General features: G+C 72.1%; 48 protein-coding genes (1 of these 48 running past the window's edge). 34 read left to right on the forward strand and 14 right to left on the reverse strand.

Annotation, left to right across the window (positions count from 1 at the left end):
• Positions 1-308 precede the first annotated feature (308 nt).
• Positions 309-836, forward strand: coding sequence for a peptidylprolyl isomerase (locus EMA17_RS47810; RefSeq protein ID WP_126643514.1), 528 nt, complete (start codon positions 309-311; stop codon positions 834-836).
• Positions 837-1,067: 231 nt separating this feature from the next.
• Here the strand turns inward: EMA17_RS47810 and EMA17_RS52365 are convergent, their stop codons facing one another.
• Entirely contained in the window at positions 1,068-1,952 is an 885-nt protein-coding gene (locus EMA17_RS52365) for a peptidase associated/transthyretin-like domain-containing protein (RefSeq protein WP_160161834.1), read from the reverse strand.
• 206 nt (positions 1,953-2,158) lie between these two features.
• On the opposite strand from EMA17_RS52365, the gene EMA17_RS47825 reads away from it, so the two are divergent.
• From EMA17_RS47825 to EMA17_RS47840, 4 genes are all read left to right on the forward strand, one after another.
• Positions 2,159-2,488 carry a hypothetical protein gene (locus EMA17_RS47825; RefSeq protein ID WP_126643517.1) on the forward strand — a complete coding sequence of 110 codons (330 nt, stop codon included), beginning with the start codon at positions 2,159-2,161 and terminating at the stop codon, positions 2,486-2,488.
• Between the two features lie 272 nt (positions 2,489-2,760).
• Positions 2,761-3,405, forward strand: coding sequence for an ankyrin repeat domain-containing protein (locus EMA17_RS47830; protein WP_126643518.1), 645 nt, complete (start codon positions 2,761-2,763; stop codon positions 3,403-3,405).
• A complete protein-coding gene (locus tag EMA17_RS47835) occupies positions 3,402-4,547 on the forward strand; it encodes a YncE family protein (RefSeq protein WP_371863239.1) in 1,146 nt (381 codons plus the stop codon). The genes EMA17_RS47830 and EMA17_RS47835 overlap by 4 nt, the downstream gene beginning before the upstream one ends.
• Positions 4,548-4,740: 193 nt before the next feature.
• Positions 4,741-5,745: a DUF4082 domain-containing protein gene (locus EMA17_RS47840; protein ID WP_246127364.1), complete on the forward strand. Its 1,005-nt coding sequence runs from the start codon at positions 4,741-4,743 to the stop codon at positions 5,743-5,745.
• A gap of 166 nt (positions 5,746-5,911) precedes the next feature.
• On the opposite strand, the gene EMA17_RS47845 is transcribed toward EMA17_RS47840, so the two are convergent.
• Positions 5,912-6,367 carry a winged helix-turn-helix transcriptional regulator gene (locus tag EMA17_RS47845; protein ID WP_126643520.1) on the reverse strand — a complete coding sequence of 152 codons (456 nt, stop codon included), beginning with the start codon at positions 6,365-6,367 and terminating at the stop codon, positions 5,912-5,914.
• A gap of 120 nt (positions 6,368-6,487) precedes the next feature.
• Between EMA17_RS47845 and EMA17_RS47850 the strand changes: the two genes are divergently transcribed.
• From EMA17_RS47850 to EMA17_RS47880, 7 genes are all read left to right on the forward strand, one after another.
• Positions 6,488-7,405, forward strand: a complete 918-nt coding sequence (locus EMA17_RS47850) for an alcohol dehydrogenase catalytic domain-containing protein (protein ID WP_126643521.1) — start codon at positions 6,488-6,490, stop codon at positions 7,403-7,405.
• Positions 7,406-7,632: 227 nt separating this feature from the next.
• Complete coding sequence (locus EMA17_RS47855; protein WP_126643522.1) at positions 7,633-8,460, forward strand: SCO6745 family protein; 828 nt, start codon at positions 7,633-7,635, stop codon at positions 8,458-8,460.
• A 494-nt stretch (positions 8,461-8,954) separates the two neighbouring features.
• Entirely contained in the window at positions 8,955-9,980 is a 1,026-nt protein-coding gene (locus EMA17_RS47860) for an SGNH/GDSL hydrolase family protein (RefSeq protein WP_160161835.1), read from the forward strand.
• A gap of 93 nt (positions 9,981-10,073) precedes the next feature.
• Positions 10,074-11,447: an acyltransferase domain-containing protein gene (locus EMA17_RS47865; protein ID WP_126643524.1), complete on the forward strand. Its 1,374-nt coding sequence runs from the start codon at positions 10,074-10,076 to the stop codon at positions 11,445-11,447.
• Between the two features lie 53 nt (positions 11,448-11,500).
• Positions 11,501-17,386, forward strand: a complete 5,886-nt coding sequence (locus EMA17_RS55680) for an SDR family oxidoreductase (RefSeq protein ID WP_126643525.1) — start codon at positions 11,501-11,503, stop codon at positions 17,384-17,386.
• A 76-nt stretch (positions 17,387-17,462) separates the two neighbouring features.
• Positions 17,463-18,809 (forward strand): carotenoid oxygenase family protein, encoded by a 1,347-nt coding sequence (locus tag EMA17_RS47875; protein WP_126643526.1) that lies wholly within the window; start codon positions 17,463-17,465, stop codon positions 18,807-18,809.
• Positions 18,806-19,192 carry a nuclear transport factor 2 family protein gene (locus EMA17_RS47880; RefSeq protein WP_126643527.1) on the forward strand — a complete coding sequence of 129 codons (387 nt, stop codon included), beginning with the start codon at positions 18,806-18,808 and terminating at the stop codon, positions 19,190-19,192. Before EMA17_RS47875 ends, EMA17_RS47880 begins: the two co-directional genes overlap by 4 nt.
• A gap of 98 nt (positions 19,193-19,290) precedes the next feature.
• Here EMA17_RS47880 and EMA17_RS47885 read toward each other — a convergent pair whose 3' ends face one another.
• Complete coding sequence (locus EMA17_RS47885) at positions 19,291-20,229, reverse strand: NADP-dependent oxidoreductase (RefSeq protein WP_126643571.1); 939 nt, start codon at positions 20,227-20,229, stop codon at positions 19,291-19,293.
• A gap of 128 nt (positions 20,230-20,357) precedes the next feature.
• Between EMA17_RS47885 and EMA17_RS47890 the strand changes: the two genes are divergently transcribed.
• Positions 20,358-21,395, forward strand: coding sequence for a GlxA family transcriptional regulator (locus tag EMA17_RS47890; protein ID WP_246127366.1), 1,038 nt, complete (start codon positions 20,358-20,360; stop codon positions 21,393-21,395).
• A 32-nt stretch (positions 21,396-21,427) separates the two neighbouring features.
• Here EMA17_RS47890 and EMA17_RS52370 read toward each other — a convergent pair whose 3' ends face one another.
• Positions 21,428-22,024: a hypothetical protein gene (locus tag EMA17_RS52370; protein WP_160161836.1), complete on the reverse strand. Its 597-nt coding sequence runs from the start codon at positions 22,022-22,024 to the stop codon at positions 21,428-21,430.
• 301 nt (positions 22,025-22,325) lie between these two features.
• Here EMA17_RS52370 and EMA17_RS47900 point away from each other — a divergent pair, with 301 nt between their 5' ends.
• The 3 genes from EMA17_RS47900 to EMA17_RS47910 all read left to right on the forward strand — a co-directional run bounded on the left by EMA17_RS47900 (position 22,326) and on the right by EMA17_RS47910 (position 24,378).
• Positions 22,326-23,000, forward strand: a complete 675-nt coding sequence (locus tag EMA17_RS47900) for an NADPH-dependent F420 reductase (RefSeq protein WP_126643529.1) — start codon at positions 22,326-22,328, stop codon at positions 22,998-23,000.
• A 316-nt stretch (positions 23,001-23,316) separates the two neighbouring features.
• Positions 23,317-23,850, forward strand: a complete 534-nt coding sequence (locus tag EMA17_RS47905; RefSeq protein ID WP_246127368.1) for a helix-turn-helix domain-containing protein — start codon at positions 23,317-23,319, stop codon at positions 23,848-23,850.
• Between the two features lie 129 nt (positions 23,851-23,979).
• Entirely contained in the window at positions 23,980-24,378 is a 399-nt protein-coding gene (locus tag EMA17_RS47910; RefSeq protein ID WP_126643531.1) for a VOC family protein, read from the forward strand.
• Between the two features lie 7 nt (positions 24,379-24,385).
• On the opposite strand, the gene EMA17_RS47915 is transcribed toward EMA17_RS47910, so the two are convergent.
• On the reverse strand, positions 24,386-24,985 hold the full coding sequence (locus EMA17_RS47915; protein ID WP_126643532.1) for a helix-turn-helix domain-containing protein: 600 nt from the start codon (positions 24,983-24,985) through the stop codon (positions 24,386-24,388).
• Between the two features lie 90 nt (positions 24,986-25,075).
• Here EMA17_RS47915 and EMA17_RS47920 point away from each other — a divergent pair, with 90 nt between their 5' ends.
• The 4 genes from EMA17_RS47920 (at position 25,076) to secD (ending at position 30,737) form a co-directional block, all read left to right on the forward strand.
• A complete protein-coding gene (locus EMA17_RS47920) occupies positions 25,076-26,407 on the forward strand; it encodes an MFS transporter (RefSeq protein WP_246127370.1) in 1,332 nt (443 codons plus the stop codon).
• A 131-nt stretch (positions 26,408-26,538) separates the two neighbouring features.
• A complete protein-coding gene (locus EMA17_RS47925) occupies positions 26,539-27,744 on the forward strand; it encodes a low temperature requirement protein A (protein WP_218043268.1) in 1,206 nt (401 codons plus the stop codon).
• 99 nt (positions 27,745-27,843) lie between these two features.
• Positions 27,844-28,350: a hypothetical protein gene (locus tag EMA17_RS47930; RefSeq protein ID WP_126643533.1), complete on the forward strand. Its 507-nt coding sequence runs from the start codon at positions 27,844-27,846 to the stop codon at positions 28,348-28,350.
• 53 nt (positions 28,351-28,403) lie between these two features.
• Positions 28,404-30,737: a protein translocase subunit SecD gene (gene secD / locus EMA17_RS47935; RefSeq protein WP_246127371.1), complete on the forward strand. Its 2,334-nt coding sequence runs from the start codon at positions 28,404-28,406 to the stop codon at positions 30,735-30,737.
• A 93-nt stretch (positions 30,738-30,830) separates the two neighbouring features.
• Here the strand turns inward: secD and EMA17_RS47940 are convergent, their stop codons facing one another.
• Positions 30,831-31,511: a phosphotransferase gene (locus EMA17_RS47940; RefSeq protein ID WP_126643534.1), complete on the reverse strand. Its 681-nt coding sequence runs from the start codon at positions 31,509-31,511 to the stop codon at positions 30,831-30,833.
• 64 nt (positions 31,512-31,575) lie between these two features.
• Complete coding sequence (locus EMA17_RS47945; protein WP_126643535.1) at positions 31,576-32,499, reverse strand: alpha/beta fold hydrolase; 924 nt, start codon at positions 32,497-32,499, stop codon at positions 31,576-31,578.
• A gap of 90 nt (positions 32,500-32,589) precedes the next feature.
• Here EMA17_RS47945 and EMA17_RS47950 point away from each other — a divergent pair, with 90 nt between their 5' ends.
• Positions 32,590-33,318, forward strand: coding sequence for a TetR/AcrR family transcriptional regulator (locus EMA17_RS47950; RefSeq protein ID WP_126643536.1), 729 nt, complete (start codon positions 32,590-32,592; stop codon positions 33,316-33,318).
• A 63-nt stretch (positions 33,319-33,381) separates the two neighbouring features.
• Here EMA17_RS47950 and EMA17_RS47955 read toward each other — a convergent pair whose 3' ends face one another.
• The 3 genes from EMA17_RS47955 to EMA17_RS47965 all read right to left on the reverse strand — a co-directional run bounded on the left by EMA17_RS47955 (position 33,382) and on the right by EMA17_RS47965 (position 36,137).
• Positions 33,382-33,924, reverse strand: a complete 543-nt coding sequence (locus tag EMA17_RS47955) for a flavin reductase family protein (RefSeq protein ID WP_126643537.1) — start codon at positions 33,922-33,924, stop codon at positions 33,382-33,384.
• Positions 33,921-35,210 (reverse strand): styrene monooxygenase/indole monooxygenase family protein, encoded by a 1,290-nt coding sequence (locus tag EMA17_RS47960; protein WP_160161837.1) that lies wholly within the window; start codon positions 35,208-35,210, stop codon positions 33,921-33,923. The genes EMA17_RS47955 and EMA17_RS47960 overlap by 4 nt, the downstream gene beginning before the upstream one ends.
• A gap of 138 nt (positions 35,211-35,348) precedes the next feature.
• Entirely contained in the window at positions 35,349-36,137 is a 789-nt protein-coding gene (locus EMA17_RS47965; protein WP_126643538.1) for an SDR family oxidoreductase, read from the reverse strand.
• Positions 36,138-36,251: 114 nt separating this feature from the next.
• Here EMA17_RS47965 and EMA17_RS47970 point away from each other — a divergent pair, with 114 nt between their 5' ends.
• From EMA17_RS47970 to EMA17_RS47990, 5 genes are all read left to right on the forward strand, one after another.
• Positions 36,252-37,358 (forward strand): AraC family transcriptional regulator, encoded by a 1,107-nt coding sequence (locus tag EMA17_RS47970; protein ID WP_218043269.1) that lies wholly within the window; start codon positions 36,252-36,254, stop codon positions 37,356-37,358.
• A gap of 420 nt (positions 37,359-37,778) precedes the next feature.
• Entirely contained in the window at positions 37,779-39,380 is a 1,602-nt protein-coding gene (locus tag EMA17_RS47975) for a phytoene desaturase family protein (RefSeq protein WP_126643539.1), read from the forward strand.
• Positions 39,381-39,528: 148 nt separating this feature from the next.
• The gene (locus EMA17_RS47980) at positions 39,529-41,691 is read left to right on the forward strand and encodes a thiamine pyrophosphate-dependent enzyme (RefSeq protein ID WP_126643540.1); all 2,163 of its coding nucleotides are present in this window, start codon (positions 39,529-39,531) and stop codon (positions 41,689-41,691) included.
• Positions 41,691-43,334 carry an indolepyruvate oxidoreductase subunit beta family protein gene (locus EMA17_RS47985; protein ID WP_126643541.1) on the forward strand — a complete coding sequence of 548 codons (1,644 nt, stop codon included), beginning with the start codon at positions 41,691-41,693 and terminating at the stop codon, positions 43,332-43,334. The genes EMA17_RS47980 and EMA17_RS47985 overlap by 1 nt, the downstream gene beginning before the upstream one ends.
• Positions 43,335-43,428: 94 nt before the next feature.
• Complete coding sequence (locus tag EMA17_RS47990; RefSeq protein ID WP_126643542.1) at positions 43,429-44,199, forward strand: cyclase family protein; 771 nt, start codon at positions 43,429-43,431, stop codon at positions 44,197-44,199.
• A gap of 105 nt (positions 44,200-44,304) precedes the next feature.
• Here the strand turns inward: EMA17_RS47990 and EMA17_RS47995 are convergent, their stop codons facing one another.
• Both EMA17_RS47995 and EMA17_RS48000 read right to left on the reverse strand, forming a co-directional pair.
• The gene (locus EMA17_RS47995; protein WP_126643543.1) at positions 44,305-45,024 is read right to left on the reverse strand and encodes a DUF4097 family beta strand repeat-containing protein; all 720 of its coding nucleotides are present in this window, start codon (positions 45,022-45,024) and stop codon (positions 44,305-44,307) included.
• An 80-nt stretch (positions 45,025-45,104) separates the two neighbouring features.
• A complete protein-coding gene (locus tag EMA17_RS48000; protein ID WP_126643544.1) occupies positions 45,105-45,473 on the reverse strand; it encodes an ABC transporter permease in 369 nt (122 codons plus the stop codon).
• 342 nt (positions 45,474-45,815) lie between these two features.
• Here EMA17_RS48000 and EMA17_RS48005 point away from each other — a divergent pair, with 342 nt between their 5' ends.
• From EMA17_RS48005 to EMA17_RS48020, 5 genes are all read left to right on the forward strand, one after another.
• The gene (locus tag EMA17_RS48005) at positions 45,816-47,015 is read left to right on the forward strand and encodes a sensor histidine kinase (protein WP_126643545.1); all 1,200 of its coding nucleotides are present in this window, start codon (positions 45,816-45,818) and stop codon (positions 47,013-47,015) included.
• The gene (locus EMA17_RS48010) at positions 47,012-47,671 is read left to right on the forward strand and encodes a response regulator transcription factor (RefSeq protein WP_126643546.1); all 660 of its coding nucleotides are present in this window, start codon (positions 47,012-47,014) and stop codon (positions 47,669-47,671) included. The genes EMA17_RS48005 and EMA17_RS48010 overlap by 4 nt, the downstream gene beginning before the upstream one ends.
• 346 nt (positions 47,672-48,017) lie before the next feature.
• Positions 48,018-48,158, forward strand: a complete 141-nt coding sequence (locus EMA17_RS52375) for a hypothetical protein (RefSeq protein ID WP_160161838.1) — start codon at positions 48,018-48,020, stop codon at positions 48,156-48,158.
• A gap of 103 nt (positions 48,159-48,261) precedes the next feature.
• Positions 48,262-48,828 carry a CYTH domain-containing protein gene (locus tag EMA17_RS48015; protein ID WP_126643547.1) on the forward strand — a complete coding sequence of 189 codons (567 nt, stop codon included), beginning with the start codon at positions 48,262-48,264 and terminating at the stop codon, positions 48,826-48,828.
• A gap of 117 nt (positions 48,829-48,945) precedes the next feature.
• Positions 48,946-51,183, forward strand: coding sequence for a CRISPR-associated endonuclease Cas3'' (locus EMA17_RS48020; protein ID WP_126643548.1), 2,238 nt, complete (start codon positions 48,946-48,948; stop codon positions 51,181-51,183).
• Positions 51,184-51,208: 25 nt separating this feature from the next.
• Here the strand turns inward: EMA17_RS48020 and EMA17_RS48025 are convergent, their stop codons facing one another.
• The gene (locus EMA17_RS48025) at positions 51,209-52,069 is read right to left on the reverse strand and encodes a PDDEXK family nuclease (RefSeq protein ID WP_126643549.1); all 861 of its coding nucleotides are present in this window, start codon (positions 52,067-52,069) and stop codon (positions 51,209-51,211) included.
• Positions 52,070-52,321: 252 nt separating this feature from the next.
• Positions 52,322-53,665: an MFS transporter gene (locus EMA17_RS48030; protein WP_126643550.1), complete on the reverse strand. Its 1,344-nt coding sequence runs from the start codon at positions 53,663-53,665 to the stop codon at positions 52,322-52,324.
• Between the two features lie 215 nt (positions 53,666-53,880).
• Here EMA17_RS48030 and EMA17_RS48035 point away from each other — a divergent pair, with 215 nt between their 5' ends.
• The 3 genes from EMA17_RS48035 to rox form a co-directional block, all read left to right on the forward strand.
• On the forward strand, positions 53,881-54,624 hold the full coding sequence (locus EMA17_RS48035) for an AraC family transcriptional regulator (RefSeq protein ID WP_246127372.1): 744 nt from the start codon (positions 53,881-53,883) through the stop codon (positions 54,622-54,624).
• A 279-nt stretch (positions 54,625-54,903) separates the two neighbouring features.
• Positions 54,904-55,956, forward strand: coding sequence for a protein-glutamine glutaminase family protein (locus tag EMA17_RS48040; RefSeq protein WP_126643552.1), 1,053 nt, complete (start codon positions 54,904-54,906; stop codon positions 55,954-55,956).
• A 252-nt stretch (positions 55,957-56,208) separates the two neighbouring features.
• Positions 56,209-57,392, forward strand: the 5' portion of a protein-coding gene (rox, locus tag EMA17_RS48045) for a rifampin monooxygenase (protein ID WP_126643553.1). Its footprint extends 310 nt past the window's final position; the window shows 1,184 of its 1,494 coding nt (coding positions 1-1,184); it begins with the start codon at positions 56,209-56,211; its stop codon lies beyond the right edge, outside the window.

The following is a 57,392-nucleotide window of genomic DNA, read 5'->3' on the forward strand; positions in this document are numbered from 1 at the left end:
GCTCTTCTGGGACGCGACACGGAATCAAGTCTTCGCCGACGACTGGAAGTAGCGAGTGCCTGTCGCCACCTCGACAGGCGAGCGGTGGCACGTCATGGAAGAGGTTGGCGGACTCGGCCCCTGGCCCGCTTCGAGGAGGATGTCGTGGTCGTTGCGGCCGGTGCGGTGGCCGGACACGGCCACGTCGTCGGCTTCCGTCGGGTCGGCCGGGCCATCCGTGTGGGTGAAATCCCGTGTCGTCGGGCGTGGGTGGCGGGGGTGTCGGCGAGACTGGCCGTGCCCCCGAAGCGTCGAACCCGAGGATCGAGATGGCGGAAGAGCTGTACGCGACCCTGAAGACCAACAAGGGCGACATCGTGGTCCGGCTGTTGCCGAACCATGTGCCCAAGACCGTCAAGAACTTCGTGGAACTCGCGACGGGTGAACGGCAGTGGGTGGACCCGAACACCGGCCAACCCAGCACCGCCCCGTTGTACGACGGCACCGTCTTCCACCGCGTGATCGAGGGCTTCATGATCCAGGGCGGTGATCCTCTGGGCAACGGGACCGGCGGCCCCGGATACGAGTTCGCCGACGAGTTCCACCCGGACCTGGCGTTCACCAAGCCGTACCTGCTGGCCATGGCCAACAGCGGGCCGGGCACCAACGGTTCCCAGTTCTTCATCACCGTCGGCCCGACCACCTGGCTCACCGGGAAGCACACCATCTTCGGCGAAGTCACCGACGCCGCGAGCCAAAAAGTCGTCGACGCCATCGCCACCACGGACACCAACCCGCGCGACGACCGCCCCGTCCAGGACGTGGTCATCGAGAAGGTCGTCGTCGAATCCCGCTGAGTACCGAGGCGTTGAAGCGGCCGGACGGTCCCCCGGAACAGCCGCTCGTGCGCGGCCGAGGCAGGCCCCGACCATCCCGGTCGGGGCCTGCCCGGTGGTCCGCCACGCTCGCGCCCGCCACCGGGTCCGCGTTGCCGGCTACCGGCGGCGGAGGGTGCGGGCCGTTCGCCCGAGTCCGTGTCGTGGTACGTGAACTCGCGGATCGGGCGCCATGGATCCCGGATTTCGGGCTCACTTGCCGTTCTTGTCGGGATCCGCGGCGAGAGTGATCGCGCCCAGGTAGCCGTCGCCGTCCCGGGTGATGTCGAGGAGCATGGTGGGCTTGTAGATGTTGTCGCCGTCGTTGAACGTGTCGCGGCCGGTGTGCTCGGCATACGGCGGCTCGGCGAAGACGGTGCTGTTGAGCGACTCGTCCATCATCAGCTGGGTGGTGAGCGTGCGTTCGTTGTCGATGTGCACCATCGCGTGGACGTGCACGGTACGGCCCCTGTACCAGCCCGGCCAGATGGTGGTGAATTGCACGATGCCCTGGTTGTCGGTGACCTGGGCACCGCGCAGGTAACGCTTGTCGTCCTGTGGCGTGAGGTCGCCACCGCCGCCACCGCCACCACCCGGGGATCCCTGGGGCGGTGCGCCGGCTCCGGGCGGGGGCGTGCCACCACGCGGAGCGCCGCCCGCGCCGCCACCTCCGGAGAGGTTCTCGGCTCCGGAGTACAGGCCGGCGGCGTCGCAGTGCCAGATCTCCACCACCGCGTTCGGGATCGCCCGGCACGTCTCGCTGTCCTGGATCCGGACGGCCAGGCGCAGCCGCACACCGTCGCGGTCCTCGCGGATATCGCTGCGGATCTTGTCGGCGTCGAAGTAGTACGGGCCCTGGGTGGTCTGTTGGGTGAGGGTGCAGGTGCCGGCGCCCTCGAACAGGCTGCCGATGTCCGGGGTGGTGGTGGCCCGAGGCGAGACCGTGGCGGTCGCTCCCGTCGTCGTGGTGGCTCGGGCGCTGCCCCCGTTGTCCGCGTCCGAGCAGGCGCCGAGCAGCGCGCCCAGGCCGATGCTGCCGATACCCGCGAGCGCGGTGCGCCGGCTGACGCGGTGGCCTTCGTGGTGGTCGTGGCTCATGGTCCGTCGATTCCTTCCGGGTCCTTCGGGGCATCGACAGCCTGGCAAGGATGCATGAGAGCCGAATGTGAGCCGGATGAGAAACGGATCGTCGTGAAGGGCTCGCGAATCACGGCGGCGCCGGGTGTTCGAGTTAACCCTATTGGGTAGGTTATGAGCCCATTGTCGGCCGACTTTGGGTCCATTCGTACACCGGAGGTTCTGTCATGCGACTGCGTGCCATCACGTTTTACGCGCCCGCCGCTGCGGCTCTACTGGCCCTGGCCGTGCCGACGGGGACCGCTCACGCGGCCACCGGCAACTTCTTCTACCGCCAACAACCCGGGGACATCGAGCGCATCCTGACCAATCCGGCGGACAACACGTGCTTTTCCCTGGGAAACGGCGGAGGCCCGATCTCCAACCAAACCGACCGAGTAGCCAATGTGTACTTCTCGAACAACTGCAGTGGTGGGATCTTCGGATTCTTCAACCCCGGCACCAACGGCACACTGCCCGAGTATCACAGTGTGAGGTTCACCGAGTTTCCGCCGTGAGGGCCGCTTTCGGGACATCTTGATCGGCTTCGCCGGCGCATGCCGAACGGGGCTGCCTCCGGGGTGGTCCGGGGCGCCGATGACGCGACGGGTCCGCGCGTCATCGGACTCCGCCACCGCCTCGATCGGAGTGGGCGGGGGCGTGGGTCGTCCGATCGGATGACTTCCGTGTCGACCGGCCGTCGTCGTGGCATCGACCGAGGCGCCGACGGCGGGTCGGGGGTCACCGCGCAGGATGGTGGTTGCCGTGTTGCCCCGTGGAGGAGTCCGTCATGACCGAACGTCCCCTGTCCCCGGCCGACCGGGCCCTGGCGGATGCCGCCGGCCGCGGTGATCTCGACGGCGTGCGTGCCGCGCTCGCCGCGGGCGCCGATCCGGCGGCGCGGGACGACCTCGGCCGCACCGCGCTGTTGTGCGCCGCCCTCGCCGATCACGTCGCCGTCGCCGAGTCGTTGGTCGAGGCCGGGGCGGACGTCAACGCCCGGGACGACCGATCGGACAGCCCGTGGCTGGTCACCGGGGTCACCGGCAGCGTGGCGATGATGCGTGCGCTGCTGGTCGGCGGGCCGGACCTCACGCTTCGGAACCGGTTCGGCGGGGTGTCGGTGATTCCGGCCGCCGAGCGTGGGCACGTCGGGTACGTCCGCGCCGTGCTCGCCGAGACCGCCATCGATGTCGACCATGTCAACGACCTCGGCTGGACCGCCCTGCTCGAGGCCGTGATCCTCGGGGACGGCGGGCCGGCCCATCGCGAGGTGGTGGACGTCCTGCTCGCCCATGGCGCCGACCCGCTGCTGCCGGACGGCGATGGAGTCACCGCCCGCGCCCATGCCGAGCGTCGCGGCTTCCGGGAGATCGCCGCCGCCCTGCGGGCCGCGGAGCGACGCACCGACGACCCGCACCGGGATGGGGCGTGACCGCCCTGGACGGCGCCGCTCGGGCCGGCGTACTCGCCGTAGTGGCCGCCGCGCTGCTCGCCGGCTGCGGTGGGTCCACCCCCGCCCGGGCTCCGGCGCCCGCCCCGGCCGCGACCTCCGCCGTCTCGGTCCCGGCCGCGCCCGTGCCGGGTTCGCCCGCCACGACCCTGCTCGTCACCGACTTCGGCGCCGACACCGTCACCTTCGTCGACCCGTCCCGCGCCGGCCGCGCCGCCGACCTCGGCTCGGTCCGGGTCGGCACCGCGCCGTACGGGCTCGTGGTCGCCCCCGACGGCACCGCGTGGGTGGCCACCGCCGAGGGCGTCGCCGTCGTCGACACCCGCACCCGCGCACTCGTCGCGCGGATCCCGTACACGACCCGGACCGGCCGCGTCACCACCGGCGAGTACCGGGGCGGTGGCATGGGCATCGCCCTCTCCCCCGACGGCGCCCGGATCTACGTCGGCGTCAACGTGCCCGGCGGCGACGGCGCCCTGGAAGTCGTCGACACCGCCGCCCGCACCGTCACCCGGGTCGTTCCGGTCGGCCGCCGTCCCTTCGACGTGGACGTCTCCGCCGACGGTCGCCATGTCTACGTCACCGACCACGACTCCTTCGACGTGACCGCGGTCGACACCGACACCTGGGCCACGCGCCGGATCGAGGTGGCCCCGTACGGCACCCGGGGCGGCCTCGGCTCCTGGCTCAAGCCGCACTACACCGCCGTCCGCCCGTCCGACGGCGCCCTGTTGCTCCCCTTCGAGGGCGAACGGCTCGCCGTCGTCGACCCGGCGACCGGCCGGGTCACCGTCGAACCGATGACCGCCAACGCACACCAGCACGGCGTCACCGTCGCCCCCGACGGCACCCTGTACGTCGTCGCCACCGGCCCGATCGACTCCGACGTCGACGCCGGCCCGTCGCTCACCATCCGCGCCCCCGACGGAACCGAACGCGTCGTCCCGCTCGACGGGCCCCACGAGACCGTCACGCTCTCCCCCGACGGCCGCACCGCGTACGTCTCCGGCGGCTTCACCCGCGCCGGCGGCTGGAACGGCCTCACCCTGGTCGACACCGCAACCGGCGCCACCACGCGCCTGCCCGTGGGCCGACTCCCGCTCGCCGTCGCCGTGCTCCCGTGACGCCCGGACAGGCGTGACTTCGGCCGATCTCCCTTGCCGGGAAAGCGAGTTGCCGGAGAGCCCAAACCCATGACAGCGGGTCGGGAGATGCGCCAGACTTTCCCGTGGCTCGACCCCGGGACAACCGCCCCGGGAAGTGATGTTCGGGTGGGGGACACTTGTGAACATACCTTGGCCAAGGCTGCACGGAGCGATGATTCCGACCATCGTCGCGTTACTGCTCGCATCAACCGTCGCCGCACCGGGAACGCCCCGGGCGGCCGCGAGTTCCTGTGATACGCCCATCGCCGGCGCCGACACCTGCGCGAACGGCGAGACCGGCAACACGATTCGGGGCCGCGCCAAGGATATCGGCGTCGCCGTCGACCCGGCCCCGCCGGCCGTCTGCCCGTGCACCCTGTGGGCATCGGCCGAACAGCCCTCCTCCGGTCCCGATCCGGATGCCGTCGCCACCGAACTGGGCGTCAAGTTCCAAGCGGACCGGGCCGGTTACATCACCGGCGTACGTTTCTGGAAGGACGCCACCAACACCGGCACGCACACCGGCACCCTGTGGTCGGCATCGGGCGATCGACTGGCCACCGCCACCTTCACCGACGAGTCCGAATCGGGTTGGCAGCAGGTGAACTTCGCCCAGCCGGTCCCGGTCACCGCCGGCACCACCTACGTGGCCTCGTACCAGGCGCCCAACGGCAGGTACAACGCCGATCAGGGTGGCCTGACCACGGCACACGTACGCGGCCCGCTCACCGCGCCCGCGAGCGACGCCGTCGGCGGCAACGGGGTGTACCTGTACGGCAGCGGATTCCCGAACTCGACCTGGAACGACACCAATTACTGGGTCGACCCGGTGTTCGACACCTCCGACGCCCCCGGCCCGGCGCCGGTGGTCATCGACATCTCCCCGACGGACGGGGAGTCCTCCGTCCCGGTGGACACCAACTTCTCCGCCACCTTCGATCGAGAAGTGCGGCCCTCCACCATCCGGTGGGTGGTCTGGCAAGGCGAGAGCGGCGGCCGCCCCGGCACCACGACCTACAACGCCGCCACGCGCATCACCACCTTCGACCCCACCTCACATCTCGCTCCCGGCAGCGGCTACTTCGTCGACCTGACGGGCGTGATATCCGTCGACGGCACCCCGATGCCCACCAAGCGTTGGTACATCACCACGGTCGACGGCCCGCCGTCGCCCTGAACCTCGTCCCGCACCGTCCGGACGTGGCGGGTGCTCGCGGTTCGCGTGGGTGAACAGGGTCACCGGGACATCGTCCCGGTCGAACGCCGCCCCACCGTGACGCGTTCCGCGAGCACCCCCGCGCCGACCGGCGTCGACACGGTCGGCGAGACGGGTGGCGGCACGCTCAGTGTTCGGGTTCGGCTGCCGCGCGTCGGTGCTCCTCCCGGTGGGCCAGTACGTCGCCCATGTGCGCTTCGGCCCAATGCTTGAGGTCGGCCATGACGTGGTTCAGGGACAGGCCGAGCTCGGTCAGTTCGTAGGTGACGGTGACCGGAACCGTGGGTGTGACGGTGCGCGTGACCAACCCGTCGACTTCCAGGGAGCGCAGGGTCTGGGTGAGCATCTTCTGGCTGGCGCCCGCGAGCCGGCGGGACAGTTCGGAGAAGCGCATCGGCCGAGGACCGTCTCCGTGGTCGATCCCGGGACGGTGCGGGCCGTCGCTGCCGAGCGCCGCGAGGATCAACGCGACCCACTTGTCGGAGATCCGGTCGAGCAGCTGACGGCTGGGGCAGCCCGCCATGAACGCGTTGTAGCTCGTCTTCGCCTCGGCCCGTTGCTGGGCCGCCGTCCGCGTCGACATCGATCGCTCCTTCCCCACCCCGGAGGGGCATAGGCACTTTCGAGTGCCTGCTTCCACGAAGAGGTTAACGAAACCAGCATGGAGGTCGTAAACGATCACCGCACCGCAAGGAACACAGCCATGACTGCCGCCACCTTCCGCACCGCCGTCGTCCGTACACCGAACGGGCCCGACTCGATCGAGATCATCGACGTGCCCGTCACCGAGCCCGGTCCCGGCCACATCCGCGTCGCCATCGCCGCGGCGACGGTCAACCCCACCGACCTCGGCGTCGCAGCCGGCTTCTTCCACACGATCGGACTGGTCAACCAGCCCGAACACACGGGTCTGGGCTGGGAGTTCGCCGGCGTGGTGGACGCGGCCGGGCCGGGTGTCCACCTGGCCGTCGGCACCCGGGTGGCCGGCCTGGTGGTCGGCTTCGACCGCGACTTCGGCACCTACGCCGAGGAGATCGTGGTCGCGGCGGCCGACGTCGCCCGGGTCCCCGACGAGCTGGACCTGGTCGCCGCGGCCACGGTCCCCCTCAACGGGTCGGCCGCCGCCCATGCCGTCGACCTGCTCGGTGACGCGCCCGCCGACGCCGGCCGACTGCTGGTGACCGGCGCCGCGGGGGCGGTCGGGGCGAACGTCGCCGTCCTCGCCCGGGAACGCGGCTGGCAGGTGACCGGGCTCGCCCGCGCCGGCGACGAGGAGTTCGTCCGCGGCCTCGGCGCCGACTTCACCGCGCACGCCGAGCCGGCATGGGACGCGGTCGTCGACCCCGCGCAACTCGACGACCGGGCCCTCGCGCTGGTCCGCGACGGCGGCGCCTACGTCGGCCTGCGGCCCGGCCTCGCACCCCCCGCCGAGCGCGGAATCTCGGTCGCCTCCGTGATCACCGCCTCCGACCGCACCCGACTGGCCGACCTCCTCACCCGAGCCGCCGCCGGCGAACTCCCGACCCGCGTCCACGCCGTCGTCCCGCTGGACCGGGCCGCCGAGGCCCACCGGGCCACCGCCGAGGGCGGCCTCCGGGGCCGCTACGTGATCCGCCCCTGACGAACCCGACGCCGAGCGCGACGCCGCCCGCGGCGGACGGCGTCGTCGCAGGCGGTTCGTTCGGAGGTGAACCTCGGCTACGGGATCTCCCTCGCCGACGATCACCGGCGGTTCCCCGCAACCGGGGTGTCCGGCCGCTCTGTTGGGTCCGGAAGGGTCGCGGCGACGAGGCGCTTTCGGCGGCGCGTACCGCTCCATGCGGGAGGCTCGCGGGCATGATGTGGGCCATGACTCACATCGCCCGTCGCATGTTCGAGCTCCTGGAGCCGATCTGCCTGGTCACCTACTTCGCCGACGAGTGCAACGAGGAGTTGGCCGCGCTCGGCCACCGCACCTACTGGGACGGCTACTTCGCGAGCCGCGCCGCGCCGCTGGGGCGGGTGCCGGCGCAGGTCGTGCACGCGGCCTTCTACAGCTTCGCGGAGGGGGAGGCCGCGCGGCACATCCCGAGCGTGTGGGAGACGATCCCACCCGAGGCGTCCATCGCCGCCCGGGAGCGGGGCAGCGCGGCCTCCGTGCGGCGGATCCTCGGCGCCGAAACGGCCGACTCCCCGGGCCTGGTGCGCGCCGCCGACCTGACCACGAAGGCCGCGACGAGCGCGCCCGTGGGAGGTCGGGTGATGTACGCCGGGATGCGCGCCCTCGCGGTGCCGAACGACCCGGTCGCCCGCCTGTGGCATTCCGCGACCATGCTGCGCGAGCACCGCTGCGACGGGCACGTCGCCGCTCTCGTCGGCGCGCGCATCGGCGGTACGGAGGCCCACTTGCTGGACGCGGCGGCGCAGGGCATCCATCCGCCGGAGTCGTTCGGGCGCGTGCACCACCTGCCGAAGGAGCGACTGGCCACGGTCATGGACGGCTTGCGCGAGCGCGGACTCCTCGACACCGACGGGCGGTTCACCGACACCGGCCGCGAGACCAAGCAACGCGTCGAGGCCCTCACCGACGAACTCGCCGCTCCGCCGTACGACGCCCTGTCCCCCGCCGAACTCGACGAGTTGATCACCGCGTTGGAACCCATCACCGCGAAACTGGTGGCCGCGGGCTCGCGGTGACGAGCGGCAAGGGAGGGGACGAGGAGTCGGCCGACCCGTACGGCCGCTCCTCGGCCCGGTGTTCGCACCCGGAGCGCTCGACCCGGCCGTCGACATCCCGGCCCTCGACATCCCGGCCGCGGGGTTCGGTTCGGTACCGAGGTGCGGATCCGGTCGTCGGCGTGGTCCGGCCTCTCGGGCGGCGTATCGTGTCCTGTTCCCCGGTTCACGGATCGGAACCGGGATCGAATTCCGTGCCCTTATTCCTGGTGCGCCTCCCCGGATTTCGATACCCGTACTCACCCCCTAAGGCGACCCCTATCCAGAGATATCCGCGGCGAATCCATTGTTGTGATGCAGGTCACACGAAGTAATGGATTCATCGATCGGCAGGTCGGACCCTCGCCATAACCGACAGTAAGCATCCGAACACGTCAATGGACTTGTCCATTCGGAGCGTCACGTGGTGGCCTTATTTTTCCATACGGGGTACCCGCGGTGATTCTTGGGGTGACATGGATACGGGGATTTTCCTCTCCCTCGGCGACAGCGTCGCACAGGGAGAGGGGGACGAGTTGCCGGACGGTTCGCGCCGGGGGTGGGTGCGCCGACTGGCCCCGCTCCTCGGTGACGTATGCGGGCGTCTGGCGGTCGTCGATCTCGCCGAACGCAACGCCCGTGCCCCACAGGTACGGATCCGGCAACTCCCGGCGGCGGCCCGGACCCCGGCGCGGATCGCGTCGGTCGTCGTCGGCATGAACGACGCCCTGGGTTCCTTCTCGCCCGAGGGCTACCGGCGCAACTACGAGGCGATCGTCGGCGAGTTGTCCGCGATCGCGCCGATCGTGCTGACCGCGACCCTCGCCGACCTCTCGCCGCGCCTCGGCCTGGCTCCGCTCGACGCGGAGCGGGTGGGTCGGCAGATTCGCCAGGCGAACACCGTCGTTCGCGAGGTCTCCGCCAAATACCGGACCGTCTGTCTGGACGCCGACACGGTCGGCGGCTCGACCGAGGAACGGTTGTGGCTGCCCGACGGACTGCACCCGAGCCCGGCGGGCCATCGGCTCATCGCGACCGCGTTCGCGGAACTCATCCGTGAGCGCCTGGGCGGTGCCGGGGGTGCCGCCACGCCGGGTGCGCGCCTCGACGCGCGGCGCTTCACCCACCTGGCGCTGCACCCGCGGCGCGAGGCGATCGCGGCGACCCTGGCCGAGGACGTCGAATTGTGGACGCCGGCAACCCCGCACGCGTTCACGGGCCGGGAAGCCGTATCGACCGTCCTGGCGATCTTCCTCGGGGATGTGGTCGACGATCTTTCCTACGGGCGAGGATTCGAACAGGCCGACTCCCTCTGTATGACTTTCTCCGGAAGAATTTCGGGCCACCCCTGCGAAGGCGTCGATATCGTGGAACTCGACGCGGCCGGACTCGTCCGGCGCTGCACGGTTTTCATTCGCCCGCTCCCGGCCGTCCTCGCCATGTCGAGAAAACTTGCGGTATCCCTGGGGGAATCGGGTGTCCCCGTGGCGTCCGGTACCTGAGGCGGCAATGTGCGACAGGAACGACTCCTGTGGTGATTTTCGAACGATACGTACACGCCCGAAGGGGCAACACCCGTGAAAGGGGCAGGATCGATGGGTGACGGCACGGCTTTTCTGTTTCCGGGACAGGGCGCCTATCTGGAGTCCGTCTTCACCGAGTTGCGTCGACACCGCGTCGAGGTCGCCGAGGTCTTCGCCGAGATCGACGCGAGCGTGGCCGGATCGGACCACGTCGCCCCGATCTCGCCGATCCTGTTGCGTGATGCTCCGCCCACGTTGGACACCCTCCTCGACACCGACCCGGACACCCTGCAACTCGCCCTGTACGGGACGTCGTTGGCGATCCACCGGATTCTCACCGCCGAGGGGGTCAAGCCCGCGGTGCTCGTCGGACACAGCCTCGGTGAGATCGCCGCGCTCGTCGCCGCCGGCGCGTTCGGCGTGGGCGAGGGGGCGGTCGTCGTGGCCAGGCGCAGCGCCGCGTTGCGTTCGGCGGCCGGCCCGGGCACGGACACGGGCGCCGGCGGCATGCTGGCCCTCGGGGCCGGCGTCCGGCGCGTTCTGGGGCTCGTCGAGTTCGTCGGGGCGGCGGGCCTGGTGGTCGCCGTGGAGAACAGCCCTCGCCAGACGGTGGTCTCGGGGCCCGAAGCGGCGCTGGCCCCGGTCCACGACATCGCGCGTCGGGCCGGCATCGAGTCCGTCCGGGTCCGCTCTCCCTACCCGTTCCACGGCCCGCTGCTGGCCGCCGCGGCGGACGCGTTCCACCGCGACATCCGTGACCTGCGGCGGAGTTGGTTCCGGCTGCCGGTCTACTCGCCCATCCTGGGCCGCCATTACACCGACGAGGACGATCTCGGGTCGCTCCTGGCGAGCCACCTCACCCGCCGCGTGCACTTTCTCGGCGCGCTCCGCCACCTGCACGACACCGGGACGGACGTGTTCGTGGAATGCGGCGCCCGGAACACCCTCACGCGCCTCGTCCGCAAGAGCCTCCCCGAGGTGAACGCCATCGCGTGCACCGTCGCGGGACGGTCGCCGGTCGTGTCGTTGCGCGAGGCGGTCGACGAACTCCGCGGCGGCCCCGCGACGAGCCCGTCGCCCGTGGGCGAGCACGCGTCGACGGCGGATGTACCGGCGGCGCACGTCCCGATCCCGGATGTACCCGCTGTATCGGACACTTCCCGCGTCCCCGCGCCCCCGCTCGATCGGGCGGGCGTGATCGATGGCATCACGCGGATGTACGCGCGGGCGGTGGAGTATCCCGAAGAGGTGTTCACCGAGGACGTCGAACTCGAAGCAGACCTGGGCATCGACTCGGTGAAGCAGACCGAACTGCTCGCGCGGGTGGCCGAGCAGTACGGATTGCCGGAGCTGACGGCCGATTTCCGGATCGGTCGCTACGGAACGCTGGGGCGCATCGCGGATCTGGTGATCACGCACGGCTCCGGCGTGCCCGTCCCGGCGTAGGCCCCGCCCTCTCCCGTTTCCCGCGTACTCGCGTACTTCACGAAGGACCATCAATGTTCGATCTCCAGGGGAAGATCGCCCTCGTCACCGGTGGTGGCAAGGGCGTCGGACGGGTCATCGCGCGCAAGTTCGTCGAGCACGGGGCCACCGTCGTCATCAACTGTTTCCATTCACCGGACGCCGCCCGCGCCACGCAGGCCGAACTGCGGGCGGCGGGCGGCGAGGTCCACCTCGTCCGGGCCTCCGTGGCACGGCGCCCCCGGGTCGAGGAGATGTTCGAGCGGATCGGGGAACTGGTCGGCGGCATCGACATCCTGGTCAACAACGCCGCCTCGGGCGCGCTGCTCCCCCATGCCGACCTCGAGGAGCAGCATTGGCAACGGGCCTTCGACACCAACCTCAAGGGCAGCCTGTGGTGTTCGGAACTGGCCGCTCCCCTGATGGCCGCGCGGGGCGGCGGGTCGATCGTGAACCTCTCCTCGATCGGCGCGGGCCTGGTCATCGGCAACTACTTGTCGGTCGGCACGTCGAAGGCGGCGGTCGAGGCGCTGACCCGCTATCTCGCGGTCGAGCTCGCCCCGGACAACATCCGGGTCAACACGGCTTCGTGCAGCCTCATCGAGGGGGACGTCGCCCGGTTGTTCCCGCGCGCGGCGGAGATGCGGGACGTGACGGTCGCCGCGACCCCGCTCGGGAGGCTCGCGTCGGAGGCCGACCTCGCCAACGTCGTGCTGTTCCTGGCGTCGGAGGCGGCCGGGTGGGTGACCGGACAGGTCCTCCTCGCCGACGGCGGACTGTCCCTGGCCGGGTCGATCCTGTCTCCGCCGGGCGAGCCCGCCCGCAGGGTCGCGCCGGCGGCGGTCGCCGGCGGCGATGACGACGGCGGCGACCCTACGGACGACACCGACACCGTCGCAGCCGCCACCACCTACGACACCGCGGACGCCCCGGACGCCGCGAACACCCCGGACAGCGCGAACGCCCCGGGCACCCCGGACGGCACGAACACCACGGACCCCGACGCCCGAACCATCGCCATCGTGGGCATGGGCCTGGTGGTCCCCGGCGCCGACACCCCCGAGGAGTTCTGGCGGGTGCGCACCCGCGGGGACGTGGTGTTCTCCGAGCCGGGCGATCGATGGGACCTCACCTCCTTCCACTCCCCCGATCCCGACGCCGAGGACCGCACCTATTCGCGAGCCGGCGGCTACATCACGTCCGCCGCCCGACGACCGGACGACCCTGCGGAGGAGTTCACCGCGCACTGGTTGCGGCACGCGTTGCGTCAGGCCCTGGACGGCGTGGCGCGGCGCGAGGACGACCGCTGGTCGTTCGTGGTCGGCTACACGGCGGACGGCAGCCAGCACCTGGAGGAGGCGACGGTCGCGGCGGGGCTGCGCGGCCGGCTCCGCGACCTCCTCCCGGAGGACCGGCGCCGGGAATTGGGCGAACGACTCGACGACCTGATCCGGGAACGGCTCCCGCACGCGGGCCCATCGCCCGAGGAGTATCTGCCGCACCAGGTCGGCCATCGCGCGATGCGGGGACTGCTGCCCGCCGACACCGAGCCGCTGATGGTCGACACCGCGTGCTCGTCCTCGCTGTACGCGATCGACATCGGCGTCAAGAACCTGCTGTCCGGCACCAGCGACGTGGCCGCCTGCGGCGGGGCGTTCGGCCTGGGTCCGCGCGGCTCCACGCTGTTCGCCAAACTGCACGGCCTGTCCCGGAGCGGCCGGGTGCGGGCATTGGACAAGGACAGCGACGGCGTCCTGTTCTCGGACGGCGCCGGCGTGGTGATCCTCAAGACGCTGCGTCGGGCGCGGGCGGACGGGGATCGGATCCTGGGCGTGCTCGCCGGTATCGGGACGTCCTCCGACGGCAAGGGCAAGGCCGTGTACGCGCCCAGCGCCGACGGCCAGCGCCTGGCGGTGTCGCGGGCCCAGCGGGCCGCCGGGCTGACCGGGGCGGACATCGACTGGGTGGTCGCGCATGCCACCGGCACTCCCGCCGGTGATCTGGCGGAGTTCGACGCGCTGCGCGACACCATGGCCTCGAACCGCGATTGTCGGGTCACCTCGAACAAGTCGCTGATCGGCCATACCGGTTGGGCCGCCGGGGTGGTCTCGCTGATCGAGGTCCTGCTCGGCTTCGCGCACGAGCGCATCCCTGCGCAGTTCCGGTTCGACGAGCCGCCCGCGGAGTTCCGCATCGACTCCACCAACCTGGAGATCCCCACCTCCTCCCGTGCGTGGCCCGCCTCGGCGCACCGGCCCCGAACCGCGGCGGTCTCCGGGTTCGGATTCGGCGGCACCAACGCGCACCTGATCGTCCGCGACCGGCCGGCGACGACACCCGCCGGGCCCGCCCGTCGGGCCGAGGGGCGGCTCGCCGTCGTCGGCTGGAGCGCGGCCCTTCCCGGGGACCCGTCGCCGGCCGAGGTGCGGGCGTGGCTGCGCGGGGAGGGCCCGGAGCCCGCGGCCCGGTTCGGCGACAGCTTTCCGCTGCCGTCCGTCGCCGAGGTGCGCATCCCGCCGGCGACGCTGCGCACGATCGACCGCTGCCAGCTGATGATCCTGCGCTGTGTGGGTCGACTGCGGCCGGCGCTCGGTGACTTCTGGTCCTCGGTCCGCGACACCACCGGCGTGCTGGTGGGCCACCTGGGCCCCACGCGCAATGCCACGTCGTACGCGCTGCGGTGCTACCTCGACCATCTGGAACGCGTCGCGGCCGAGCATCCCGGGCTGGGCTCGGACCCGGATTTCAAGGCCGCGTTCGGGTCGTTCCGGGAGACGGTCCGGGCCCTGGTGCCGCCCGGGAACGAGAACTCGTTCCCGGGGATCATGCCCAACGTCATCGCGGCCAGGGTGGCCAACCACTTCGACTTCCACGGGCTCAATCTGACGGTCGACACCGGATTCTCGGGTGGCTTCGCGGCGGTGCGGCTGGCCGAGGAGTATCTGCGCTGGGGCGACCTCGATCTCGCCCTGGTGTGCGGGATCAACGGCAACAGCACGGCCGAGTTGCGGCACGTGCTGGGCGACGCCCTGGCCCGCTCGGGCGAGATCGGCGAGGGGGCCTTCATGCTCGCGCTCGCCCTCGAAACCAGGGCCCGGGCGGCGGGACTGCCGATCCTGGGCACCCTCGCCGCCGACGACGGCCGGGCCGGTCCCGACGAGGTGCCCGAGATCCGCTGCGATCCGACCCGCGCGCGGCGCAGCCACCTCGCGGGTGACGCGGCGCGGTCGTTGATCGAGGCGCTGGTCTCGCCGGCCCCGGTGACGGCGGTGTCCTGCGCGGATCCGCTGACCGGCCGGACCTCGCGCATGCTCGTCCGCGGCCCGGGCCGGCGGGAGCCGGCCGCTTCGCTGGTGCGGCGGCATGTGGTGCGTCTGGAGGCCGAGCCGTACGAGCGGGTGGGCGCGCCGATCCCGGCCCTGGGCGAGGAGACCCTGGTGCTGACCGACCGTGCCGACCTGGCGGCGGCCCTGGCGACGGCGGATCCGGGCGGCGCGATCGTGGTCTGCACGGATCCGTCGGCGCCGCGCGTCCCGGGGCGGCACGTCCTGGCCGAGGTCGACCCGGCGGCCCTGGACGCGCTGATCCGGCCGGTGCGCGACCGGATCCGGCACCTGCGGGTGGTGACCGATCTCGGCGACCCGGCCCGGGGCGTCACCGACGCGGCCCTGGGCCTGCACGACGCGCTGTTCCTGGCACTGCGCTCCCTGCACGGGCAACTGCGCGAGCGGCGCGGCACGTTCGCGACCCTGCTGCTCGGCGGCCTGCCCGAGGGCACCTTGCATCCGGTCTCGGGCCTGTTCACCGGCCTGGTCAAGAGCGCGGCGCTGGAGCTGGGCGGGGTGCGGTGCTGGGCGGTGGTGACCGGTTCATCGGCGCTCGACCCGGGCCTGGCCCGGCTGGCCGCCGAATCGTGCGCGCGCCACACACTGCCCGTGGTCGTCTACGACGGATCGCTGCGCAAGTGTTTCGTCCCCCGGCCCGCGCCGACCTCGCCGGCGGGCGCGCCGCTCCTGGACCGTTCCTCGGTCGTCGTCGGCGTCGGCGGCGCGCGCGGGATCACCGCCGAGACGCTGGTGGCGCTGGCCGAGTCGACGTCCGCCCGGATCTGGGTGCTCGGTTCCAATCCCCTGGACGCCCACCCTCCGGAGGTCTTCGCCGACGCCGGGGACGCCTTCGCCCGGCGCCGCCCGGAGTTCGTCCGGAGCGGGCTGCGCACCGACCCCGGTGTCTCGGTGGCCGAACTCGGCCGCCGCTTCGACCGACTGCTCCAGGCCCGGACGGCGCGCGCCAATCTGGACCGGATGGCCGCGCACAGCGGCGCGGACCGGGTCCGCTACCTCACCTGCGACGTGCGCGACCCGGCGGCGGTACGGCGGGCGTTCGCGACGATCCACGCGGCCGACGGCCGGATCGACCTGCTGGTCAACGGCGCCGGGCTCAATCGGGGTGCGTCGCTGGGCGACAAACGTTTCGAGGAGTTCCGGCGCATCCGCGACGTCAAGGTACGCGGCTACCGCAATCTCAAGCAGGCGCTCGCCGCGCACCCGCCGGCCGTGTGGTGCAACTTCGGCTCGCTGGTCGGTTTCACCGGTCAGGAGGGCGAGGCGGACTACGCCGCGGCGAACGATTTCCTGGCCTCGGCGGCGGGTTGGGCCAACCTCGCGGAGGGCGCGGACGAGTACACGATCGGCTGGACGTTGTGGCGCGACGTGGGCCTGGGGGCGGATCCGGTGACCGCCGCGTTCATGGCGCGCAGCGGCCAATTCAGCGGCATGGGCACGGGCGAGGGGGTCGGCCACTTCCTGGCCGAGCTGGGCCGGGCCCGGCACGAGCCGTCCGTGCTGCACATCGGCGACACCGAGCGGGCGGCGATCGAGGCCAGGATGCCGGGGTTGTTGCGCGCCGCCGAGGCCCTTCCCCCGGCGTTCGCGCCCGCCCCGGCCGCGGACTTCTACCTGGGACGCCGCGTGGTGGACGAACCCGACCGGCTGCTCGTCGAGCGCGAACTCGACCCGGAGACGGACGGATACCTGGCCGATCATCTCGTCGACGGCGTGCCGACCCTGCCCGGGACGCTGGTACCGGAGATCGCCGCGGAGGCCGCGCTGGCGCTGAGCCCCGGTTGGTGTGTGACGGCGCTGAGCGAACTGGGCTTCAGTACGTTCCTGCGGGTGTATCCGGGGCGCGCGAAGTCGCCCTTTCGGATCGACGCGCGCGTCCGGGCGCAGACCCCGGAGGAGCGTGTGGTCGCCGTCCGGGTGGTGTCGGACGTCCGCGCCCCGCAGGGCACGTTGCTCCGCGAGGACCGGTTGCACTTCGAGGCGACGGTGCACCTGCGGCGCGAGCCGATCGCCGCGCCGACGAGCGCGCGTTGGCCCGCGTCGGTCGGCGAGGTCGCGGTGCCGGACCCGTACCACGTACCGAACCCGGCGGTGCTGCTCACCGGCGCGTTCGTGTCCACGACGGACACGCGCGTGCACCCGTACGGGAATCGCGCGACGTTCGTGCTCCCGCCGGCGCGGCGCCATGCCGCGTTCGCGAGGTTCGTGCTGCCCGCGGTGCTGCTCGACGGGCTGGCCAGGGTGGCCGTGCTGACCCCGGGTCGGTTCGTTCCGCTGGCGGCGCCGGTCTCCGTACGGCGGATCGACGTCTTCGATCGCCGCAACGACGTCGAACTGGCGGACGCGTATCCGGAGGGCGTGGACCTGTACTGCACGCCCAAGGGCGTCGACCTGACCGATCCCGGGGTGGTCAACACGCTGAGCGCGGTCGCCCCGGACGGCCGGACGCTGCTGCGGATGACGGGGCTGCGCGGCGTCGTCCTGGGCTACCTGGACACCGTCGACGGCGGCTTTCGCAGCGTCGAACAGGTGCGGCGGGCGACGGCCGATCCGGGCGTGGCGGCGGCGCACGCGTGACACCCCGCCCGGCTCGCCCGATCCGCCCGGCGGCACTCCTCGACGCACGAGAAGACACGAGAAGAGAGGCAACTCCATGGCCAGTCGTTTCCTCGCGGGACTCTTCGCCCCGGTGACCGAAGAGGTGACCGCGTTCGACCTGCCGGTGACCGGGCGGATCCCGCCCGAGCTCAACGGCCGCTACCTGCGCAACGGCCCCAACGCGATGGGCCTGGAAGACCCCGACTCGTACCACTGGTTCCTCGGCAAGGGCATGGTGCACGGGATACGCCTGCGCGACGGCCGGGCCGAGTGGTACCGCAACCGCTGGATCAGGTCCGAGTCCGTCGCGAACACGCTGGGCGAGAAGTGGTCGGGCGGCCCGGTGTTCGCCGACATGGACTGGGCGCCCAACAACAACGTCATCGAGCACGCCGGCCGCACCATCACACTCGCGGAGGGCGGCGCGCGCCCCTACGAGATGTCCTACGACCTGGGGACGCTGGGGCCGTGCGACTTCGGCGGCCTGCCCGGCGGCTACACCGCGCACCCCAAGCGCGACCCGCGCACCGGCGAACTGCACGCCGTCTCCTACTTCCACGGTTGGAACCACGTGCAGCACATCGTGCTGGACCGGGGCGGACACATCGCGCGCACGGTGAACGTGCCGGTCTCGGACGGCCCGATGATGCACGACTTCGCGTTGACCGAGCGCTACGTGGTCATCTACGACCTGTCGATCACGTTCAGCGCGGACCTGGCCGTGAACGGCGCCCGCCTCCCGTACGCCTGGAACGACGCCCATCCCTCCAGGATCGGCCTGCTGCCGCGCGACGGCGGCGCGGACGAGGTGCGCTGGTTCGACGTCGAGCCGTGCTGGGTCTTCCACACGCTCAACGCGTACGACGACGCGGCCGGCCGGGTGGTGGTCGAGGTGGCGCGCTACCCGTGGATGCTGGACCAGGGTCGGCTCGACGAGATCCCGCCGACGGTTCTGGACCGGTGGACCATCGACCCGGCGGCCGGCACGCTGCGGCAGGACGTCATCGACGACCGCTCCCAGGAGTACCCCCGGGTGGACGAGCGGGTGGTCTCGCTGCCGCACCGGTACTCGTACACCGTGGTCGGCGAGGACATCTTCGGGGCCAAGGTCGGCGAGGTGATGCTCAAGCGCGACGCCCGCACGGAGACGACCGAAACGCGCTTGTTCCCCCGGGGCTCGGGGGTCGGCGAAGCGGTGTTCGTACCGACGCGCGCCGACTCCGCCGAGGACGACGGCTATCTGATGACCATCGTCTTCGACCCCGAACGCGGCGCCGCCGACCTGCTCCTGCTCTCCGCGCGGGACTTCACCGGACCCCCGGTCGCCGCCGTGCACCTTCCCGCGAAGGTCCCGCTGGGCTTCCACGGGAGCTGGATCCCGGACCCGGAGGACCACCGATGAACCCCGCTCCGCGGGCGGCCGAGACGGGTCTCGCCGCCCTGGTGGCCCGGTATCTCGCGGCCTGGAACGAACCCGATCCGCACACGCCTTCGCCGCCGGTCGAGGAGATCTGGACCGAGGACGGCAGCTACGACGACCCGGTGAGCGCCGCGGCCGGGTACCCGGCGATCCGCGCCCGGATCGCGGAGGTGCGCGAGCAGTTCCCCGGGATGGCGTTCACCGTCGTCGGGGAGATCGAGGCGCACCACGACGTCGCCCGCGTCTTCTGGGAGTTGGGCCTCCCCGGTGCGGCGCCCGTGCTGACCGGCATCGACGTCCTGGTGCTCGGCGGGGACGGGCGAATCCGCGCCGTCCACGGCTTCTTCGACCGGATGCCGAGCTGATCCGGTACCGCCCGGCGCGCCGCCGACGCACGACGCCTCGGCGGCGCGGGCCGGATCCCCCGCCGTGCGTCGGGGCGGGGGATCCGGCCTGATCGGCACTACGGCACCGTCAGGACGACCTTGCCGGTCACCCGCCCCGTGTCGCCCAGCATGTGGCCCTTGGCGGCGTCGGCGAGGGGGAACACGGCCTCCACGACCGGGCGCAGCGATCCGGCGTCGATCATGGCGGCGATCGCACGCATGCCTTCCCGGTCGGCTTCGACGAGGATCGGCCGCACCCGGACGCCCGCCGCGGCACGGGCCGCCCGGTCGGCCAGATCGTCGGGCAGTTGGGTCAGGGCGATCGTCACGAGTTGTCCGCCCGGTGCGAGCACGCCCAGCGACCGCGCGGCGGTGTCGCCGCCGATGGCGTCCAGCACGATGTCGACGGGTTCGATCGTGGTGAAGTCCCGCGTCCGGTAGTCGATCATCTCGTCGGCGCCGAGCGAGCGGACCACGTCGTGCTTGGCGGCGCTCGCCGTCCCGATGACGTGGGCGCCGCGCGCCTTGGCGATCTGGACCGCGAAATGGCCGACCCCGCCGGCGGCCGCGTGTACCAGCACCCGCTGACCGGGCCGCACGCCGGCGGTGTCGACGAGGGCCTGCCACGCGGTGAGCGCGGCCAGCGGCACGGCCGCGGCCCGGGTGTGGTCGAGGCTCTTCGGCTTGGCGGCCATCGCCCGCGCGGGGGCCACGACGTACTCGGCGAAGGCCCCGACCCCGGACGGGTACGGCAGCATGCCGAAGACCTCGTCGCCCGGCTCGTGCAGCGTCACCCCGATGCCGACCGCCTCGACCGTGCCCGAGACGTCCCAGCCCAGCACCAGCGGGAGCCGGTCCACGAAGCCGGCGAACCGGCGGTGCTTCCAGTCCGTCGGGTTCATGCCCGCCGCGTGTACCCGCACCAGGATCTCGGAGGGGCCCGGCGCCGGCCGGGGCAGTTCGATCTCGTGGACGACGTCGGGCCCGCCGTACACGTCCTGGCTCATCGCCTTCATGGTCGCCTTCATGGTGCTCTTCACATCCTGTGCGGTGGTGGCGTCCGTGCTTGTCATGCGCCCAGCATCTCCGGGATGCGACCAGGCAAAACAGTGGCCCGAAGGTCATCATGTGCAATGATCGGGCCATGACCATGGTCAGCGCATCACCCGCTTCCGCGCCGGTCTCGTGCATTCCCGAGCCGGTCTCGGACGAGCCCGCGCCGGTTCCGCACCGCGTCGTCGTCCTCGCCGTCGACGGCGTGATCCCGTTCGAGCTGAGTCTCGCCGCACGTCTGTTCGGGGCCGCCACGGACACCGCGAACCGGCCGCTGTACGACGTCGTGACCTGCTCGATCGACGGGCGCCCCGTGCGCACCGCGGCGGACTTCGCGATCACCGTCGAACACGACGCCGCGGTGCTCGCGAGTGCGGGTACGGTCGTCATCCCGGCGTCCGAACGATTCGCGGAGATCGTCGACGGCGCCGCGATGCCCGCACCGCTGGCCCGTGCGCTGCGGCTCATCCCGTCCGACGCCCGCATCGTCTCGATCTGCATCGCCACCTACGTACTGGCCGCCGCGGGCCTGCTCGACGGCCATCCGGCAACCACGCACTGGCTGCACGCGGAGCGCTTCGGCCACCTGTATCCGCAGGTCGGCGTGACCTCCGACGTGCTCTATGTGGACGCCGGCCGGGTCCTGACCTCGGCGGGCGCGGCCTCCGGGATCGACCTGCTCATGCATCTGATCCGGGTCGACCACGGCAGCGCGGTCGCCAACCTGGTGGCCCGCCGCTGCGTCGTGCCACCACAGCGCGAGGGCGGCCAGGCGCAATACGTCGAACGCCCCGTTCCCCCGACCGCCGACACCGGCACATCCGCCACCCGGGCATGGGCCCTGGAACGGCTGCACGAACCGCTGTCGCTGGAAGACCTCGCCCGGCACGCGGGCATGAGCCGCCGCACCTTCACCCGCCGCTTCCGAGCCGAGGTGGGGCAGAGCCCCGGCCAGTGGCTCACCCGGCAACGCGTCGACCTGGCACGGGAGTTGCTGGAAACCAGCGACCTGTCGGTGTCCCGGATCGCCGAACGCGCCGGCTTCGGCACCGACGTGTCCCTACGACAACACCTGTACACCGCGATCGGCGTCTCCCCGGGCACCTACCGACGAACATTCCGAGCCTGAGCCGACCGGCGCGTCCTCGGCACGCCGCCGCTTCACCGGGCGCGGGCCACCCGCAGCAGGATCACGTCGTAGTACGAGTAGGTGTTGAGGTCGTCCATGACGATGAGCTCCACGACGAAGTCCGGCCGCCGCCACAGGGCCGTGCGGTCGCTCTGCTCATCGGGCCCCTCCTCGTCCGGCTCGCCCAGTTCGGCGACCACCAGGGCACGGAGTCGGACGTACTCCGCTTCGAAGGCTTCGCGCCGGGCGTCGGGGAACCGGACCCATGCGGAGCCGTAGTCCCCGTCGAGCTCGTCCTCCTCGTCCTCCTCGTCGTCCTCGTCCTCTTCGTCCTCGTCCCGACCGGTCGGCGGCCAAAAAAGCGCACACGGAAGCCGCACCCCGACGATGTCCGGCCGCCCGGAGTCGTCCGCGGACTCCAACTCCAGCCGGTGGCCGATCCCGTCATCGGAACCGGTGACGACATGCGGGGCACAGGCCCCGCCGAACCAGTCCAGGACCTCGCCGGGCCGCATCCAGCCATGGTCGACGAAGCGCTGCTCCACGGCCGCCCGCTCCCACGGGGACTCGGCCAGGCGGAGCATACGTTCGACCCACGTTCGGTTGATCTCCAGACTCTTCAGCGCCATGCGCGGACGCTAGCGATCCGTTCCGACCGCCACAAGCCCGTATCACGGGCTCCCGTTCCGGCGGCACGGGGAACCCGGCCGCACCACAGGGTGGTTGCCTCGCCGACGGCGACGCCCCCGGGCCGTCCGGTCTGTCGGCGGTGCGAGGTTCGCCCGGTGGAGGTACCGAATAGTGCGTACTTCCGCGCGGGGCGGTCGCGATCTACGGTCGCAGGGATCAATCGGTCGAACGAAACCGGCCGACCACCGCGCCGTCTGCCGCCGTGGTCGCTCGGCGTTTTGGTACGAGAGGGAACAGCACATGAGGATCGGCGTACTGGGCACGGGCGAGGTCGGACGACGGCTCGCCGGCAAGCTCGCCTCACTGGGTCATGACGTCACGCTCGGCTCCAGGACCGCGGACAACGCCGAGGCCAAGCGGTGGGCGGCGGAGAACGGCGGCGCACACGGCACCTTCGCCGACGCGGCCCGCGCCGGCGAACTCGTGGTGAACGCGACCGGCGGCCTGGTCTCGGCGGCCGTGCTGGCGGCGGCGGGGGCCGACAATCTGCGCGGCAAGATCCTCGTCGACGTGTCCAACGCACTGGACTTCTCCGAGGGGTTCCCGCCCAAGGTCGTCACCCCGGACGGTGGCAGCCTCGCCGAGCACCTGCAGAAGGCGTTCCCCGACACCCGGATCGTCAAGACCCTCAACACGATGAACAACACGGTCATGGTCGAGCCCGGTCTCGTCCCCGGCCCGCACAACGTATTCCTCAGCGGCAACGACGAGGCCGCCAAGGCCGAAGTGGCGGCCCTGCTGGGCTCCTTCGGCTGGACCCCCGACCGGATCATCGACCTCGGCGACCTGTCCAGCGCCCGTGCGACGGAACTCCTGATGCCGCTGTGGCTGCGCCTGTACGGGGTCCTGGGCCCGGTCGACTTCAACTTCTCGATCGCCGTCGCCCCCGGTGGACCGGCGGGGGACGGGGGGTGACGTCGATGCTCATGTGGGAACGGGGGCCGGGTTTCGTGTCGGGTGGTGGTGGGAGACTGGCTCGATGATCAGGCAAGGATCCTCCCCGCGGCCGTTCATCGCGACGTTGGACGCGTACGATCTCGGGTCGGGCTCGGGGGGCGTTCATCGTGGGCTGCCCTCGTCCACCGTGTCGATCACCATTCCCGAGGCCGACTTTCTCGAGGTCGGGTGGGTCTCACGGGCGGACTCGCGCAGTCGCCACCGCGCCGTGGTGGCCGGCTTGCACTTGGACGCGGCCGAGCTGCGGCAGCGAGGATGCACACGTGGTGTGTACGTGACGCTCGACCCGCCGGCTGTCGGGGCGCTGCTGGGGCTGCCCGCGTCGGCTCTGGCCGGACACGTCGTCGATCTCGCCGACGTCGTGCCCGCGCTCGCGGATCTCCCGGAGCGGCTGGCGGGCTGCCGGACCTGGCCGCAGCGTCGCGCGCTGGTCGAACGGTCCCTGCTGGCCGGCCCGGCACGGCACGGTGAGCGCGACAACGCGTCCGAGCTGCGCGCGATGCTCGCCGCCCTGGCCCGCACCGCCCGGGTGGACGAGGCCGCCCGGCGGCTCGGATGTTCCAGGCGGCACCTGAGCAGCAGGGTTCGTGCGGAGTGCGGGGTGACGCCGAAGGAGTACCAGCGTCTGGTCCGCTTCGAGACCGCCCGACGCCGGCTCGCGGCCGTCGGCACCGCGGGGGCCGGTCTGGCGGACGTGGCCGCCGCGTCGGGGTTTGCCGATCAGGCGCACCTCTCCCGGGAGTGGCGGGCGATGTCCGGGTACACGCCCACCGAGTGGCTGCGTGCCGAGGGCCCGTCCGCCCGGTAGCCGTCGGCCCACGACCGGTCCTTCGGCGAGCCGACCGCGTCCGGTCGACCTTCGGTCGGTCCGATCCCGGGCCCGGGGCCGATCCCAAATGTTCAAGACCGGGCCGCCGCCCCGCCGCATGATCGGTACATGACAAAGACCCGGATCCTTCCTCGCCTGATCGTGTCCGACCCCGACCGCGCGTCGGCCTTCTATCGGGATGTCCTCGGCGCCGAGGAGGTGTTTCGTGCGCCGGGCGACGACGGCCGCCCCACCGTGGTGGAGCTCCGTCTCGGCGGGTCTTCGTTCCGGGTCTCCCCCGCCGTTTCGGCCTGGGGGTGGGCATCACCACGTGATCTGGGCGGCTCGCCGGTCCTGCTGGAGATCGACGTCGACAACCCCGACGAGGTCGGCGAACGCATGACCGCGCACGGCGCCGAGGTGGTCGTGGCCATCGAGAACCGCCCGTACGGAAAACGCTCGGGCCGCATCCGTGACCCGTTCGACCATCTGTGGATCATCACCGGGGAGCCCGACTTCGGCGTGTGACGCGGCGCTACTCGTCGTCGGGCCGTTCCTTCGGGTGAACCGGGCGGAGGTGGATGCGCTCGCCCTGTTTGCCGAAGAGGCTGAGCAGTTCGACGCCGCCGCGGCCCGCGGCGCCGAACCAGTGCGGGATCCGGCAGTCGAACTCGGCGGCCTCGCCGGCGCCCAGGGTGAAATCCCGGCTGCCCAGCCGGATGCGGAGTTGTCCGCTGAGCACGTAGAGCCATTCGTATCCCGCGTGGGTGCGCAGGTGGGGCTGTTCGTCGTGCGCGGGGATGGTCATCTTGTAGGCGCGCGGTTCGCCCTGCCGGCGCGACAGCGGGATCAGCACCCGGCCGTTCTTCCGGGCGGGGTGCTGCGGCACTCGGGGGTCGACGATCCGCGGCGCGGCGACGATCTCGTCCAGTGGCACGTCGAGCGCCACGGTGATCGGCAGGAGCAGTTCGAGGCCGGGTTTGCGCTGCCCGGATTCCAGGCGGGAGAGCGTACTGGTCGAGATGCCGGTGGCGCGGGCGAGGGCGGCCAGACTGACGTTCCTCTTCTCGCGGGCGCGGCGCAGCCGTGGGGCGATCTGCTCGATCACGGCGCCGATGGTGGGCTGTTCGTCCATGGGGGCAGTCAAACAAGGCGTCCCGGAATCGGCAACGTTGTTTGTCGTTTCCGGGAGGTTGTTCGGATGCTCCCGGTGGAGGTGATCCGCATGGACACGACAACGACACACGGATCGAATGGCTCGACGGGTTCGACGGGTTCCACGCCGGATTCGACACCGGGGGCGGCTCCGGGGGCGGCGATGGCGGCCCGCGAGCGGTCGTCGCGGCGTCTGCCCGCCGGGGTGTATCTGCTCGGGTTTTGCCTGTTCGCGATGGGAAGCGCGGAATTCCTGCTGGCCGGCGTGTTGCCGGCGATGGCCGACGACCTGGATGTGTCGCTGTCCTCGGCCGGGTTTCTGATCACCGCGTTCGCGCTGGGTGTCGTGATCGGCGGGCCGCCGCTCGCCGTCCTCGGTCTGCGTTGGCCGCGGCGGACCGCGCTGGTGGCGACCCAGGCCGTGTTCGCGATCGGCATCGTCGTCGGACTGCTGGGCAACTACCAGGTTCTGCTGGTGAGTCGGGTGGTGTCGGGGGTGGCCTACGCGGGCTTCTTCGCCGTCGCGTCGGTGACCGCGATCGGCCTGGTCACGCCGGAGCGCAACGCCCGCGCGTCCGGGGTCGTGGTGAGCGGGCTCAGCGTGGCCATGGTCGCCGGTGGTCCCGCGGGCACGCTGATCGGTCACTTCACCCAGTGGCGCGGCGGGTTCTGGGGCGTCGTCGTGCTGACGATCGCCGGGGCCGTCGGGTGTCTCGTGGGGCTGCCCGCCGACGACCGGCGCGCCGGACACGCCGTCGGGCCGCGTGTGTCGCGCGAGTTCGCCACCATGCGGAATCCGCTGCTCTGGGGCATCTATGCGATCACCGTGCTGACCACGGCGGCGTACATGATCACGTTCAACTACCTGGCGGCGATGCTCACCGATGTCACGGGGGTGCCCGAGGTCTGGATTCCGGCGGTGCTCGCGCTGTTCGGCGTGGGCGCCTTCGTCGGCCTGTCGATCGGTGGTCGCATCTCCGATCGACGCCCGCATCTCGCGCTCCTCGCCGGTGCCTCGGCGATCGTGGTCCTGTCGGTGGTGATGGTCGTCGCGCTGCGGGCGGCCTGGGCGGTGGTGCCCACGGTGCTCCTGCTCGGCATCGCCGCGTTCGTGCCGAACCCCGCCGTGTACGGGCGCGTCTTCGCGATCGCGGCCGAGGCGCCGACGCTCGCCGGAGCCGGCACCGTATCGGCGTTCCAATTCGGCATCAGCGTCACCCCCGCCCTCGCCGCCGTGTCGTTCGGCCAGGGGGCCACGCTCACCTCGCTGTGCCTGATCGGCGCCGCCCTCGCGGCGACCGCCATCCCGCTCGTTCTCGTCGACCGGTCCCGCCGGGAGGCCGCGCGGGGCGACCGCGACGTCCGCTCCCCGGACCGAGGGGCGATACCGGTGAAACGTTGATCGACGTCGCGGCGTCGGCGTGGGCGTGGGCGTGGACGCGCCCCGCCCCACCACGTCGCGGACGCCACCCCAACCGCGGCGTTCCCGGCCCCGAGGACACGCGCGTTCGGCGGCGTCTCCATAATGTCGCCGTGACCCTCCCCATCCCCGAGCCGGCGCCCGTCGCGGCGTCCTCGGCACCGGCCGCCCCGGTGGAGTCCACCGTGCGGGTGTCCACGCTGGAGCTGTTCTTCGACCTGGTCTTCGTGTTCACGGTGACCCAGTTGACCGCCGCGATCGCGCACGAGTTGAACCCGACCGGGATCACCCGGGTGGTGCTCATGCTGGCGCTGATCTGGTGGATGTACAGCGGCTACGTGTGGTTGACCAATACCGTGCCGCCGACCACGGCCCTGCGGCGCACCCTGCTGATGGTGGGGATGGCGGGCTTCCTCGTGGTCGCGCTGGCCGTTCCGCACGCCTTCGACGGGTCCGGGGAGGCGTTCGGATTCGGGTACCTGATGGTGGCCGGCGTGCACTTCGCGATGTTCCTGGCCTCGGGCGGCACCCGGCAGGCGTTCGTACGGATCGCCCCGTTCAACGTCTCCAGTACCGCGTTGATCGTGGTCGGCGGCTTCCTCGACACCGACGCGCAACTCGCGGCGTGGGCCGCCGCGGTGGTCGTGCAGATCGTCACACCCTACGTCGCGGGCAACGACGGCTTCCGGTTGAGCGTTCCGCACTTCGTGGAACGGCACGGTCTGGTGGTCATCGTGGCGCTGGGCGAGTCGGTGATCGCGATCGGCGTCGGCGCGCAGGATCTCGCGCTGAACGCGACCCTGATCGCGACGGCGGCGGCGACCCTGACGGTGTGCTTCGCCATCTGGTGGGCGTACTTCGGCGCCGAGGACGACGAGCACGCCGTCGCGGTCCTGGAGCGGATGGAACCCAGGGCACGCAATCTGCGCGCGCTCAACGTCTACGGGTACGTGCACTACGGGCTGCTGCTCGGCATGCTGCTGTTCGCGGCCGGCGTCAAGGGCGCGATGGCGCATCCCTCGGACCGCCTCGACACCGTCCACGCCGGCACCCTGGTGGGCGGACTCGCGCTCTTCCTCGCCTCGGTCGTGGCCACCCGTCGCACCTTCGGCATCACCCCGAACGGCTACCGGATCGGCGCCGTGCTGACCCTGCTCGCGACCGTCCCGATCGGCCGCTTCGGCTCGGCCCTGGCCCAGATCGCCACCATCGCCGCGATCCTGATCGTGTGCGGCACGCTGGAGACCCGCCATCGACACCGACACCCGGGTCCGCCGGACACGCACACCGGGTCCGTGAAGGCGGTTCGGCCCCGGTAACCGCGTCCCGGGAACTCGGGACGGCGGGCCGGGCGTTGCGACCATGAACCGGATCGTGCCCACGTCGACGTGGGAGCGGCGCAGACCGAGGAGGGCGCGATGACCCGGCGACACGTCGCCGTCCGTCCTCCCCGCGCCGGCTCTCGCGATACTCGTCGTCGCGGCGCGCATCCCTCCGCCCGCACCTCGCGCTTCCGGCGCAACGGATGGCTCGGGGCGTTGCTCGCCGTCGCCCTCGCGCTGCTCGGCGCGTTGGCCGCGCCCGCGTCCGCCCGCGCGGCCGGCGCACCCGATCCCGACCGCACCGCCTCCGTCTCCGCGCACACCGTCGCCGATCCGGGGCACGTGCGCGACGTCGCCGACGAGGCGACCCGCGACGTGCGACGCGGCCCGCCGGCCCCGCTCGCGGCCCGTGACCTCCACGACGAGCGGCACCACCTCCACCACCCCCACGACGCCGCGCTCACCGGCCGCGCCGTCGCGCTCCCACCACCCGCGGGGCATCGAACCTCCGCGCTCGGCGCCGACGCCGATCCCTCGCCGCGCCGTTTCGTGCTCCCGCCGGGCCGCGCTCCACCGTCTCCCCGGGCTCCAGACCTTCCCTGAGTCCGATCGCCGCGCGCCGACCACCGGCCGCGGTGTATCCGTGGAGACCATCCTTGCCACGTGCCACCAAGGTGCGGGCGTTGTTCGCCCTCGCCATCCTCGCCATGTCCACCTACATCGCCGCCACCGTGCCGCCGCGCCTGGGCCTCGACCTGCGCGGCGGTACCCAGATCGTGCTGGAGACCCGGGACTCGCCGACCGCGAAAGCCGACCGTGACGCGACCGATCGAACCCTGGAGGTGCTGCGTCGTCGCGTCGACGCGCTCGGCGTCTCCGAACCCACCCTGGTCCGCTCGGGCGAGCGACGCATCATCGTCGAACTCCCCGGGGTACAGGACCCGCGCCGCGCCGCCGAGGTGCTCGGCCGTACCGCGCAACTCACCGTTCATCCCGTTCTCGACATCGTCGACACGACCGGTGCCGAGACCCGAAAGGCATCCGGTGCCGAAGGACGACGAATCCTGCCGGACGAGTCCGGCCGGATGCTCGAACTGGACGCGTCGCGGATGACCGGAGCCGACGTCGACCGCGCCCGGGCGCTCCTGGATCCGGCCGGCGGCGGCTGGCACGTCACGCTCGACCTGCGCGGCCGGGGCGAACGAGCCTGGGCCGACGTCACCGCGGACGCCGCGTGCGCACCGTCGGGAAGCCCCGCGCGGCGCGTGGCGATCGTCCTGGACGGCAGGGTCGTCTCCTCGCCCCGGGTCGAGCAGTCGGTGCGCTGCGGCACCGGAATCGTCGGCGGATCCACCCGCATCACCGGCGACTTCGACAAACGTGAGGCGCGCGAGTTGGCACTGCTGATCAACGGCGGCGCGCTGCCGGTGCCGGTCGAGACGGTCGAACACCGCACCGTGGGACCCACGCTGGGCGAACGGGCCATCGAGGCCGCCATGTGGGCCGCGATCGTCGGCGCCACGCTGACCGCGCTGTTCATCGTGTGCGTGTACCGCCTGCTCGGCGTCCTCGCCGCGCTGGCCCTGGTCGGCTACGGGGTGATCGCGTACGCCGCCCTGGTCGGCGTCGGCGCCACCCTCACCCTGCCCGGATTGGCCGGATTCGTACTGGCCGTCGGGATGGCGATCGACGCCAACGTGCTGGTGTTCGAACGGGCCCGTGAGGAATACCTGGCGCGAACCGCGCCGGCGCTGCGTCCGTCCCTGACCCGGGGTTTCCGCAACGCGTTCGGCGCCGTCGCCGACTCCAACGTCACCACCCTGATCGCCGCCGGTCTGCTGTTCTTCCTGGCCACCGGCCCGGTGCGCGGGTTCGGGGTGACGCTGGGCATCGGCGTGCTGGCGTCGATGGTCAGCGCGCTGGTGCTCACCCGGGTCCTGGCCGAGTTCGCCGTGACCCGGGCGGCGGTACGGCGCCGGCCCCGGATCAGCGGCATCGCGCACGCGGGCCGGGTGCGCGAGTGGCTGGCCGAGCGCGATCCGAACCTCATGCGGCATCGCCGGCGCATGACGGCCGTATCCGCCGTGCTCGCCCTGGGCCTGGCGGTCTCCGGCGTCGCGGTGCGCGGAGTCGACTTCGGCGTGGAATTCACCGGTGGCCGGCTCGTCGAGTACGCGACCACGCAGGCCGTCGATCCGGACCGGGCCCGGGCGGCGCTCGCCGACGCCGGGTTCCCCAAGGCCGTCGTACAGGCCTCGGGCGATCGCGAACTCACCGTACGCACGGGCAAGCCGACCGAGGCGGAGGAGGCCCGGATCACCGCGACGGTCGTCGACCTCGGGCACGGCGCGGAGAAGGTGCGCGACGAGTTCATCGGGCCGAGCCTGGGGAGGGAGTTGCGGCTCAAGGCCACGATCGCCCTCGGGGTGGCGCTCGCCGCCCAGATGGCATACCTCGCGGTGCGGTTCCGCTGGACCTTCGGGGTGGCCGCGGTCGTCGCCATGGCGCACGACGTGCTGATCGTGGTGGGCGCCTTCGCGTGGCTGGGACGCACCGTCGACGCGGTGTTCCTGGCCGCGCTGCTCACCGTGATCGGCTACTCGGTCAACGACTCCGTCGTCGTCTTCGACCGGATCCGCGAACTGCGCCGCGCGCCCGGTGGGCGCCCGCTCGCCCGGATCGCCGACACGGCGGTGTTCCAGACCCTGCCGCGCACGGTCAACACCGGTTCCGGCGCGTTGTTCGTGCTGATCGCACTGGCGGTGCTGGGCGGCGACTCACTGGCCGACTTCGCACTGGCGCTGCTGATCGGCGTGATCGCCGGCACCGTCTCGACGGTAACCGTCGCCGCGCCTGTGGCGGTCGCCTTGGAGTCGCGCACGACACCTACGCCACCACGCACCCCGCGACCCCGACCCGCACCCGCCCACCACAGTGCGCGCACCCCCCGCCCCAGCCACACCCCACACGACAACGGCGCCCGCCTCTGACCCGCGACCGCCCCGCCCCCACCGACGAACACGTCGCCCGCCCCGTCCACCGGGCGGCGCCGAGGAGGGCCGCACGGCCCTCCTCGGGCGTGCTCACGACGCCGGGGTCCGTCCGCCGGACGGGCCCCGGCCGATCAACGCGACCGCGTCGCCGAGCAGGGCGATCTCGCGGGTGGTCGGGTTGGGGTCGGCGCGGCGGAACCGTACCGCGTGGTCCAGCGCGTCGGGAGGCACCGTATCGACGGCGGTCAGGAACGCGGTGAGGAGTTCGGCGGCGAGCGCGGCCTCCTCCCGGGCGGGGTCGACGGCGACCTGGGCCAGGATCAGCGCGGACACGGCGACGTCGAACTCGGGCCGGCCGTCTCGGGAGTTGCGCCAGTCGATGACCACCGGCCCGCGCGCTTCGAGCATGATGTTCGCCGGGTGCAGATCCAGGTGCACCGGATGCGCCCCCGACCTGCCCGGGATCCGTGGCGGCAGTGCGTGCAGGCGGGCGAGCAGGCCGGCCAGGAGTTCCGCCGCCGCCGGCGCGGTGATCTCCCCGCCGGCCAGCGCCTGCAGCATGGTCGGGCCGGTGAGTCGTTCGAGGACCAGATCGCGGCCCTCGGCCGAGTGGACCCGCGGCACGGGAAATCCCAACCCGCCCACGTGGGCCATCATCACGGCCTCGGCGGCCACGTCGCCTCCGTCCCGATAGCGGCGCAGGACGCGGCGCGCGTCGAGCGCGAAGACATCGGCGTCTCGGCCGGTCGCCAACACCACGAGGTCGGTCACAGCGCGACTGTACTGTCGTGCGCCCGATCCCGCGCACGGCTTCGGCGTGACGGAAGCGCCGCCGTCACCCTTGGGTGTGTGCGGCCGTGGCGGCCAAGTCGCCCACCCTGCGGGCGATTTCGGGCCACAGGGCGGCGGGGAGGTCGTGGCCGACGCCGGGATGGGTGACCAGGCGGGCGCCGTGGACGGCCTTGGCGGTGGCGCGGCCCGCGCCGACGCGCAGGATCGGGTCCTGCTCCCCGTGCAGGACCAGTGTGGGTCGGCGCAGTTCCGCGAGTTTGGATCCGTGCCATTGGGCGCCGATCTGACGGCTCTGCGCCTTGGTGTCACGCGGGCCGCCGTCCACGTCGGCCTCGACCCACGCACGGGCCGCGGCTTCGTCGAACGGGTAGCCCGGTGAGGCGATTGCGCGCCAGACGGTGAGGGCGGCCTCGATGTCGCCCTCACGACCCTCGGGGAACTTGGTACGGGCGAGCCGGGCCAGCAGCCCGAAGCGCAGGTGGCGCAGGACGCGCAGGCCGGAGACGTCGCTGGGGAGGGCCGCCGACGAGGTGACGCTGAGCACCCGGTCGGGGTGGCGCAGCGCGATGCGCTGCGCGATCACTCCGCCCAGGGAGTGGCCGAAGACGTGGGCCCGTGCCCAGCCGAGTTCGTCCAGCACGGCGATGGCGTCGTCGGTCATGTCCTCGGAGGTATAGGCGTCGCCGCGTTTGCCGAACAGGGCTTTGAACGGGTTGGTGGTGGCGGTGTCGGGCATCCGGGTCGACTGGCCGGCGTCGCGCTGGTCGTAGCGGGCCACGGCGAATCCGGCGTCGGCCAATGCCCGGCACAGTCCGAGCGGCCACCAGAAGCGGGCGGTGGCCAGGCCCATGACGAGCAGCAGCGGTTCGCCCTCGGAGCCCTCCAGTCGGTCGAAGGCCACCTGCACGTCGCCGTTGTGCGCGTACCGGGTCGGGGTCCAGTCCTGTTGCGGCCGGCTCGGGGGCATGTCGACTTCCTTCCATTTACTGCGATCGATGTTCGCAGTCCAGGTGTGCCCTAAGGTACTGCATACATCGTTCGCAGAACAGGAGGGGCCATGACCGAGCCGCCCGCCCACAGCATCTGGCTGCGCCCCGAGCGCGCCGCACGCGGCCCCGTGCCGACGTTCGACCGCGATCGCATCGCCGCCGCCGGCGTCGCCCTCGCCGACACCGACGGCCTGCCCGCCGTCACCATGCGCGCGGTGGCGGACGCCCTCGGGGCCGGACCGGCGTCCCTCTATCGCTATGTGGCCACGCGTGACGAACTCCTCGAGTTGATGATCGACCGGGTCAACGGCGAGATCTCCTACACCGAACTCGGCTCCGGAGTCTGGCTCGACGACCTACTCGCCCTCGCCCGGCAGAGCAGGAGCGTCCACCTCGCACACCCGTGGCTGCTCGACGCCACCGCCACCGGAACCCCGGTCGGACCGCACGCGGTCACCTACCTGGAGCACGCCCTCACCGCGCTCGCCGACCTCGACGCGGCTCCCCGTACCAAGCTGGAAGCCATCGCGATCCTCAACGCCGTCATCGCCGCCCTGACCCGCGCCGAGGTGACCCGACGTCTCACCGGGCAGACCATCCCCCAGTGGCAACGGGCCCAGGCGGAATACCTCACCCGGATCGCCACGGCGGGCCGACACCCGCACCTCGCCGCCGCCCTGGCCGGACAGACCCCCGGGAGCGAGGACTCGACGGAGGCGCTCTTCGACCGCATCGTCACCCGCGTACTGACCGGACTCCTGGGCCCCGACGACCTCGCGACGCCACCGCGGTCGTAGCCGTTCGGCGCGCGGTGGTGGTGCCGTGCGTGCGTGCCGGCCCTTCGGGCGGGTTCCGCCCGTTCACACATCCGGGTGTTTCGTGGCCAGGTGGTAGCGACCGGAGTGGAAGACCAGGGGTTCCCCGCCGGGTGCCTCGTAGTGTTCGACCTCGCCGATCATCACGACGTGGTCGCCGGCGTCCACGAACTGCACCGTCCGGCACTGGAAGCGGGCAACGACCCCTTCCAGCAAGGGAGTTCCGGCGATGCCGTCGGTGGTGGGAGTGTCCGCGAACTTGTCCTCGGCCGGGGTGGCGAACCGGCTGGAGAGCTGGTGCTGGTCGGCGGCCAGCACATGGACCGCGAAGTGCGTGGCCGACCTGAAGTGGGGCAGGCTCGGCGCGTTCGCACCGGGACACCACAGCACCAGGGGCGGGTCCAGCGACACCGAGGTGAAGGAGTTCGCCGTCATCGCCACCCGGTGGCCGTCCGCGCCTCGGGCGGTGACCACGGTGACGCCGGTCGCGTACTGCCCGAAGGCCCGGCGCAGCGGATTCCCGGGCGGCCGCGCACCGGCCGGCCCCGGGCCGCCCTGCCCCCCGCCGACGACGGCCACGCCCGTCACGCGCCGCTCCCCACGGTCGTCGCCGCCTCGGCGCCCACCCGAACCGCCTCCGCCGTACCCGCGGACACCGCGGCGGCGTCGAGGTAGACCCGAGCCGCGTCCGGGTCCATGAACCAGTGGAAGAAGTCGCGCGGATCGTCGAAGCCGTTGGCGAAACGGTGGGCGATCCGGGAGTCGCCGGCCGCCGCGCCCAGGAGTTGGAGCGCGTGCTCGGGCGGCGCGCCCAGCATGGCGTTGGTCCACGCCGCGACGTACTGCGCGTAGTCCCAGTACCGTTCGAACGTCCCCTGCAGGAAGGCGCGGTCGAAGGGCTGCTCGCCGTGCTCCAGGATGCTCGCCAGGTACGAGGCCGCGCACTTGCTCGCGTTGTTGGAACCCTGCCCGGTGATCGGGTCGTTGAGCACCACGACGTCGGCCATCCCCAGGACGAGCGCGCCGGACGGGAGTTGCCCGACGGGCCTCCGCACCGTGGGCGGGAAACGCCCGGCCAGCACGCCGTTGGGGTCGGTCGGCGCGACGTCGGCGCAGCGCTCCGCCTCCCAGGGCAGATGGGTACGCAGGATCCGCAGGGAGCGCTCGACGTGCTCCTCGGTCGAGGAGACGTCCGCCCAGCAGTCGAGCGGGCCGCCGGGAACACCCTCGAAGACCATGATGTCGCACGGTCCGGTGGTGGTCAGCGCCGGGAAGGTGAAGTATTCGCCGACGCCGGGAATCAGGTTGAAGGCGACTGCGGAGTAGTCGTCCCTGGGGGTCATCCCGGTGACGTAGGTCAGTGCCAGGGCGCGCTGCGGCCGGTCGAACGTCGAGCGCTCGGCGTCCCGTTCGAACAGGCCGGCGATCCTGCCCTTGCCCGCGGCGACGATCACCAGGTCGGACCCGCGAGCGTAGGACTCCAGGTCGGTCACATCCGCCTCGCGCAGTTCGATCCGGCCGCCGCGCCGCTCGAATTCCGCCAGCCAGGCCGGCATCTTGACCCGCTGGTCGACCGAGCGGGCGCCGGCGTCCAGCCGCGAGGCCCAGGAGATCGCGGTACCCCCGCGACCGTCCGGTACGACGAACGAGATGCCCTCCACGGGGGGACAGTCGCGGTCCCACAGGTTCAGGCCCAGGTTGTGTTCGTGGGCGAGCGCGGTGCCGAACATGCACTGGCTGGACATGATGCGACCGTCGCGGATCTGCTCCGCGGTGCGGTCGGTCACCAGGGTCACGCGGTAGCCGTGCGTCAGCAGTCCGATGCCGAGCTGGAGGCCGGCCTGTCCGGCCCCGATGATGGTGATGTCGCGCATGGGCGTGTTCCTCCGGTCGTGACGGTCCTGATTACTGCGTGGGTACGGCTCGATCACTGCCTGGTCGTTGTCCGGTCACTGCCTGGTCGTTCCCGGCTGCTTCCGGTCACCGTCCGATTCCGCCGGATCACCGCCTGATCACTGGGCGAGTTTCGCGATCGCGGGAACGAGACCTTCGGGGCCGATGGCCGAGTAACCGCCGTCGACGGCCCAGTCCGCGCCGGTGACGAAGGACGCCTCGTCGGAGCAGAGGAAGACGACCACGCGGGCGACCTCCTCGGGGTCGCCGACCCGACCGAGGGGGTGGAAGGGCGCGGCGACGCGGTCCGTCCTGGCCCGGTCGCCGTCGGTGAGCGAGTCCATGATCTTCGACCAGGTCCAACCGGGACTCACCGAGTTGACCCGGATGTTGTCGCCGGCCAGGTCCACCGCCATGTTGCGGGTCAACTGCATCAGGGCGGCCTTGCTCACCGGGTAGAGCCAGCGCCCGGGCTGGGCGACCCGCCCGGAGATGGAGGTGAAGTTCACGATGGCCCCGCCGCCCTGCGCGAGCAGATGCGGATGTACGGCCCGGGCCAGCAGCGCCGCGCTCGCCACGTTCACGTCGAGGGCCGTGTGCCACTGGTCGCGGGTCGAGGCGAAACCGTCGTCGACGTACGAACAGGCCAGGTTCACCAGCACGTCCAACCGGCCGTACGCGTCGACCGCGCGGGCCACACAGTCGGCGACCTGCGCGTCGTCGGTGATGTCGGTGCGCAGGAACAGAACACCCGAGTCCATTTCGTCCGCCAATTCGCGGCCGCCGTCCTCGTCGATATCCGCGACGACCACATTCGCCCCCGCCGCGCGGAATGCGCGAACGACCGCTTTCCCGATAATCGTCGACCCGCCGGTAATGAGCGCGGTCTTGACCGACAATCCACTCATGCTGTCTCCTGTGTCCTTGCCGGGAGTTGTCGAAAAATTAGGTGCGGGGCCCTGGGCCTGCCATCCGCAACACGCTGCTCCCTGTCCGGATCGCGCTCTCGGCTGGAGGTCGGGATGGTCGACGCTCAACTCCCGCTCGACGCACGGCTCTCACCCGACGCGTCGCTCGCCCACGACGCACGGCTCGCGCCCGACGTACCACGCCCGCCCGACGCGCGGCTCTCGCCCGACGTCCGGATCCCGCCCGACGCACCGCTCCCCCTCGGTGCGCACGAGCGGTTCCACACCTCCGACGTGGACGTGGCGCGTTCGGAGGTGGGACGCGCCTTCTGCGCCCACGACCTGCGGCTGATCGGGCGCGCCGCGCGACTCGACGCGCGCATGCACGGCGTGGCGTTCGGCGAGACCGGCCTGTTCTACCTCGACTACGGCACGGAGGTGATGATCACCCCGGGTGCCCTGGAGGCCTTCTACCTGATCCAGATACCGCTCGCCGGGGTCGCGGAGATCACCTGCGGCCGGGCCCGGATCGCCTCGACTCCGCAGCGGGCCTCGGTACCGGCGCCGACCGACCCCCTGGCCATGCACTGGGGCGCGGGCAACCCGCAGCTGATCGTCTGGATCGACCGGATCGCGCTGGAGCACCACCTGGGCCGACTGCTCGGCCGTCGGCCCCGAACGCCCGTGCGCTTCGACCTCGGCATGGACCTCACCACCCCCGCCGCGCGTTCCTGGCTCGGCGTGGTCGACCTGCTCCGGCGCGAGGCGGACAACCCCGGCGGCATGCTCGACCAGCCGCTGATCCTCGGCCGGCTCGCCGACCTGCTGATCACCCAGTTCCTGCTCACCCAGCCGCACAACTTCAGCGCCGCGCTGCACGGCCGCCAGCCCCGGGTCGCGCCGCCCGCGGTCCGCCGGGCGATGGAGCTGATCGAGTGCCACGCCGCCGAACCGCTGACCGTGGAGGACGTGGCGGAGGCGGTGGGGGTGAGCGTACGGGCCCTGCAGGACGGCTTCCGGCGGCACCTGGAGACCACGCCCGTGTCGTATCTGCGCACGGTGCGACTCGATCGGGTCCGCGCCGATCTGACCGCCGCCGAGCCCGGCACGACGACGGTCACCGATGTCGCCTACCGCTGGGGCTTCTTCCACCCGGGGCGCTTCGCGATCGCCTACCGGGAGCAGTTCGGCGAACACCCCTCGCAGACGTTGCGCACCTGAGCCGCGCACCCGACCGGCGACGGGCGCGACCCGCGGGGCGTGGCCGCGGGGGGCGCGAGCCGCTACGCGGATGTCCCCCGTTGCCCGCGTGTCCCGCCCGTGTGTACCGGGCATGTATCCGGCGGAATGTGGATGGCGGCCCGCGTTCCGCGGACGGTGCGGCAATTCGACTACCCGTAATTTCTTGGCAACCCCGCCCCGTGACCGTCCGGGAAACCGAAGATCGCCCACGAGAGATCACGACACGAGCGTCCGCGCAGGAAATCGATCCCGAACCCGGTCGACCACGCGGTACCCGGAGATCCGAAGACCCGAGATCCCGAGATCCCGAGATCCGAGATCCCGAATGAACCGGCCGAATGATCGGTCCCATTCATTCCCGCGACCAACCGCCGCGCACCCCGAGCCCGAGGAGTACCCATGGCACATACCGTCGACGCGGTGGTCGTCGGATCCGGTGTGAACGGTCTGGTCGCGGCGGCCGAGTTGGCGGGTGCGGGCTGGTCGGTGGTGCTGGTCGAGGGCAACCGGCGTCTGGGCGGGTTCGTCGCCACCGAGCAGCGGACCCTGCCCGGCTACCTGCACGACACCTACTCCTCGTGGCATCCGCTCTTCGTGTCCGGCGGGGCCTACGCCGACCTCGGCGCGGACCTGCACCGGCACGGCCTGGAGTACCGCAACACCGAGGACTACGTGACCGGCACCGTCACCGACGACGGCCGCGTGGTCCTGGGTCACCGCGACGCCGACACCACCGCGCGGGCGTTCGCCCACGCCGAGGACCGCACCGCGTACCTCGCCATGGTGCGGCGATTCCTCGACAGCGCCGAGGACATCGGTGCCCTCATGGGCGGCGAACCACGCTCGCCCCGCACCCTGCGGCCCGCGCTGCGCATGTTGCGCCGGGAGCGGTTGACCGGCACCGAGGCGTGGCTGCGCGCCACCGTCACCAGCGGACGCTCGTACTGCCGGGGCGAGTTCCGCGGCGACGAGGCCGATCTGCTGTGGGTTCCCTGGCTGTTGCACGCCGGGCTGTCGCCGGACCACGCCCAGGGCGGCCTGATGGTGCCGATCCTGGCCGCCACGATGCACGGCTTCGGCCTGCCCGTGGTCGCGGGCGGGGCGGGGAACTTCGTGCACGCCTTCGAGGCGCTGCTCGCCGAACGCGGCGTGGACGTCCGCACCGGCACGCCGGTGGAGCGACTGCTCGTGACCGACGGCAGAATCGGCGGGGTGGTCTGCGGCGGCGAGACCATCACGGCCCGCCACGCGGTCCTCGCCTCGGTCTCCCCGACCGCGCTGTACGGGGACCTGCTGCCCGCGTCCGCCCCGGTGCCGGCCGAGGTCCGGGAGCAGGCCCGGCGCTACCGGTACGGACGAGCGGCGATGCAGATCCACGTCGCGTTGTCCGCCCCGCTCGACTGGCGGGACGAACGCCTGGCCGGCGTACCGCTGCTGCACCTGAGCGACGGCTCGGCGAGTACCGCGATCGCCTGCGCGGAGGCCGAGGCCGGCCTGCTGCCCCGCCGACCCACCGTGGTCGTCGGTCAACAACACGTCCTCGACCCCTCGCGCGTGCCCGAGGGCGCCGCCGCGCTGTGGCTGCAACTCCAGGAACTGCCGTACGCCCCACGGGGCGACGCGGCGGGAGAGCTGGACACCGGCGGCGGCTGGACGAAGGAGCTGACCCACGGGTACGTCCGCCGGGTGCTGGCCCGCATCGCCCGGCACGCCCCGGGCCTGTCGAAGCGCGTCCTCGCGTGGGACGCCGTCACCCCGACCGACCTGGCCTCGGCCAACCCGAACGCCGTCGCCGGCGACCCGTACGGCGGCTCCGCCGAACTCGACCAGAACTTCCTGTGGCGGCCGCTGCCCGCCGCCGCCCGGCACGCCACGTCGGTGCCCGGGCTCTGGCACATCGGCGCCTCCACCCACCCCGGCCCCGGGCTCGGCGCCGGATCGGGACACCTGGTGGCGCAACGACTCATCCGCGCCGGTCGGCGGCGCACCGGCAGCCGCTGAGCCGCAACCCCTCGCGCCCCCGGGCGACTTCCCCGGCCGGCGTCGCGCCGCCCGTACCCCCGCATCCCGCCCCACCGCGCGCCGATGATCACGGCCCACCCCCGCCGCGCGTCACGGCCCACCACGGACGAACGAACAGGAGCCGGCCATGGCCGAGCGGTCATTTGCCACCGAAGTCCGACAGTTGCGCCACGGCGCGGGCACCACGCTGCACGTCGAGGGCATCCTGGCGGTCACCAAGGCCCTGCTCCAGTCCGGCGTGGCCTACGTCGGCGGCTACCAGGGCGCGCCGATCTCGCACCTGATGGACGTACTCGGCGACGCCCACGACATCCTCGACGAACTCGACGTGTACTTCGAGAACAGCGCCTCCGAGGCCACCGCCGCCGCGATGTTGGGCGCGTCGGTGCACTATCCGCTGCGCGGCGCGGTCACGTTCAAGTCGACGGTCGGCCTCAACGTCGCCTCCGACGCGCTGGCCAACCTGGCCAGCGGCGGCGTCACCGGCGGCGCGTTGGTCATCCTCGGCGAGGACTACGGCGAGGGCTCCAGCATCATGCAGGAACGTTCGCACGCCTTCGCGATGAAGTCGCAGATGTGGCTGCTCGATCCGCGACCCAACCTCACCGCGATCGTCGAGGCGGTCGAGTCCGGCTTCGAGCTGTCCGAGGTCAGCAACACCCCGGTGCTGCTTCAACTGCGCCTGCGCTCCTGCCACTTGCACGGCGCGTTCGTCGCGAAGGACAACGTGCGCCCGCCGATGACCGTCACGGACGCGATCGAGAATCCCCGACGCGAGCTCGACCGTATCGTCCTGCCGCCGGCGAGTTTCCGGCACGAACGCGAGAAGATCGACCAACGCCTGCCGGCCGCCCTGGACTTCATCCGCGAACGCGGGCTCAACGAGGTGTTCGGCGCCGGGGAGGCCGATATCGGGATCATCGTCCAGGGCGGCCTGTACAACACCCTCAACCGGGCGCTGGAACTGCTCGGTTGCTCGGATCCGTACGGCCGCACCCGGATTCCGCTCTACGTCATGAACGTGACGTATCCGGTCGTGGACACCGAGATCGTCGAGTTCTGCGCGGACAAGCGCGCGGTGTTGCTCCTGGAGGAGGGGCAGCCCGACTACATCGAGCAGAACCTGAACACGATCCTGCGCCGCGCCGAGGTCGCCGCCGCGCTGCACGGCAAGGATCTGCTGCCGATGGCCGGCGAGTACACCGCGTCGGCGGTCACCCGAGGGGTGCACGCCTTCCTGTCCCGGTACCTCCCGGAGGTGTTGGCCGGCGAACCGGCCCTGCTGCTGCCCGAAAGCGACCCGCGCAGCCCGTTCGCCGAGCGGGTCGATCCGCAGGCGGTACAGGCCCGACCGCCGGGCCTGTGCACGGGCTGCCCGGAGCGGCCCATCTTCAGCGCGCTCAAGCTCGCCGAACGCGAGACCGGCGCGCACCACATCAGCGCGGACATCGGCTGCCACCTGTTCTCGATCAACGAACCGTTCAACCTCGGTGCCACGACCATGGGTTACGGGCTCGGCTCGGCCGGCGCGGCGGCGCTGAACTCCAAGGACGCCGACCGTCGGACCATCGCGATCATGGGCGACGGCGGGTTCTGGCACAACGGTCTGACCAGCGGTGTCGGCAACGCGGTCTTCAATGACAACGACCAACTCCTGGTCGTGGTCGACAACGCGTACAGCGCGGCCACCGGCGGACAGGACCTGCTCTCCTCCGCCGCCGACCATCCCCGGCGCTCCACCGGGCATGCGATCGAGAAGGCCGTGCGCGGCATCGGCGTCAAGTGGACGAGGACCGTCACCGACACCTACCGGGTCGGCGAGTTGCGCGACCTGTTCGTGCGCGCGCTCACCACGAAGGAGCCCGGACCCAAGGTCATCGTCGCGCAGAGCGAATGCCAGTTGAACCGGCAGCGCCGGGAGCGACCCCGGACCAACAAGGCGATCAAGGAGGGCAAACGCGTCGTCCGCGAGCGGTTCGGCGTCGACGCGGAGACCTGTACCGGCGACCACGCGTGCATTCGGATCTCCGGTTGCCCGTCACTGACCCTGGCCGCCAATCCGGACCCCATGCGCACCGACCCCGTCGCCACGGTGACCGACACGTGCGTCGGCTGCGGGGTGTGCGGCGCGAACGCGCACGCGGCGTCGTTGTGCCCGTCGTTCCACCGCACCGACGTGGTGGTCAACCCGACCCTGCGGGACCGTGTCCTGGCGAGGATCCGAACGGCCTGGATCGCCGTGCTGTCCGCACCGGTCGAGCGCCGCGCCGCGAAGTACGAGGTGGCCTGATGTCGAACCGGCAGCCCACACCGCGCCCGATCACGATCGCGATCCTGGCCATGGGCGGCGAGGGCGGCGGAGTCCTGGCGGACTGGATCGTCGCCGTGGCGGAGACCGCGGGGTACACCGCGCAAAGCACCTCGGTCGCCGGCGTCGCCCAGCGCACCGGCGCGACCGTCTACTACGTCGAGTTGTTCCCGACGCCGACCACCGACCTGCCCGAGGGAGGCCGCGCCGAGCCGATCCTCGCGCTGTTCCCGACGCCCGGCGAGGTCGACATCGTCATCGCGTCGGAACTCATGGAGGCGGGGCGCGCGATCCAGCGCGGCTTCTGTACGCCGGACCGCACCGCCCTGATCGCCTCCACCCACCGGGTCTACGCGATCACCGAGCGCATCGCCATGGGTGACGGGCGCGTCGACGGCGACCTGTTGCTCGACGCGGCGCACCGCGGTGCGCGGCGTTTCGTGGGCGCCGACTTCCTGGAGCTGGCCGGGCAGGCGGGCAGCGTGATCAGCGCGTCGCTGTTCGGCGCGTTGGCCGGGACGGGGGAACTGCCGTTCGATCGTGAGCGGTTCGAGGACGCCGTGCGGGCGTCGGGCAAGGGGGTGGAGTCCTCGCTGGCCGCGTTCGCGCTCGGGTACGACGCGGCCCGGCAGCCGCCGCCGCGCCCCGCCCGCCCGCGCACGGCGGGGGGCGGACCGGTGGCGGTGACCATCGGCAGCCGGCCCCCGGAGGATCCGGCGGTCGTGGCCGCGACCGCCGAGGAGCGGCGGCGGCGCGCGCTCGCCGACACCGACCCCGGACGGCTGGTCGGCCCCGCCCTGCGCGACCGCGCCGCGCGGGTCGCCGACTTCCCGGAGGCGGCCCGCTCGATGGCGCTCCACGGTTGCGAGCGCACGGCGGTGTATCAGAACCCGTCGTACACCGACCGCTATCTCGATCGGGTGGCCCGGGTGGGCGCGCTGGAGCGCGACCCGCGGGGCGAGGCGAGGCTGACCGCGGAGACGGCCCGGCACACGGCCCTGTGGATGTGCTACCAGGACACCATCCAGGTCGGGTTGCAGAAGATCCGCCGACGTCGGATCGAGGACATCCGCGAGCGGGCGCGGACCGAGCCGGGACAGCCGATGCAGGTGCGCGAGTATCTGCATCCGCAACTCGAGGAGATCACCGACACGTTGCCGGCGCGGCTGGGCGGTCCGCTGTCCCGGTCGGCGCTGTTCGGCAGGTTGGTAGCGCGGCTCACCCGCAACGGCATGGTCGTCAACACCACGGGTGTCGTGGGCTACACGATGTTGTGGACGATGGCCGCGATGCGCCCGCTGCGCCCGCGCTCGGGCCGGTACGGTCGGGAACAGGTCGCCATCGACGCCTGGTTGGACCTGGTCGTGGAGACCGCGGCGAGCGACTACGCGCTGGCCTGCGAGATCGTCGAGTGCCGGCGGGTGGTCAAGGGCTACGGCGACACCTACCGGCACGGCAGCGAGAGTTTCGCCGTTCTGCTGGACGCGGCCCGGGAGTTGCGCGGGCGCGACGATGCCGCGACGGTACTCGCCGGGCTGACGTCGGCCGCGCTCGCCGACGAGGACGGCACGGCACTGCGTGCGGCCGTGGCGGCCTCGGGAACGGAGTCGGCCCGGACCGCCTGAGCGCGCGGATCGACCCGGCGCGGATCGCGGCAGCGTGTACGAACGACACCCCATCCCTCACGCCTCATTCCCCACACCAGGCAAGGAGCACCGCATGGCCGACCTGACCACCCTCGCGACCCACCTGCTCGACGGCTCGATCGAGGTCGTCGACCTGACCTCACCGCTGCACGCGGGCACGCCGCTGCTGGCCCTGCCGCCCGAGTACGGGCAGACGGCCCCGTTCGAGTTGGAGGAGATCAGCCGCTACGACGACCGGGGCCCGGCCTGGTACTGGAACAACTTCCGCACCGGCGAGCACACCGGCACCCACTTCGACGCGCCGAACCACTGGATCAGCGGACGGGACCTCGACGACGTGTCACAGGTACCGGTGCAGCGTCTCGTCGGCCCCGCCGTCGTCGTCGACAAGACCGCCGAAGTCGCCGCTGATCCCGACTACTTGCTCGACGTCGCGGACATCCGCGAGTGGGAATCCGAGCACGGCGCGCTGCCCGACCGCGGGTGGCTGATCTACCGCACCGGCTGGGCGGCTCGCGGCGACGACCCGGCGGACTTCGCCAACGTCGACGCCGACGGCCCGCACACGCCGGGTCTGACGCCGGACGCCGCCCGCCTGCTCGCCGACAGCGGCATCCTGGGCATGGGGGTGGAGACCGTGGGCACCGACGCGGGCCGCGCGTTCGCCTTCGATCCGCCGTTCCCGTGCCACGACTTCTTCCTGGGCGCCGACAAGTACGGCCTCACCCAGTTGCGCAACGTGGACCGGCTGCCGGTCACCGGCGCGATCGTGATCGCCGCGCCGCTCCCGATCGTCAACGGATCGGGCAGCCCCTGCCGGGTCCTGGCCCTGATCACCCGCTGACGCCCCACGACGAACGGCCCGACAACGCCCGTTTCGGCCCGCACGAAGTGTGCGGGCCGACACGGAGTTCACGGAGCGGGTTGCCCCGGGTACGCGCGGGCGGCGCTACCGCGTGGGGAGGATGTCCGCCTCGCCGGACGTGGCATGCACCCGCACCCCGTGCGGTGCGGCCGGATCCCTGGCCACGTCGACCTTGACCGAGCCGTGCTCGCTGCTCGCGTCCGTCGCGTAGGCGGTGCCGGCCGGCAGCCGAACCCGGACGTCGTCGCCCTCGGCGTCGACCCGATCGGGCGGCGCGGCGAAGGACAGGTCCACCGCGTCCCGGTCGGCCCGGGCGACGACCGTACGCGCCGTCAACCGCTCGCCGCGGATGCCGCCGTGTGCCGTCCGCGCCTCCAGATCGCCGGACAGGCCGGTCAGCGTGACCTGCCCCGAGGTGGTGCCGACCCGGACCGCGAGCCCCGGCGGCACGCTCACCTCGTACGAGACCTGCGCGCTGCCGCTCACGGTGTGCCGCAGCGTGAGCGTGCCCTCGGCCGACACGTGTTCGGTGGCGGGTTCGTCGGTGCCGAAACGCTTGATCTCGGTGACCCGCACCGACCCGGGCCCGCCCTGAACCACCCGCACCCGGCCCGCTCCGCCGACGATCACGAGCCGGGTGAGCGGCGCGTCGACGATGTACCGCGCCCGGCGGGTGGTCGCGTGGGACGGCGAGTCCGGTTCGGCACACGCGGATCCGCCCACCAGGAGACCGGCGAGCACGCACAGGCGCACCGGGCGACCGAGCGCGCGGTCGGCGAAAGATGGCGAACGCTTGGGCCACATGGGAGTTCCCGTCCTGATCGGAGTCGGCGAGCACGAGCTCGTGGGCGCGAGTGCGGCGACGGACCGGACTCGGCGTCGCACTACTGCGCCCCGATCGCGGTGAGGACCGGCTGATCGCCGCGCGCCACCACGGCCACGTTGTGTACCTCGATCACCGGATGGGCGGCGGCCACCCCCGGCACCCGCCGGACCGCGTCGAGCACGCCGGCCGACAGGGTCGGCGGCCCACCGGGCGCGGCCGAGCGCAGCCCGGCGTCGCTGTCCGGGTCCGGCGCGTGCACCGTCACATCGGCGGCGCCGTCCGCCGCCGGATCCGTCGCGGCCCGGGTCGTCGTATCGGCGAGCACCAGCGTGCCCGTCACGAACGCCACCGACAGCAGCACCGCGAGACCGGACAGCAGCGGCCGACCGCGATGCACCAGGAACCCGCGCAGGGTTGTCCGCAACATGCGCTTACCCTCGCCCGATCCGGAACCGACGGGCCCGCGCGGCCGATTCGACCGGGCCCGGGCCCACGCGGTCGGCTCGGGTGGTGTGCCCCGGTGCGCCCGGGGCGGGCGGCGGTGTGCGGTGTTTCATGATCGTCCTCACTCGAAGCGGACCGCGTCGACGCGGTCCCGGTGCCGCAACGCTCCCGCCGCCACCCGTTCGCCCGCGTCCGGCCCGCGACCCCCGGGCGGGACCGGGTCGCCCGGTCCGGGTCCGCCTGCGGCATCGGTCGTGCGACCGATGCCGGGAGGCCCCTCCCCGGGGGGACGCGCGGTCGAGCGGGGACGAACTACCGTCTGTCCGTGGAACACAGCCGACCGCCCCTCACCCAGCGCCTGACCCTGCGTCACCTGGTCGCGCTGGACGCGATCGCCGCCGTCTTCGTGACGGTCATGGTCTGCCCGGACCCGCGGCGCCTGGACGAGCGCGGCCTGCCGCCGGCCCTGTTCGTCCCGGTCGTGATCGCGCTGGCCGCGGCCGTGTTGGTGCGCCGACCGGCTCCGCTGCCGGCCTTCGGGCTCTGCTGCGTGGGATACGCGACCATGGCCACGCACGGTTACGCGAAGTCGCCGCTGATCCCGCTGATCTTCGTGATCTACACGGTGGGCCTGACCCAACCAGCGCGGCGGTCGGGCGTGCTGGTGGGCACGGCGGCGCTGATGGTGGGCATCGCCCCGCGCCTGGCCGGGTCCGAGGAGTCGACCTGGTCCTACCTGACCGGCTGGCTACCGGCGGAGATCGGGCCGCTGCTGGCCTTCTGGGTGATCGGGGTGACCGTGGGCAAACAACGGGCGTACAACGCGGGCCTGCGCGAGCAGGCCGAACGCCGGGCCCGGGCACAGGCGGAGCAGGCACGCCGCACGCTGATCGAGGAGCGGCTGCGGATCGCCCGGGAGATGCACGACGTGGTCGCGCACAGCATGAGCGTGATCGCGGTGCAGGCCGGCGTCGGCCACCACGTGAGCGGCACCCGACCGGACGAGGCGGCCAAGGCGCTCGCCGCGATCGAGACCACCAGCCGCTCGGCACTGCGCGAACTGCGGGCGCTGCTCGGTGTGTTGCGCGAGGAGAAGGCGCCGGCCGACGACCGGGCGGGCTTCCACGCCGCGCCCGGTCTCGCCGATGTGCCGGGTCTGGTGGAGAAGACCGGCCGGGCCGGCCTGCGGGTCGCGGTCCGAGTCGAGGGCACCCCGCGCGAGTTGCCCGCCGGGATGGACCGCGCCGCGTACCGGATCATCCAGGAGGCCCTGACCAATGTGGTCAAGCATGCCGGGACCGAGTGCGGCGACGTGCGCATCCACTACGGCGCCGACGACGTGCGGATCGAGATCACCGACGAGGGTGTCGGCCCGATCGCCGACCTGCCGGGCCCGGCCGTGGGCCACGGCCTGGTGGGCATGCGCGAGCGGGTCGCGCTCTACGACGGCGAGTTCCAGGCCGGCCCGGGCATCCGGGGCGGATTCCGGGTGGTCGCCCGGCTGCCGCTGGGGGCGGGCGGATGAACATCCGGGTGTTGGTCGCCGACGACCAGGCGCTGGTCCGGGCGGGCTTTCGGGTCCTGGTCGAGTCCGACCCCGATCTGACCGTGGTGGGCGAGGCCGCGAACGGGGCGCAGGCCGTCGAGTTGATCCGGCGCGAACGACCGGACGTGGTCCTGATGGACATTCAGATGCCGGAGCTGGACGGCATCGAGGCGACCCGGCAGGTGCTCGCCGAAGGCCCGCAACCGCCGACCACGCGGGTGCTGGTGCTGACCACATTCGACCTGGACGAGTACGTGTTCGCCGCACTGCGCGCCGGGGCCAGCGGTTTCCTGCTCAAGGACACCCCGCCCGCCGACCTGCTCGCCGCGATCCGGGTGGTCGCGGCCGGGGACGGCCTGCTCTCGCCCGGCGTCACCCGGCGCCTGATCGAGGAGTTCGCGCAGCGCCCGCTCGCCGCGGTGCGTGCTCCGGCGCTGCTCGGCGGCATCACCGATCGGGAGCGCGAGGTGTTGCACGAGGTGGCGCGCGGCCGGTCCAACGCCGAGATCGCCGAGCGGCTGCACCTGTCGTTGTCCACGACCAAGACCCACGTCAGCCGGTTGCTGCTGAAGCTCGACGCGCGCGATCGGGCCCAACTGGTGATCGCCGCCTATGAAGGCGGGTTGATGAGTTGAACGCACCGGCGAGCGAGGAACGAACCCCGTCCGTGGCCGCTCCGCGCCGCTGTCAAAGGACGGTCCGGTTCGCGTGACCTCGAACCGTCGTGCGAGCACCTGTCTCGAAGCGCTGCCCAGCCCGGCCGAGAGCTGCGTCGGGACGCCGCACATCGGCGGCCCGGGCGGGCACCGACCGGCGGGCGAGTCGGGGACGTGGCTGCGGGGAAGTGTCGGCAACCGTCGGTTTGTCGGGCTTGACCGAGGCGGGATTGCACCATCCACCCGAGCGGGCTCACCCTGGAGTGGCACGGCCGGGAGGAACCGGTCGCGACGCGATTGTGCCGCTGGAAACGGAAGGACGGTCATGAATCCTCGTCGATGGGTCGCGTGTGCCATCCTCGCCTTCGTCGCGGGTGTGGCCTTCGCCGCCGCCCCGGGGGCGACGACGGTCGAGCACGGATCGACCCACGCGGTCGCCGCCACCGCCATCGAGTACGGCCTGTAGCCGGGCCCGTTCCGCATCGGAGCGGGCCCGGAGACGGGCCGGCCGTCCGCGGTTCGGTGGTCGCCGGGCCCGTCGTGTCGTGACCGGCAGGCATGCTGTCCCCATGACAGGCGGAGCCGGTGGGATTCGAGGTCGGTGGGGCGATCCGGGAAAGTACGCGCACGTCGAACGGGAGCGGCGCTTCCTCCTGGCCGTACCGCCGGCACCGTCGGCGGTGACGGACACCCGGACCATCGACGACCGATATCTCGTGGGCACGCGCCTGCGGCTGCGACGTGTCGAATGGCCGGACGGCGGCCGCGAGTTCAAGCTCACCCAGAAGGTGCCGGTCGTTCGGCCGGGCGCGGTGCAGGGGCTGATCACCAACACCTGTCTGTCGTCGGCCGAGTACGACCTGCTCGCCTCGCTGCCGGCCAGGGTGTTGTCCGAGACACGATTCGGCCTCCCGCCCTTGGGCGTCGACGTCTTCGACGGCCCTCTGCGGGGCCTGGTCCTCGCGGAAGCCGAATTCACCGACGACGAGGAGGCCCGGTCGTTCGTGCCTCCCCCGGAGTGCGTGGCGGAGGTGACCGACGACTCCCGCTTCACCGGAGGGCGCCTGGTCGAGACCTCCCGCCGGGAACTGCTCCGGTGGTTGGCCGAGTACGGACTTCCCCGGGCGACTTCATAGGCAGGCCGCGCCGGCAAGTCGTCGGCCGGCGCGGTCCACGTCCGGCCGCCGCATCCTCGGCCGGCCCGTCCGACGCCTCGTCTAGAGTCGGGAGTCCGGCGGACGAGGGGATCGTGAATGTCGCACGGATTCGGAGAGTTCTTCCACACCGCGACCGGCCATCGGCCCTATGCGTATCAGACCCGGTTCGCCGAGAGTGGGCTGCCGCGGCTCGTTCGGGTTCCGTCGGGGGGCGGGAAGAGCGCGGCCGCCGTATTGGCGTGGCTGTACCGGCGGTTGGTGTCCGCGGTCGAGGTGACGCCGCGGCGGCTGGTGTACGTGTTGCCGCAGGGCAGCCTCGCGGAACCGACTCACGCGCGCGTCGCCGAGTGGCTGCGCCGCCTCGGGTGCGCGGACGACGTGGATCTGCACCTGCTCGCCGGTCCGGAGTCGCAGAACGGCACGTGGCGGCGGTTTCCCGAGCGGACCGCGATCCTGGTGGGAACGCACGACGGGCTGCTGAGCCGGGCGTTGATGCGCGGGTTCGCCGACGCGCGGGCGATGGCGCCCGTCTCGTTCGGACTGCTCAACACCGACACCCACTGGGTGTTCGACGAAATGCACCTGTTGGGGCCGGGGTTGCCGACGAGTACGCGCCTGCAGTCGCTGCGCGAATCGTTCGGCGCGACGGCGCCGACCGGCAGCACGTGGATGTCGTCGACGTGGGACGCGGACGCGCCCGACGGCGACGACCTGGCGACGGGCACCCCGCTCGCGGCGGTTCGCCGCGTCAGGCGGTTGGACCCGGACCCGACACGGTACGTCGACGACCTCGTCGCCGCGCTGGGCTCGGCGCACCTGCCCGGCACCCAGACCATCGCCGTGCTCGGCTCCGCGCGACGGGCGCGCGAGGTCCACGGTGCGCTGCGTGCGGCCCATCCGGGCCGGGAGATCGTGCTGGTGCATCCGTACGCGCGTTCCGCCGACCGCCGGGATCGCGCGGCGGAAGCGGAGGAGCCCGGCCGGGACCGGATCCTGGTCACGACGCGGGCACCGGACGTCGGATCCGACGTGTCCAGCCGTACGCTCCTGACCGAACTCGCCCCGTGGAGCGCGCTCGTGCAACGCGCCGGTCGCTGCAACCGTCACGGCGAACACCCCGACGGTGGCGACCTGTTGTGGTGTGTGCCACCGGACGGACCGGGGACGGACGAGGGTGTCGCGGCCTGGCTGAACGCGCACGAGGGCGAGGCGGTCACGACCCTCGACCTGTTCCGCGCACGTGTCGACCACGGCACGGCGCCCTCCCGAGTCCTGGGCGAGCACGATGTGTTGGCGATGTTCGACAACGCGCACGGCGCGGTACCGGCCGACGCGAGTCCGTGGATCTGCGCCGACGACGAGCGCACGGTCCTGGTCGCGTGGCGGGCCTGGGAGTCGGGGGAACCCGCGGAGGACGAGCCGCAGGCCGCGCGCGCCGAGCAGTGCGAGGCGCCGCTCGCCGACGTCCGGGAGATGCTGGACGACCGCGGCGTATGGCTGCGGGATCCCGTCGACGGCCGGTGGCGACACGCCGTGGCCGACGACCTCCGCGCCGGAACTTCCGTGCTGCTCGACGCGGCACGCGGGGGGTACCTCCCCGACGTGGGCTGGGCACCCGAGAGCGGCATACCGGTGTCCTCGCTGTTCACCGGACGCACGCCTCCCGCGATCGCGTGTGTCGCGTGGGTGAGTCTCGACCGGCACCTGCTGGAGACCGAGGAGGAGGCGCGTGCGATCACGTCCGCCCTTCCCGGACTGACCGAGGAGCAGCGGGAAGCCGTGGCCCACGCCGCCAGGTTCCACGATCTCGGCAAGTGCCACGACGTGTTCCAGGCCATGCTGCGCGGCGGCGGTGGCGGCGAGCCGCCGGACCACCTGCTGGCCAAGTCCAAGGCGCCGTGGAACACCGGGGTCTCCACGCGGGCGTACTTCCGGCACGAACTGGTCAGCGCGCTCCTGCTGTTGAACGGCGAGCAGTGGCATACCCACGGGGTCGACCCGGAGTTGGTGACCTACCTGGTCGCGGCGCACCACGGTCGGGTACGGGTGTCGGTGCGCCCGGAGGCCGACGAGGACGCGCTGACCCTGCTCGGCGTCCGCGACGGTGATCGCACGCCGCCGGTCGCCGTGTCCACGGGCGACCGCTTCCCCGGGCAGTCGCTCGACACCGAGGTGTTCCGCCCGGACGGTTCGTGGACGCCGCGGGCCCTGGCGCTGCGCGACCGCGACGACCTGGGACCGTTCCGGCTCGCGTACCTCGAGTCACTGGTCCGCGTCGCCGACTGGCGCTCCAGCGCCCGGCACGACGGCCCCACGGCGGGCCTCGTACCCTGAACCCCGCCGCCGTGGCCCGGAGGGTTCAGGGGTGGTCCGGCAACGTGTCGGCGAGCTTGTGCAGGGGGACGCCGTTCACGTCGCGCAGCCAACCGACGCCCCAGACGCCCGCCCGGGGCTCGGCGCCGGTGGCCTCCCGGATGACCAGCGTGACCAGGTCGTTCGGGTGGTAGGCGGTGCCGCCGACGGGCCACTCGATCGGACTTCCGGGCTCGGGATGCCAGATCGCGCCGCGTCGTGCGGGGGCGGCGTCGAGCCAGGCGTTGATGCGGTCGCGGTCCTGGCCGACCTTCTCGGGGACGGTCAGGGTGAGTTCGGCACCGTCCGCGAGCGCGTCGTTCGCGATGAGTCGCGGGATGATGCCGGCCTTCTTCTTCTGCGTGGCCCGGATTCCCGCCTGGGTCGCCGGCGCCGACCTCGGGCGGATCATGAACTCCTCGGCGTCGGGGACCGGCAACACCTGCGAGACCGTGAGCAACGTTTCCGCCCCGGAGGTCCGGTAGAGCTGCACCCGGACCAGGCGAATGTCGAGGCCGTTCTCGTACAGGAACATCGCGGTGTTGGTGACCTGTGCGCCGAAGCCGCCCGCGACGAGCACGATGCCGGGCGGCCCGAGGGTCTCGTCCGCCAACTCCGGTGCCCACTCCCGCAGTTCCTCCAGAGCCTGGTCGGGCCCGAAGTCCGCGACGTTGCGGTGGGCGACATATGCCTCGGTGAGGGTGTCCACCGTGAACCTGCTGACCATGGCCGCGTAGTTCAGCGCCTGCATGGTGACGGTGTCGGGTGCCTTGTCGCGCTTGAGTTCCGCGACGACGAGGCGGCCGGTACGGTCCAGCGCCAGCACGTCGAGCCGGTCGTGGTTCGCCACTCCGGCGCTGCCTGCCATCGGCCGAACTCGCCGGCGACGACCAGGAGATCGCCTCCGAGGATCCGCGGGTGGGCCAGTATCCACTCCTGCAGATGCCCCCGCTCGAGCAGGCCGGCCTCCGCGAAGCTCACCGACGTCGCGGGTATCGCCCGGGCGCCGTCCACCGTGAACACCTGCTCGTCCGCCATGCGCAGACCGTACTGGCTCGCCATACCCACCGTACGGGGATCGGCCACCTTCGGGGCATCCGCACGGGCACGAGGTCGCGCGCTACCGGGCCGGTTCCGCCGGGGAGCGGGGGCGGGTGGTCGGCGGGTCCGGGGTCGGCGGGGGGCGCTTCCCGGGGGTCGGGTCGTGGTGGGCGTCGTACTGCCGGAACGGGCGTACGGCCAGGGCGCCGACGATGACCAGGACGACGCACAACATCGCGCTCCCTGACCACGCGATGCCGAGGGTGGTCGCCGACGCCATGGCCCCGGCCCGCAGGTCGCCGAGTCGGGGGCCGCCGGCGACGACGACGGTGAAGACACCCTGCATGCGTCCGCGCATCTCGTCCGGGGCCCACGTCTGCAGGATCGTCTGCCGGTAGACGGCGCTGACCAGGTCGGCGGCGCCGGCGAGGACGAGGAGGGCGACGGCAAGCCAGAGGGCGCGGGTGAAACCGGCCAGCGTGATGGCGCTCGCCCAGGCCACCACCGCCAGGGTGAGCGCGACGCCCTGGCGGCGTACCCGCGCGATCCATCCGCTGCACAGGCCGGCCAGCAGGGAGCCGATGGCGACGGCCGAGTACAGGACGCCGATCCCCCCGTGGAAGCGGGTGGCGGCGGCCTCCGGGAACAACGCGTTCGGCATGGCCAGCACCATGGCGGCGATGTCCACGGCGAACGACATCAGCAGCACCGGACTGCCCCCGATGAAGCGCAGGCCCTCGAACACGGCGCCGATCCCGGTGCCCGTCGCGGCCCCCGCCGGCGGGATCGGCGGAAGTCTCCACGTCGAGTAGAGGGACAGCGTGAACAAGATGGCGTCGGCGCCGTAGGCGTAGGCGAACCCGTGCGGCAGGGTGAGCAGGACGCCCGCGACCAGCGGTCCCGCGATCTGTCCGATGTTGCCCACCGTGAAGCTCAGGGTGTTGGCGGCGGGGATCAACTCGTGCGGCACGATGCGGGGGATGATCGCGCCGCGCGCCGAGGAAGCCGTGGCGAAGCCGGCCCCCTGGACGGCGACGAGGCCGAGCAGGAGGAACTCCGAGCGGGCGTGCAGGAGGGTCTGGGCGAGCAGCGCGATCGTCACCGCCCAGGTCACCAGCGACGACCACAGGCACAGGCGACGGCGATCGACCCGGTCGGCGACGGCGCCGCCGTACAGGCCGAACACCACGATGGGCACGAAACCGAAGAGTCCGGCCAGGCCCACGTAGAACGACGAGTGCGTGATGGAGTAGATCTGCACCGGGACGGTGACCTCGGTGACCATCGTGCCGACCAGCGAGGCCCCCTGGCCGACCAGCACCCGCCGATAGGCGGGCACGGCGAACGGACGCGTGTCCACCGCCGCGCGACGTATCCGGGCGCCGATGCCCCGGGATGCCTTCGGCGCGGGCGTCGGCGTCATCGGGCCCCCGTCCCCGACGTCGTGGGGCGGCGGGCGGGTGGCCTCGACGTCGTCGCCCGGTCGGCGGGCGGCCCCGCCCCCGGACGGGGTCGATGCCGCGGTCGACGCGAATCCCCCGGTGTCGTGCTCATGGCGTCACGTTGTCATGAGGCCGCGATGGCTTTCTTCCATTAATCTGCCTACTTGTGTCGCAAAACAGCCAGCACCCGTCGGTCGTGCCCTCGACGGTCCACGACCACGTCGGCGGCGAGGTCATCGACCGCCACCGGCACACCTTCCATCAGCTGATCCACGTCAGCGCCGGGGTACTGGCCATCCGGACCGGGCGGGGATCGTGGGTGGCCTGCCGCGACCGTGCCGTCTGGATCCCGGCGGGCACGTGGCACGAGCACCGGGTCTTCGGCCGCAGCTCCGTACACACCCTGGGCTTCGCGTCGGACGACACCCCGCTGCCGGTCGACTCGCCGACGGTGGTGGCCGTCGACGGTCTGCTCCGCGAGCTCTTCGTCGCCTGTACCGAACCGGACCTGCCGCCGACCGAGGCGGGGCGGTTGCGAGCGGTGCTGAACGACCGGCTGCGCCGTGCCCACGTCCGACCCCTGACGCTGCCGACGGCCCGTGACCCGCGCCTGGCGCACGCGTGCCGGGTGGTCGAGGAGGACCTGAGCCGTCCCCGCACGATCGCCTGGCTGAGCCGCCACGTCGGCGTCGGCGAACGAACCCTGACCCGCCTGTTCCATACGGAGTTCGGCACGACCTACCCGCGGTGGCGCACCAACACCCGGGTCTTCCGGGCGATGATCCACCTGGCCGAGGGAACCACCGTCACCGAGACGGCGCGGCGCTGCGGCTGGGCCACGACCAGCGCCTTCATCGACACCTTCACCCGCACCATGGGCGGCACCCCCGGCGCGTACCGCAGCACGGCACACGAGCCGACCACGACCGCGTCGACGTGACCTCGGCGGGGCGCCGGACCGGTTGCCGCGGCGGACGCGCCGCTCGGACGAGGGCGTCCGCGCGTCCGGGCGTCCGGGCGTCCGGGCGTCCGGGCGTCCGGGCGTCCGGGCGTCCGGGCGTCCGGGCGTCCGGGTATCCGCGGCGCCCGGAGAGGCGACCAACTCCCTTTCCGCGAAATGGACTTGGTCGGATTCACCGGATTCACCGGATTCACGGACAACCTCCGGTGAAGCGGCATAAGCTCCCGCCATCGACCGATTCACTCCCGGGGGGGACGTGTGAAACGCAAGCCGAACGAGGATCAGCCGCGCGACGAATACGAACCTCTCACCACCCCGGCCGCCAAACGGCCGCACGGGCCCGCGCAGGACTCCGACAACGACGATCAGCCGTCCGGGGAGGACACGGACGGCGAGCCCGAAACCCACGAGGACGGCGAGGAGCAGCCCGAACCCGAGGGCCAGGGCGACGCCGAAGGCGTCCCCGAGGTGCCGGCGGGCCAGGAGGCCGACCAAGGCGGCCCCGCGGCCCCGGCGCTCGTCGTGGAACTGCCTCCGCAGGACGACGAGCCGCAACTCCCGGTGCTGACCGACCCCGAGATCGCCGCCCTGGATCTGGATCAGGCGAACGCCGCGCTCACGGCCCGTATCGGCGACTTCGACGCGCAGACCGAGGACCGGCCCGCGCTGGAGTTCCGGGTGGCCGCGCTCGAACACGTCGACGACGCCGCGTGGTTGCTCAGCCTCACCGGTTGTCGGGCGGTGGCCGGCTGGCTCACCACCCGTGCCGCCCTGACGGGCGATCTGCTCACCGTCGTACAGACGCGGGTGGGACAGCTGACCCTACCCGCCACACCCGCACCGCCCGCGACCACCCGGGGCGCCATCTGGACCGCGCTGAACCTCGCCCGACGGTTGAATCCCCAGATCGCCGCGGGCGAGGGCTGCGAGTATCTCGCGCACGCCATCTGTGAGTGGTTCCAGGCCGCGCACCCGAACCTGGCCCGGCTGCACCTGACCAAGTACTGGATCGTCGCCCCCAACGGGAACCTGCACCCGCCCGACAACTGGAACCACCACGTCGCCCCGGTGCTGCACTTCGCCGACGGGGACTACGTGTTCGACCTGTCGCTCTTCCCCAACGGACCGACGACCCTGGCCGCGTGGCGGGCCGCGACCAGGACCCAGAATCCCCCGGCCGGGCTGGACGAACGGCAATCCCCCTGGGAGTTGCTGCTTCCACCGGCAATCGCGCCGGGCTACCAGCCGGGGATGCGAGCCGTGATCGGCGACATGGAGCGGAACGCCATCGACGCCTGTACTCGCGTGTGACCCGGACGGCGGCGCGTCGATCTCGGCGGCGCCGCCGTCATCACACCACGTGGTGATCGCGTGGCCCGGAAACCGATTGCACGGGCGGTGCTCGGGGTTGTAGCTTGCACCCGACCGTGACACCGCCCGAGGAGGTGAGACCCATGAACGCTGTAGCGATATGGGTGCTCCCCCTTGCGGTCACGGCCGGCGATTGACGTAGGCATCGCCGGGAGCGCCTCGCGGACAAGGCACTCCCGAAAGGCAATACCCATGCAATCTCCACAGGTCTTCCCCGAACTCCGCGCCGAGGGCGCCGACGGCGCCGATCCCGCGGCCCTCGTGTTCGACGTGATCATCGCCGGCTGCGGGCCGACCGGCGCCATGCTGGCCGCCGAACTGCGGCTGCACGACGTACGGGTCCTCGTTCTGGAGAAGGAGACCGAGCCCGTATCGTTCGTCCGCATCGTGGGTCTGCACATTCGCAGTCTCGAACTGATGGCCATGCGCGGGCTGCTGGATCGTCTGCTCGAACACGGCCGGCGGCGTCCGGCCGGCGGCTTCTTCGCCGCCATCGACAAACCCGCGCCCCGGGGCCTGGATTCCGCGCACGCCTATCTGCTGGGCATCCCGCAGCCGGTCGTCGAGCGCCTGCTCGAAGAACACGCGACCCGACTGGGCGCGCAGGTCCGACGCGGTTGCGCGGTGGCCGGTTTCGCGCAGGACGACGAGGGTGTGACCGTCGAACTGGCCGACGGCGAACGGCTGCGCTCGCGCTATCTCGTCGGCTGCGACGGCGCGCGCAGCACGGTGCGCAAGGTGCTCGGCGTCGGCTTCCCCGGCGAGCCCTCGCGAAACGACACGCTGATGGGCGAGATGCGAGTGGGTGTGCCGCAGGAGGAGATCGCCGCCAGGGCGGGCGAGATCAGCCGCACCGACAAACGCTTCCGGCTCAGGCCCTTCGGCGAAGGTGTGTACAGCGTCCTGGTCCCCGCCGCGGACGTCGCCGATCGCGCCGAACCGCCCACCCTCGATGATTTCAAACGACAGCTGCGAGCCGTCGCCGGAACCGACTTCGGCGTGCACTCCCCGCGCTGGTTGTCCCGCTTCGGCGATGCCACCCGGCAGGCCGAACGTTACCGCGTCGGGCGGGTGTTGCTGGCCGGCGACGCGGCGCACATCCATCCGCCCACCGGCGGGCAGGGCCTCAACCTGGGCGTTCAGGACGCCGTCAACCTCGGCTGGAAACTGGCCGCGCACATCCGCGGCGAGGCGCCGGACACACTGCTGGACACCTACCAGACCGAACGCCATCCGGTCGCCGCCGACGTACTGGACAACACCCGTGCCCAGACCGAACTGAACTCCACCGCCCCGGGCCCGCGGGCCGTGCGCAGGCTCCTCACCGAACTGATGGACATCGACGAGGTGAACCGCCGTCTCATCGAGAAGATCAC

The sequence above is a fragment of the Embleya hyalina genome (assembly GCF_003967355.1).
Classification (GTDB): domain Bacteria; phylum Actinomycetota; class Actinomycetes; order Streptomycetales; family Streptomycetaceae; genus Embleya; species Embleya hyalina.

Bases quoted from the DNA above. Each gene is read 5' to 3' on its own strand.
- EMA17_RS47995 (WP_126643543.1), bottom strand. From the start codon at position 45,024: ATGTGGCCCAAGCGTTCGCCATCTTTCGCCGACCGCGCGCTCGGTCGC.
- EMA17_RS47950 (WP_126643536.1), top strand. From the start codon at position 32,590: ATGACCGAGCCGCCCGCCCACAGCATCTGGCTGCGCCCCGAGCGCGCC.
- EMA17_RS48015 (WP_126643547.1), top strand. From the start codon at position 48,262: ATGACAGGCGGAGCCGGTGGGATTCGAGGTCGGTGGGGCGATCCGGGA.
- EMA17_RS47960 (WP_160161837.1), bottom strand. From the start codon at position 35,210: ATGCGCGACATCACCATCATCGGGGCCGGACAGGCCGGCCTCCAGCTC.
- EMA17_RS47990 (WP_126643542.1), top strand. From the start codon at position 43,429: ATGGCCGACCTGACCACCCTCGCGACCCACCTGCTCGACGGCTCGATC.
- EMA17_RS48030 (WP_126643550.1), bottom strand. From the start codon at position 53,665: ATGACGCCGACGCCCGCGCCGAAGGCATCCCGGGGCATCGGCGCCCGG.
- EMA17_RS47845 (WP_126643520.1), bottom strand. From the start codon at position 6,367: ATGTCGACGCGGACGGCGGCCCAGCAACGGGCCGAGGCGAAGACGAGC.
- EMA17_RS47900 (WP_126643529.1), top strand. From the start codon at position 22,326: ATGAGGATCGGCGTACTGGGCACGGGCGAGGTCGGACGACGGCTCGCC.
- EMA17_RS47985 (WP_126643541.1), top strand. From the start codon at position 41,691: ATGTCGAACCGGCAGCCCACACCGCGCCCGATCACGATCGCGATCCTG.
- EMA17_RS47975 (WP_126643539.1), top strand. From the start codon at position 37,779: ATGGCACATACCGTCGACGCGGTGGTCGTCGGATCCGGTGTGAACGGT.
- EMA17_RS47825 (WP_126643517.1), top strand. From the start codon at position 2,159: ATGCGACTGCGTGCCATCACGTTTTACGCGCCCGCCGCTGCGGCTCTA.
- EMA17_RS52365 (WP_160161834.1), bottom strand. From the start codon at position 1,952: ATGAGCCACGACCACCACGAAGGCCACCGCGTCAGCCGGCGCACCGCG.
- EMA17_RS47970 (WP_218043269.1), top strand. From the start codon at position 36,252: ATGGTCGACGCTCAACTCCCGCTCGACGCACGGCTCTCACCCGACGCG.
- EMA17_RS47915 (WP_126643532.1), bottom strand. From the start codon at position 24,985: ATGGACGAACAGCCCACCATCGGCGCCGTGATCGAGCAGATCGCCCCA.
- EMA17_RS47855 (WP_126643522.1), top strand. From the start codon at position 7,633: ATGACTCACATCGCCCGTCGCATGTTCGAGCTCCTGGAGCCGATCTGC.
- EMA17_RS47980 (WP_126643540.1), top strand. From the start codon at position 39,529: ATGGCCGAGCGGTCATTTGCCACCGAAGTCCGACAGTTGCGCCACGGC.
- EMA17_RS47880 (WP_126643527.1), top strand. From the start codon at position 18,806: ATGAACCCCGCTCCGCGGGCGGCCGAGACGGGTCTCGCCGCCCTGGTG.
- EMA17_RS48010 (WP_126643546.1), top strand. From the start codon at position 47,012: ATGAACATCCGGGTGTTGGTCGCCGACGACCAGGCGCTGGTCCGGGCG.
- EMA17_RS48000 (WP_126643544.1), bottom strand. From the start codon at position 45,473: ATGTTGCGGACAACCCTGCGCGGGTTCCTGGTGCATCGCGGTCGGCCG.
- EMA17_RS47830 (WP_126643518.1), top strand. From the start codon at position 2,761: ATGACCGAACGTCCCCTGTCCCCGGCCGACCGGGCCCTGGCGGATGCC.
- EMA17_RS47890 (WP_246127366.1), top strand. From the start codon at position 20,358: ATGACCATGGTCAGCGCATCACCCGCTTCCGCGCCGGTCTCGTGCATT.
- EMA17_RS47920 (WP_246127370.1), top strand. From the start codon at position 25,076: ATGGACACGACAACGACACACGGATCGAATGGCTCGACGGGTTCGACG.
- EMA17_RS47860 (WP_160161835.1), top strand. From the start codon at position 8,955: ATGGATACGGGGATTTTCCTCTCCCTCGGCGACAGCGTCGCACAGGGA.
- EMA17_RS47965 (WP_126643538.1), bottom strand. From the start codon at position 36,137: ATGAGTGGATTGTCGGTCAAGACCGCGCTCATTACCGGCGGGTCGACG.
- EMA17_RS47865 (WP_126643524.1), top strand. From the start codon at position 10,074: ATGGGTGACGGCACGGCTTTTCTGTTTCCGGGACAGGGCGCCTATCTG.
- EMA17_RS48025 (WP_126643549.1), bottom strand. From the start codon at position 52,069: ATGGCAGGCAGCGCCGGAGTGGCGAACCACGACCGGCTCGACGTGCTG.
- EMA17_RS47810 (WP_126643514.1), top strand. From the start codon at position 309: ATGGCGGAAGAGCTGTACGCGACCCTGAAGACCAACAAGGGCGACATC.
- EMA17_RS47930 (WP_126643533.1), top strand. From the start codon at position 27,844: ATGACCCGGCGACACGTCGCCGTCCGTCCTCCCCGCGCCGGCTCTCGC.
- EMA17_RS47885 (WP_126643571.1), bottom strand. From the start codon at position 20,229: ATGAAGGCGATGAGCCAGGACGTGTACGGCGGGCCCGACGTCGTCCAC.
- EMA17_RS52370 (WP_160161836.1), bottom strand. From the start codon at position 22,024: ATGGCGCTGAAGAGTCTGGAGATCAACCGAACGTGGGTCGAACGTATG.
- EMA17_RS47945 (WP_126643535.1), bottom strand. From the start codon at position 32,499: ATGCCCCCGAGCCGGCCGCAACAGGACTGGACCCCGACCCGGTACGCG.
- EMA17_RS47850 (WP_126643521.1), top strand. From the start codon at position 6,488: ATGACTGCCGCCACCTTCCGCACCGCCGTCGTCCGTACACCGAACGGG.
- EMA17_RS47910 (WP_126643531.1), top strand. From the start codon at position 23,980: ATGACAAAGACCCGGATCCTTCCTCGCCTGATCGTGTCCGACCCCGAC.
- EMA17_RS55680 (WP_126643525.1), top strand. From the start codon at position 11,501: ATGTTCGATCTCCAGGGGAAGATCGCCCTCGTCACCGGTGGTGGCAAG.
- EMA17_RS47840 (WP_246127364.1), top strand. From the start codon at position 4,741: ATGATTCCGACCATCGTCGCGTTACTGCTCGCATCAACCGTCGCCGCA.
- EMA17_RS52375 (WP_160161838.1), top strand. From the start codon at position 48,018: ATGAATCCTCGTCGATGGGTCGCGTGTGCCATCCTCGCCTTCGTCGCG.
- EMA17_RS47875 (WP_126643526.1), top strand. From the start codon at position 17,463: ATGGCCAGTCGTTTCCTCGCGGGACTCTTCGCCCCGGTGACCGAAGAG.
- EMA17_RS48020 (WP_126643548.1), top strand. From the start codon at position 48,946: ATGTCGCACGGATTCGGAGAGTTCTTCCACACCGCGACCGGCCATCGG.